This window comes from Thermovirga sp. (genome assembly GCF_017656375.1).
In the GTDB taxonomy this organism is placed as follows: domain Bacteria; phylum Synergistota; class Synergistia; order Synergistales; family Thermovirgaceae; genus Thermovirga.
This window is the reverse complement of sequence record NZ_JACDOB010000006.1, coordinates 1-57,671: the sequence shown is the minus strand read 5'-3', so window position 1 is coordinate 57,671 and position 57,671 is coordinate 1. Positions and strand designations below refer to the sequence as shown.

Below are 57,671 nucleotides of genomic sequence, written 5' to 3'. Positions count from 1 at the left end.
CCTAACAACCATGAAACTGAGATGGCTAACAAAACAGTCCATAACCCAAGGCTATCAGTAGCTATGAGAGCTAAAATAAAGATCAAGGAAGACAAAGTGTTGACAACCACTATAGTGGTGCCACACCTTGCATGTATAGCTAAACCCTTCTCGCCTCTTTTTAACCTAGCCAAGGCCTCTGATGCCGCAGATAGGGCAATTGCAGGTGAAACTGGCCCATTTACAGAAAAACCCTCTTCCGTAGATATACCAGAAAGCATATCTATTCCATATCTTTCTTCTATAACATTAATGGTGGCATGTTCAAGGGCATGGTTTTTCCTGACTTTCTTGTTAGACATAACCTTAAAAAGCTCTTTAGGACCTATAAAGAGCCAAACTAAAGATTTTGCCGCAAAACCTAGGGGAATAAGGATAAAAAGGAGCAGAGCAAAACCCAAAAATAAAACACCTAACCAGGGCATAACAAAAAGAAATAAAATCCCAAGAATCAAAAGAGGCATAACTATTTCCTCCTAATCTGAACAAACCAAATACTTTACCAACCCCAAAGGAACATAATAGGGTGACATCCGCCACCCTATTATACTATCACCATTCATAGGAGCATAACGCAAGAGCAAAAGCGCTATAAACCTTCTCACTAGTCGCTGCGCATCCCCCTCAACATGATCAACCTTAGAAGCTGCATAGCAGCCATAACTGTAGCTGCCACATAAGTAAGAGCAGCAGCATCTAATACCTTCTTCGCTCCATGAAGTTCGTCCTGCGTAAACATACCAGTCCCCGCAAGAACTTTGATTGCCCTGCCACTGGCGTTAAACTCTACAGGCAACGTAACCAAATGAAATACAAGAACCCCAATAAAAAACAAAATCCCTATATCCATCATCGTGGGTGAACCAAACAAAAACCCTATAAAAAACAAGGGAAAAGCCAAACCCGAGCCAAGATTCGCCACTGGCACGACCATGTTCCTTAACCTAAGAGGCGCATATCCATCCATGTCTTGCAAAGCATGTCCTGCCTCATGGGCTGCTATGCCTATAGCCGCTATGCTTGGGCTATTGTATACTCCTTCAGACAGCCGCAACGTCTTAGACCTGGGATCATAGTGATCCGTCAGGTTGCCTGGCACAGGTTCAATTGCCACGTTCCTCAAACCAAAACTATCAAGGATCATGCGGGCTGCTTCCTGCGCCCTAATTCCTCGCGTGGTGGCAACCCTACTGTATTCAGCATAAGCCCCCTTCACCTTCATCTGTGCCCAAAACGCCAAAAAGAGAGCTGGCAAAAGCAATATAATTGTAGGGTCGAAAAAGAATGGGAAAAGCATATAGACACCTCCATTCATAAAAAATCCAAACTCTTCGCTCTGCGTAATTTTACATCACACAGCAAGTTTAGTCAATAAAAGTCAAATTATTTTAAGTAGAATTGCCTAATATTTTCTACTACCCATTCCTGTTCTTCTGGCTTGATCTCAGGAAACATTGGAAGGGCCAGGCTTTCCTTGGAAAGCATCTCCGCTACAGGAAACTGGCCTTGTTTGTACCCAAGGTATTCAAAACACTTTTGCATATGTAGTGGTACTGGATAGTAAACTCTAGTAGTTATGCCTTTGCCTTTCAAAAACTCCTGCAAATCATCTCGTCTCTTGCAACGAACCACATATTGGTGATACGTGTGATGGTTATTTTCTTCAGTCTCAGGCACAGCCACCCACTCTTCTAATCCTTTCTCAGCAATCAACAGATTATAGCGAGCCGCTGCTTTCCTTCTCTCCTCGTTCCAAACCTCAAGATGTTTTAACCTGACTCTTAATATGGCAGCCTGTATGGCATCTAATCTGCTGTTTATGCCTATCTCTTCATGCATGTACTGAGAGCCTGCCCCATGAACTCGAAGTCTAGAAATCCTATCAGCAAGTTTTTCACACCTTGTTACTACCATGCCTCCATCTCCATAAGCACCAAGATTCTTGGTAGGAAAGAAAGAAAAACACGCCAAGTCACCTACCGTACCAGCTTTAACTCCTCTTTCTTCTATAAACCGAACGGCACCAATGGCTTGTGCTGCATCTTCTACCATAGTTTTTCCAGGTGCAACCTTCCTTATCTCCTCCACTTTAGCCATCTGACCAAACAGATGAACAGGAAGAATTACTTTAGTTCTTTCCGATATGGCTTCCTTTATGCCTTCAATGGAAATATTGTATGTCTTGGGATCCACATCCACAAAAACTGGCCTAGCACCCAATCTGGCTATGCAGCTTGCAGTTGCAAAGAAAGTGTATGGTGTAGTTATAACTTCATCTTTTTCCGAGACGTCCAGCGCCATGAGAGCTAAAAGCAGCGCATCAGATCCAGAGGCACAGCCTATGGCATGTTCAACCCCTAAATAAGAAGCTATCTCCGCCTCGAATTTTTCTACCTCCGGACCAAGGATAAAGTGCTGGCTTTCAAGTACTCTCTCTATTGCCTCTGCTATTTCCCCTTTTACTCGCTTAAAATTCCTTTTCAAATCAAAAGAAGGTAACGCTCTTTCTGGCATATAAAGTCCTCCTTTGCAGATCTTGAAATCTAATGATGTTAATTATAGCCTCTTCAAAAGTAATTTTCCCTTCCCTTTTCTACATTTGGCAAAAAAAACGGTGGGAATATTTATTCCCACCATCCTGACCAACCAATCTATATCAGTTTGCAAGAATTATTCTTCAGGTTTTTTGAGATCCAACAAGGATAGCTTCAAATGCTCTCTCATGAGCTCTACAGCTTTAGCTTTATCTCGCATTTTTAGAGCCTTTACTATCTCTTTATGCTGGTCAATACTGGGGTTGTCCTCTATATCGTAGAACGGGTCATAGAACATGACATAAGCATTTGTTCTCGCCAAAATGTTCTCTATATATTCGGACAAAACCCTATTACCGCTGGAATCAGCAATTATTCTGTGAAATTCCTCATTTACCTCCAAATACAGCTCAAGGTTCTTCTCCTCAAACGCCCTTACTTCCTCTGCTATGGTATCCTCAAGCCTGCGGATAGACCTCTCGGTAATATTCTCCGCAGCCAAACCAACTGCCAAGCACTCCAAGGCCTCTCTCACTACGTATGTGTTCTCCATTTCCTTCCTGCTTGGAGATGCCAAACGGGCTCCGCTATTAGGTATTATCATAACGAGACCTTCACTCGCCAGTCTCCTTAACGCCTCTCTCACAGGAGTACGACTGACTCCCATCTCCGCTGCTATATTTACCTCCGGCAATCTTTGGCCAGGCTTCAACTGCTTTGTTATAATTCTGTGTCTAATTTCATGATATACGTAATCTGCCGAGGTAGTATATAATCTTGGCTCTCTAATGACACTCTCCCCCCTTCAATTTAACTTAAGATATTCAACTTGCACGCTTATCAGACATATATTATTTAAGATTTATGATACCATTTTACATACGTGCACACAACAGTTTAAAACGCACATTCGAGGAGGTAAATGATGAGGCTTATAGTTTTAATTCTTTCCATCGCAACTTTAGTTTTTTTCGGCCATGGAATCGCAGGCCTTTGGGGATATTTGGTAGGAAGGCCCGATCCTTTCAGGATAGCATGGGGACTATCTGGAGGCTTTATATGTGCAGTGGCTGCAGTCTACCTGTGGCATCGCTATATAGTCGCACTATTGCATGACGAAAACAAAAAATCTAAAGGAAATGAACCTTAATCGGCTTGGATGCGCCAATATCCACTTCATGCTATTTACCCAACACGGTTACAGCCTCCTCCATAAGCTCAAAAACTTTATCTCTAATTTCCCAAAGATCGTGTCTGCGCGTGCTAGCACACAACTTCCCATCGTCATCGCATATCAGGCATTTTCTTGGAGGGCATTTTATGTCTTTCCTGCTAATTGCACCACTTGCAGTCAGCACATCTATATCCAGTATTCTTCCCCATTCATGAGCTTCCTCTAAATCTATAGCTATGGTTTTGGCCTGAAAAGCATCAATACAAGTGGTTCCTACCAATGCGGCAGGCCCCATCCCATTTTCCAGCAACACTCTCGTAGTAACTTTTCCCCCAATCTTTTCTATCTGGCTCGCATAAACCTCAGAAATTTTCTCAACCAAAAACCTATCTCCCTTTACGCTCTTTGGATAACCAGGAACGTTTAAAGAAACCTGGGCCACCACATCTACTTTAGTAAGCAACCATCTTTGCAACCTATACCTGCCTTCCCGACCTTCTAGAACACGATCAAGTGCGTTCACCTCTTACCTCCATATCCTAGCAAGAACTTTCGCTACTCTTTCAATATCGTTCACACCTAAACTGCTAACAGATAGGCGCACAGAAAAAGTTTCCTTCTTATCTTTGGTAAAAAGTCGTCCAGGTACCACTAATATATCTTCTGAAAGAGCCAAGTCATACATGCGCTCGTCAGAAAAGCCTGGAAGAGTAATCCAAAGGTATATACCTCCCCGCGGCTCTTCCATTATCACTTTAGGCAACTGCTCTTTAAGGGCACGCACCAACTTCTTCATTCTTTTAGATATCTCATTTCTTGCCAAATCGAGACTGTGTTCAAGTAACCCCTCGGACAAAAAGGCAGCAACTACATATTGCACCAACGAGGAAACAGTTCCTGCTGTACAGCCCAAGGCAGAGTGAAATACTTCTTTCAGCTGATTGGGGATCAACACATAACCATGCCTTAAGCCAGGAAAAAGCAATTGGCTGAAAGAACCAAGATAGATAACTTTTTCTGCATTTTCCATGGCTTTCATTGCAGGAACAGACCACGCACCATATCTTAATTCTCCGTAAGCATCATCCTCTATTATCCAAAAACCTCTTTCCTTGGCAAGGCATAAAATATTTCTCCTCGTTTCGTAACCCATGGTTCGACCAGTTGGATTATGGAAACTAGGTATCAAGTAAAGAGCATCTTTTTCCGTCAGCCTGCTGCAAACATCCAGCATGGCCTGGGCATCCATTGGGACAGTTTGGGCTTTTAACTTCAGTTTCGTCAACATGGGGAATATATCAGGATAGGTTAGCTCTTCAACCCAGACGCATTGAGTCGAAACTTCCGCAAGGGACATTAGAGATAAAAATAGGCCTTGTTGCCCTCCGGTAGTCACAACCACATCCTCCCATCTTGCAGGAATTCCTCTAGAAGCTGCATGTCTGACTAAAGCTTTCCTCAATTCCGGCAAGCCTGCCAATGGAGGTGGAGTTAAGGATAGAGCCCCTTTTTCATATATTATGTCCCTGCTTATGGAGCCTAGTTGTTTCCATGGGATCAAATCCACTGATGGGACCCCACTTGCCAGATCCCAGGTCGGCCCCTCTGGTTTGGGCAACTCTAAAGAACGTTTCTTCTTAAAAGCTACAAAGGCCCCTTTTCGCCCTCTCTGCTCTATATATCCATCATCTTCCAGTAGATCATAAGCCAACACTACAGTATTACGGCTGACCCCAAGGGTTCTAGCCAAAGCCCTTGAACCAGGAAGGCGCATGCCTATTTGTAGACTTCCTGACTCTATCATCCTTCGCAAATGATAAGATATTTGCTTATAAAGAGACACCTCAGAGGACCGATCCAACGGAATTTCAAGCACAAAGAAACAGCTCCTCCATAGCACTTTTGTTTTAAAACTTTCAATACGATTATAAAGCAGAAAAGATCTACCTAGGAAAGATTCTTAAATATATTTATCAATCTGCCCATGTCTTCCTCCCGACCTATGGTGACCCTAAGCCAAGTTTTATTTCTCTTATCCCCTTCTGTTTCAAAGGCGGCTGGGTTTAAGAATTTGACTTCAAGTCCATTTATCCTAAGAGATTCCCTTATCGTTCCTATGTCACAGCAGGATTCAACGAGGGCAAAATTAGCTGCACTGGGATAAGCCCTCCAACCCGGAAGCTTGCTGACGTCGGCTATAAACCTGTCTCTAGTGCACCTTATGCCCTCCACTCTATTTTCCATCCATTCTTTGTACTTCAAAGCTATCAAGGCAGCCTCCTGAGATATGATGTTAAGATTGAAGGGGGAACGTACCCTCTCCAAAGCCTTGCGTAGGTTCAAAGAGGTAAAGGCATAACCTATCCGCAACCCTGCCATTCCCCAAGCTTTTGAAAAGGTCCTCAATACAACCAAATTGTCAGGAAAGTCGCAAGACCCGTAAAAATCCAAAATAGAGTCATAACCAAATTGGACATAGGCCTCGTCCACCAACACTACCCCCGGCGAAAGCCTTATCACCTCTTTTAAGAAATCCAATGGGAGACTTTTCCCTGTGGGGTTATTAGGCCTATCCAATAAAACCAAATCAGGGGAATAAGAAGAGAGGCAATCTAGAAATTTTTCTTCGTCAAAAGAAACTTCTCCTGCAGACAGCTTAAAAGGAACAATTTTCTGCTTCACCGGGAAAATCTTACAAAGATAGCAATATTGAGAAAAACAAGGCCTTAGCATCAAAACGTTAGAGCCAGGCTTAGTAAAAGCCAAAAACAGCATCTGTATTATCTCGTCTCCTCCATTTGCTACTGTTACATTATCTGCATCCAATCCCGCATCAAGCGCCAAAGCTTCTCTAAGTCTGCGATTTTCCATATCCGGATACCTATTGAAACTCAAGTCCTGCATCCTCATCCTAAGCTCTTCTTTCAAGGCAGGTGCCACATCGTAAGGGTTTTCGTTCTTGTCAAGGAAAACTCGAAGTTGTGAATTATCATTCAAAAAACCATCCTTCAACATAGCATTTGGCAACATTTTTATTTATCCCCCTATCTCTTTATCAGAATAACAAGTCATCCGATACGGACGAGAGTCTATCATCTTGTTATCCGCTCTGTCAATGAATTAAATTTTGGAGTCTTTACAAGCATACGCCAGCATGGTAATATTCTTGCTCAGTTAATTTTCTATCTTTTTATCAAGATAAATTACTACTATGAGGGTGGTGAACGATGAAAAGCATAAAATCACGCAAAATCGCAGCTGAAGCCAATAATCTAACCGTAGAAAACCGAGTAAAAGAGATATTGGACGCCATCAGGAATGTTGGCAAAAAAGCCTTATTAAAGTTTATAAAAGAACTTGATGGATATGACGGTCCCCTAAAAATAGAAAAAGAACAAATGGACAAGGCCCTTGAAGCCATCTCTGTTGAACTTAGAAGGAGTATAGAGAGGGCAATAAGTAATATACGGGCTTTTCATAAGGCGCAAAAAACCTTACTAAATAAAATGGCCCTAGACACAGAAAAAGGAATAACTGCCGGCATACGTTTTACTCCTGTGAACAGCACCGGCGTGTATATACCATCAGGGAGATATCCCCTCCCCAGCACAGTGCTAATGTCCGTTATTCCTGCTCAAGAAGCCGAAGTTTCACGGATAGTCGCTATCTCTCCGGCCAGAGGCAAAAAGGGGATACATCCTTCAATTCTCGCGGCTTTGAAACTCGTAGGGGTAGAAGAAGTATATGCCATGGGCGGAGCACACGGTGTAGCAGCATTAGCCTATGGAGTTGAGGGCATAGAACCGGTAGATTTCATCGCCGGCCCAGGCAACGCGTATGTGACAGAAGCCAAAAAACAACTCTATGGAACTATCGGAATCGATGGCCTGGCAGGCCCAAGCGAGGTGCTGATAATAGCTGACAACTCAGCTGATCCAAGCCTTGTTGCAGCAGACCTATTAGCTCAATCAGAGCATGACCCGATGGCCAGAAGTGTTTTATTCTCGACAGACGAGGCACTAGCTAAAGAGGTCTTAGAGCATATTGAATTTCACCTGAGAGCAATAGACCCTTCAGGCACTCTAAGAGCCTTTTGGGAAGGAAACGGCGAAATATACGTTGGAGACATTTATGAGGCAATTGAATTCGCCAATCAAATGGCACCAGAACACCTTGAACTAGCAATTGCTGATGCTGAGAACTACCTTGAAAAACTAAACTCATTTGGGGCAGCATTCATAGGGCACAATAGCGCTGAAGCTTTCGGAGACTACATAGCAGGAACAAACCACATACTCCCTACAGCAGGAACAGCCAGATGGAACGGAGCTTTGTGGACTGGAACTTTTATGCGCCCTCAGTACTTTCTTTCTATCGACGCTAGAGGTGCTGCGTCCCTAGCTGAAAGTGGCGAAATCCTCGCCCAGGAAGAAGGGCTTATGGCCCACAAATTATCAATGCAACTTAGGAGGAAATCCAATGACTAAAATCCCCTCTGGATGTCGCATATACAGCGGCCCTAAGGCCGCATCAATAGAAGCGGCCAGAAATACCTTTTTGAAAGTTTTTTCAGCCTTCGGCTACAAAGTTTTCTGCCCTTCAACCATACAGCTGCTATCGTCCTGCTGGAGTAAGCTGCCACCATCAATAAGGGAAAAACTTATAGTTCTCAACACTCCGTACGGAGAAGTAGCATGTCTTAGACCTGATTTAACGCTAACAGCCGTATCTTACATTTCCTCCCACTATGCACCACAGGAAAGGCCTCTGCGAATCTGTTATGCTGATAAAATTTTTTTGGGGCCAGAAGAGCCAGAAACAAATCTAGAGCATCTCCAGCTTGGGGCAGAATTAATAGGATGGGATGGCAATGGTGCCGATATAGAGATCATATCAATTATGCTTAAGGTGCTTGACCTGCTGGGGCACAATGATGCCCAGGTTGTCATTGGAGACACAAACATAATAGATTTCATACTCAAGAAAACTGCCCCAGATATAGCTCAATCATTGAGAAACGCGCTCCTTAGACAATCCCTTGCAGAGTATTACAGCATATTGGAAAGGCATCCTGTCCCCCAATTGAAGCTTTCACCCCTTTTAGCTCTCCCCACTTTAAAGGGAGAAACCACCATATTGGAAAAAGCTGAAAGGCTATTGCCAAAGGAAACACCTCTAGAAGACATAAAATACGTGATTTCTTCATTGGAAAAACTGGGATATGCAAAGCGCATCGTGGTGGATTTTGCTCTATCCAGAAGGCTTAACTATTACAGTGGCCCTGTCTTCGAGGTCTACAGCCCAAGATCCAAGAAGCTTTTAGGCGGAGGCGGGAGATATGACGCCCTTCTAACGTCTTACGGCATTATTGGACAAGCTATAGGATTCGCTCTAGACCTGGAGGGTATAACTCAAGCAAAAGAATCAAACACAACCTCAAACTGGGTAATGATATGGGCTGGTAAAGCCAGCCCTAAAAATGCCATGGAAAAAGCCAACATATTGGCAGATAGAGGTTTTCACGTAGAGTTAAGCTGGACAAACAATAGGCAACAATCCATTGATCTGGCAAAAAGGCGTAAGTTTAGATGGTGGCTCAGCATTTCTCTAAACAAGATATACGATTTGGGAAATGCTTGCGAGTACGACCTTGCTGAGTGGTTGGAAAAGGAGGAGAGAAAATGCTGACTTTTGCTCTCCCAAAAGGTAGGATGCTAAAAACATGCATAAAGTTACTTAAGGAAATGAACATACCATGCGTAAACATCGAAAACAGAGGTAGAGCCCTTGTTATAGAAGAAGAGGGAATTAGATACATCTTGGTAAAACCTATGGACGTACCAACTTATGTCCATCACGGGGCTGCCGATGTTGCCTTTGCAGGTAGCGATGTAATATGGGAGAGCGGCGCATCACTGGTAGAAATAACAGATACTCAAGAAGGGTTGTGCAGGCTGGTAATTGCTGGCCCTCAAAGCCTTGTTAATCTCTTCCTAAAACACAAAAGCAGTCTAATGGGAATAAGGATAGCAACAAAATATCCTAATATAACCAAACAGTACTTCTCTTCCATGGGTATCCAACCAGAGGTAATCCCTCTTAAAGGTTCCATAGAATTAGCCCCCCTCCTTGGGTTAAGTGATGGAATATTGGACATCGTACAAACTGGAGAAACTCTTAGGGCAAACGGCCTGCAGGTAGTGGAAGAGGTAACACAGGTATCGCTGCGAATAATTGCAAACAACAAAAGCGTGCACGAACACTGGGATAAGCTTGGCAGATTCCTGGAAAAAATCAGGATTTTGAAGGAGAGGAAGCGCTTATGATGGAAATAACCAAAAGACAGACAAAGGAAACAGACATATCTATAGGTTTAAGCCTTGAGCCCGGTCAAGTCAAAATAGATATACCCTGCTCCTTTTTGGCTCACATGTTGGAGCAATTGTTACACCATGCTGGTTGGAGCGGAAAAATAGAAGGTAAAGGCGATGTAGACATAGATTATCATCATCTGGTCGAGGACATAGGTTCAACTTTGGGAATTCATCTTAATAAAATCTTCTCAAAAAACAAGTATAAACGCTATGGTTGGTGTCTGCTGCCAATGGACGGGACTTTAGTCATGGTTTCCATTGACATGGGAGGAAGGGCTTTTTGCTCTTTTGATGCCATATTTCCCACCCCCAAGTGTGGAGATTTTGACACAGAACTCGTAGAAGAGTTTTTTAGGGCACTATCCAGAGAGGGCCGCATGACAATACATATTAAAGCCCTTTCTTGTGATAACTCCCATCACTTGGCTGAAGCCATCTTTAAGGGAATGGGCCTCTCCCTTGGCCAAGCCCTAACCCCTAGCCCTTTGGATCCAAGCACGAAGGGAGTATGGTCATGATAGCCATAATAAATTACGGTGCAGGAAACATTGGCAACATACTGAGGGCTTTAAAATTCATTGGTAAAGAAGCCCTTGTAGTAGAAAAAACTTTTGATTTATCACATAAGGTAGAGATTATACTGCTTCCAGGTGTTGGCTCCTTCGCTCCAGCCTCAGAAAAACTGAAAAAAACCGGCTGGTTTGATTTCCTAAAAGATTGGGAAGAAAAGGGGAAACCTATCTTAGGCATATGCCTTGGCATGCAGCTTCTATGTGAAAGCAGCACCGAAGGCAACTACTCCGAAGGGCTAGGAATATTTGAAGGGACAATAAAAAAACTAGTAAATGTTCCCAAATTACCCCATATTGGCTGGAACGAAGTTAAGTGGATCAGTAACTTCACTTCTCCGTGGGGAGAAAGCTCCAAGGAGGCATATTTCTACTTTGTTCACTCTTATGCCCTTGAGGTTACGAACAATACAACAGGAATAACTACATATGGAGAAAGTTTATTCTCTGCCATAATACAAAAACCTAACGCCATAGGCTTTCAATTTCATCCCGAACGAAGTGGGGGAAAAGGCCTATCTCTTTTGCGTTGGGCAATTGAGGAATTGGAGGAATAGTCATGGAAATATTCCCAGCTTTAGACCTTTTTGAACATAAAGTCATAAGGTTATACAAGGGAGATTTCAACAAAGGAACTATATACAGCCATAATCCCATAAAAACCGCTGAAAACTTTGCATTGCAGGGAGCTCGGTGGATCCATGTAGTGGATTTAGAAGGGGCTAAAAAAGGCACTCCCACCCACCTGGATCTATTGGAAGAATTTGCAAAGATGGAACTTAAGATACAGTTCGGAGGAGGCTTAAGAACCTTTAAGGACATAGAAAACGCCCTATCAGCTGGAGCTACTCGCGTAATGGTAGGTAGTCTGCTCTTCAGGGACAAATCGACTCCCAACGTACTATTTGAGAAATTCAACGACAGGGTGGTACCTGCTGTAGACGTCAAAAATGGCATGGTCTCTACTCATGGTTGGGAAAAAACCAAGAATTTACACCCCCATGAGATAATAAATTACTTAGTGTCTATTGGCTACAGAACGTTTCTTGTTACATCAATAGATAGAGACGGTACTTTAAGAGGGCCGGAGGTTCGTCTTTACAGAACCATTATTTCCGGGACAAAAAGCAAAGCAGAAGTAATAGCTGCAGGGGGAATAGCCAATATTTCTGATATAACGAAACTCAAACTTGAGGGGCTTAATGGCGTGGTATTAGGAAAATCTATATACGAAGGGAAAATAAACATAAAAGAAGCCTTGGAGGTTGCTAAGCGATGTTAACTAAGCGCATAATTCCCTGCCTCGACGTCAAAAATGGACGGACTGTTAAAGGCATAAACTTTAAGGGTTTAAAGGATGCGGGGGAGCCCGCGGAGCTGGCGCTTACTTACATGAATGAAGGCGCTGATGAAATTGTGTTTCTGGATATTTCAGCCTCCAATGAACGCCGGAAAACAATGGCTCAGTGGGTAGAAAAAGTAGCACAACGTATTTTTATTCCCTTCACAGTTGGCGGAGGCATAAGCTCCGTGGAAGAAGCAAAATTCATCATAAGCCTCGGAGCAGACAAAATTTCTCTCAACACATCAGCTGTAAGGGAACCTAACTTGATAAAAGAATGCTCCCAGCTTCTGGGCAGCCAAGCCGTAGTCCTGGCAGTGGATGTCGCCTTCAATGGAAAAAAGGGACGTTACGAGGTCTTCGTCAACGGCGGCACTACCCCCACAGGCCTTGAAGCTATAAGCTGGATCAAAAGAGGCGTGTCGCTGGGTTGTGGAGAAATTTTACTAACATCTATAGACAAGGACGGAACTAAGGATGGATATGACTTAAGGCTCATCGCTGAGGCAAGTAATTCAGTAAATGTGCCCATAATCGCCTCGGGGGGGGCAGGAAAGAAAGAAGATTTTCTTGAAGCCATAAAGGCTGGAGCTGATGGAGTCTTAGCGGCATCAGTTTTCCATTATGACCAGATAAAAATAAAAGATTTAAAAAAATACCTCAAATCAGAGGGAACACCTATCAGAGAGGAAGAGTGCTATGGGTGCACAAATAGAAAAAATTAAATTTGACGAAAAAGGACTAGTACCAGTCGTAGTCCAGGATCAAGAGACCGGTCTAGTTCTAATGATGGCGTGGACCAATAAGGAAGGGGTTCTTGAAACACTTAAGCGAAAAGAGTTGGTGTTTTGGAGCAGGTCAAGAGGAGAATTATGGCGCAAAGGAGAAACTAGCGGCAATGTCATGAAACTCAAAAAACTTCTGGTGGATTGCGACGGCGACACTCTACTGGCTCTGGTGGAACCTCAGGGGCCGGCATGTCACACAGGAGAAGTTTCTTGCTTTTTCAGATCTATTGAAGGAGAGATTCCTCTAATAGAAGATAACATTACGTTCTTACATCGTTTATTGTCTACTTTAAAACTCAGGAAGAGGGTGATGCCAAAAGGAAGTTACACTGCCAACTTATTTTCTTCGGGGATAGAACGTATAGCCCAGAAAATTGGCGAAGAAGGGGTAGAGACAGCCATCGCAGCGGCGACGGGCAAAAAGGGTCAAGTCATTTCAGAAATGTCTGATCTACTTTACCATTGCCTGGTAGCCCTTGTATACTTAGATTTGCCTTTGACAGCGATTTGGAAAGAACTTTCTTCTAGACATGGAGGTAGCAATGGCAGCTAAAAGAGCTCTGATCTTCGACGTTGATGGTGTCCTGGTGGACACTTCAAGATCTTTTCCTAACGTGGTTTTTACAGCAATACAATGGTGGAGCAAATACAAACTAAACTTACAAGTAGACTGCAGGCCTTTTGGGAAAGAGCACTACAAGGTAACCAAAAATCATCCTTCTTTTAACGACGATTACGATATAGCTTGGGCATTTCTCGCTTTCCTTGCCAGCAAAAGGATTAAAAGGTTATCTGAAAGTCGCATAAGCCCATTGGAGTGGGGAAACATTTTGTCGAGCTGCAAGCAAGGCGATCCCATCCCATGGGTTCTCTCTATGTTTGGTTCCGATATTCCCAAAAGAGAAGAAGTACGAAAGTTGTGTGAGGAAATCTACTTTGGTTCCAATACATTGCAGCACATCAACGGCAGACTCCCCCAAAATGTACGCATTAAGGGGCTATGGCATTTGGAAACTCCCAACATAACCACCCATTGGAGCAGCTTTTCTATTCCAGTAGGTATATACACTGGAAGAAGTCGTTCTGAACTTCAGCTAGCCCTCGAGATTCTGGGCTGGTCCGATTTACCCAAAGATCATTACATTACATCGGATATGGGAATTTCCAAGCCTTCCCCAGAAGGATTTTACGTCCTTTCACAAACATTGAAATTCGAAAACGTATACTATTTTGGAGACACTCAAAGTGATCTAGAAGCCTTTAAAGCTTACGGTAGAGGCAAATTTTTTGCCATAGGGAATTATCTGGCAAACCATCCCAATCATTTTAACAATTTAAAAGAAGCTTTGGATTTCTTACTTGCAAGGCAATTAAAATTATAACCGCTCATTAAAACAGCCTCTACCACTGGGATTTTTTTATCAATTTGGCTAAAGCTTCGGCTATGATTCTGTACCCTTCTGCATTAGGATGAATAAGATCACTTTTGAGACTTGGGTTGGAAAGGACCTCCCGTAGAACTTCTCCTTCATAAAGAGCGTTATATTTTTCTGCAACTGTTTCGTAAAAGGATGGGACCACTAATCCCAACCCCGGCTTAGGAACACCTATTATTACAAGGTCTGCAGGTGTAAATTTCACCGTTTCTGCCATGGCTGCCAGATCCTGCTCTATAAGTTCGTCAGGCCTTCCATGTAAGATGTCGTTGCCTCCATGGCATATCAGCACTAAGGAGGGATTATACTCTTCCAGAAGGTCTGAGAGCCTCTTAGCTCCCTTTGAAGCTAACTCTCCTGGAACCCCTGCATTTATTACCTCTAGCCCGAGCTCATCCTGAAGGAACTCAGGATAGGATTGCCCTTTGGGAGCGCCAGTTCCGAAGGTGAGGCTATCGCCAAAAGCTAAAATTAAATCTCCTTGTTTGAGAGGCATTATTTTTACTTTGGCCTCAGCCTCAACGGGGGCAAATGCTGAGATCCACAATATCACAACCGCAATAACGCAAACCTTGAAAGAAACCTTTATCCACTTCTCTGCCGTGGGACTCATAAAAGTCCCCTCCCAGCGGTTAATGGCGGCCTGTACTTTCCTTTATCTTTGCCAAAACAGACCCAGCTTTCTCAGATACCAGATATTCCCAAGTGGTCTCTGGTACCAACCTTCTTATATTCTCCCAATCATCTCTCCTTATCAGTTCCCTAACCGTAGAAGCTGACACAATTGTACCATCTCCCAGTGTCAACCTGGGTATTTCCACAAGGTCAACGCCTCTAGGAGGCAAAACCTCCTTCATGGCCTCATTATATGAACCAGTTACAGCACAATAAGGTTCTGTACCGACAAACCTCTTGGAAATTTGAAGGACTGGCACGAATAAATTGGCAAATAAAGTTACGTCGAGCCTGGCTTGAATGGAGGCAATCTTCTCCGCAGACGCATCTTTCATGAAGTAAGAAGGAAATGTGGCCGGAGAAACTGCATAGTCTCCACTTTTTATGACAGTGACGTTAGGTAGATGAGAGGTTCCTTTTTTCACCAATTCAATTCTGTGCTTGAAAGGAAACGACGAAAGGTCGGCTTCCACCACAACTACATACAGGTGGTCCACAGCTTTCGATGCCTGTTCTATCAAATACTGATGCCCTTTAGTAAATGGATTACAATTCACTACAACTGCCCCAGCAGTTTGTCCCTCTTTAAGTTCTTTCTTGTTTTCCAAAAGATATCTTTTAAAGTGGTCTACTCCGGGATGACCCATTTCTAAAACCGCTGCATAATCTTTGTATCTTGCAAGCTCCCTGAAACCAAAAGAACGGAATTTATCTGCTACGTCCGGTTTCGTAAACACAAAAAAATGAGTAATTCCTTTACTTCTTCCATATTCTATAAGTCGAGTTATTATGGTTCCTGAAAGGTTTGCTTCCCGCCACTGGGGGTCAATAGCCAGCATTTTTAAAACTTTACCTGAAAGGCTGCCTGTCGCTATTATATTGCCCGACGGATCCTCTACTATTACAGACGCATCAGGCCTTCCCTCATAAACCAGCCCCTGCTTTTCTAAAAAAGCCTTAATAGCCTCTTGTTCTTCCGACAACGGAGGAACAAGCAGATTAACGTTAACTCCTAACATGAGGTCCCCCTCCTTTTGCCTCTTTCGCCAGGGCAATATGTTCGCTAGTTGAGGCCCACTCTCTGGTCTTTATTACATCATCCCAATGAACCACAGCCGTACCCACCTTTGAAACAGCAATCCCAGCAGTTATCATAGCCAGTCTAGAAGTGACATCATAATCCAGGCCAGCTGCAATAGACAATGCCACACAAGCCACCACCGTATCACCCGCACCTGAAACATCGTATACTTCCTGCTCAAGGGCAGGGTAATGAAAACATCCTTCTTCACTAGCTAGCATCATTCCGTCACCGCCAAGGGTTAAAACCAAAGCATCAAGCTCTAGCTCCTTTCTCAACTTTAATGCAACTCTTTCGGCGTCCCGCAAAGTATCTATACGTTCACCGGACATTATCTCGGCTTCTTTCCTGTTAGGAGTAACCACCGTGGCACCACGATAGCCATTCTTCGCTGGTGGTTTAGGATCTATGACAACATTTATGTTTTGCTCCTTAGCCCATTGGATTAACCTAGAAGCCCTTTCATCCCCTATCATTCCTTTACCGTAGTCAGAAAGCACTAAAACCTTGCTGCCTGAGGCCTTCTCTTCCAAGCTTTTCCATAAAAGACTCTCTGATGCTTTTTCTAATATAAGTTTTTCCTCCCAATCTACCCTGACTATCTGCTGGGCTCGTGCCACAACTCTTGTTTTTCTAATGGTCTTTACATTCTCTAATGCCACAGAGCGGCTAAACCCGTAGCTATATTTCTTCGCCAAGGCCTCCAAGATATTACCTGCAAAGTCCCTCCCGTAAAACGTGACAAGCTCAGCATTCCCACCTAAACCTACAACATTGGCTGCTACGTTGGCCGCACCACCAGGCCTATATTCCTCTCGATGGACGTTTACAACTGGAACTGGGGCTTCTGGAGAGATCCTAGAGGCATCGCCCCATATATAATGGTCGACCATTGCATCTCCCACTACTATAACTGAACACTTAGAAAATAAACTTTCCATATTTGGACCTCACCTATTTCGAAGTTCCCGTCTTAATACCTTTCCGATACTTGAACGCGGTAAATCGTCCACAAACTCCACAACTCTTGGGACTTTATAGTGAGCAAGTCGTTCCTTGCAATAAGAAATTATATCCCTGGATTGAACGCTAGTGCCTGGTCTCTTTACGACATACGCTTTTACTATTTCTCCACTGACGGGATGAGCTATCCCTACAACGGCCGTCTCTGAAACTCCAGGAATTGACTGAATTACTTCTTCCACTTCTGCCGGATACACATTGAATCCCCCTACAATTATTATGTCGCTCTCCCTATCGAGTATGCTAAGATATCCGTCTTTGTCGATTTTGACTATGTCGCCTGTATTAAACCATCCATCTTTTATCCTTTCAGCAGTACGCTGAGCATCTTTGAAATACCCTTCAAAAACAGAAGGCCCCTTTAGCCACAAAACCCCTTCAGTTTCTGGATCTTTAATTATATTTCCTTCTTTATCCCTAATTTGCACCTCGTACCCTTTCAATATAGTGCCAACAGTGCCCAATTTCCTTGCTTTTTGTCCAGGGTTTATCGAAACCACAGGTGAGGTTTCGGTAAGTCCATAACCTTCAAGAACACCAATTCCTAATATCTTTTGAATCCGCTGGTCCAATAAGGGCGGGAATTTATCTCCTCCAGATACCAATATTCTCAAAGAAGTAGGTATCTCTGCCCCCCTAGCTATAGCGCCTAACATCAAAGCTATCATGGTTGGAACCGCAATTACAGCCGTTACCTCAGCCTCAAGAATGGCTGCCAAGGTGTTTTCTGCAGGCATAAAATTCGGCAGAATCAGCTGAGGAAAGCCTCCTAACAAGGGCAAAAGGCTACTAGTTGTAAAACCTAGGGCATGGAAATTAGGTAGCACATTTAAAAAGCGATCCCCCGGCTGTAATTCCATAAAATGATCTATAGATTTAGTAACATTATCCAGCAAGTTAGCATGTGTAAGGGGAACTGCCTTGGGGGAACCCGTAGTCCCTGAAGTATAAAAGAGGACCGCTGTTTCCGCATTAGAGGATCTATTAGGCCCCACTTTTACAGAAGGCAAAGGGCCTTCTAAAGGAGCAGTTATCGTCAAGATTCCCATCTTGGTAAGATCTTCGGCCGCACTTTCCATCCCCTCAGGCATGACAGCCAAAGACACACCTGCATGCTGTAGGTGCTTCGCCATGTTAAGCCTGCCTGCCTGCAAATTTAATGGCAATAACGTCCCTTTAAGACTCCAGACTGCTACAGCCAAGGATAAAAACAAAGGGCAATTGGGCATTATAACGGCCAAAACTTGCCCTTCACCGAAACCAGCGGACTTCAAAGTATCTCTGCACCTTGTTACCATCTCACTAAGAACGTTGCGAGACCACCACGTCCCTCTCCACCAGAAGGCCTTTTCCCCGCCGGCTTTTTTGCATATTTCAAGGATGCGATCTTCTAGTCGATTCAACAACCCTAACCTCCTCATATTTGAAAATACAAAAAGAAAGATTTAAAAGCTTGATCAAAAAATATTAAACCTTCAACCCTAAATAAGCCAGCCAAGCCGCTCCTATAGGGATCAAATCCTCAGGAACATCATATGCTGCACTATGAAGCCCTACATCCAAACCAGTTCCTAAAAGCATAAAATTACATGGCACCTTCAGGGAATAAAAAGAGAAATCCTCACCATTAAGGATAGGACTGGCCATATTAAAAACCTGGCTCTCTCCAAAAAATGACTTAGCCAAACTTATTACTTTTTCTGTCAATAAAGGATCATTTATTAGACTGGGATAATTCTTTATATATTCCACATTCGCAATGGCTCTATGGGCTTGGGCAACCAAAGGAACCATGTTCTCCATACGTTCCTTAATAAAATCCCGCACTTTTTCACTAAATGCCCTTAAAGTGCCCCACAGATGAGCAGATTCCGGAACTATGTTATATATCTCTCCTGCCTCCATTTGCCCAAAAGTTATCACAGCAGTCTCCAAGGGATCTAACTCTCTAGTTATTATCCCCTGCACCGCCAACATTATATTTGCAGCCACGATTAGGGGATCTACACCCAGGTGGGGACTAGATGCATGGGTAGCTGTCCCTCGAATTGCTATATGTATGCGGTCAGAAAGAGCAGTGAACAGCCCCTTTTTTGTGTGAATCTCTCCATAGGGTATTTTGGGCCAAAAATGAAACCCAAACATTTCACCAACCCTAAACTTGTCCAAAAAACCTTCCTCTATGAGTTTCTTTGCTCCACCTTTGCCCTCTTCGGCTGGTTGAAATAAGAAAACCACAGGTCTTTTCAGCTTGTCTCTGTGCAAGCTAAGCAACTTAGCCGCTCCCAATAGGGCAGCCATGTGGGAATCATGTCCACAGGCATGCATCATGCCTGGAAAACACGAAGAGAAAGTAAACCCTGTCTTTTCCTGTATAGGTACTGCATCCATATTCACTCTCAGCGCTATCGATGGGCCATGCAAACCCTTTCCTAGGACCCCTATAACAGACGTAGGAGCGCCTAAGCCTTTAACCACTTCTATTGAATCCATGGACTCTAGCGCCGAGACAATTTTTGAAGAAGTTATGTTCTCCTCAAAACCTAGTTCGGGAAATTGATGAAATTCTCTTCTCCATGAAACTATTTCATCTACAAGCTCTTCGGATTGAGACAGGAGAACCTCTGCCAAGTTAGGAATATTAGAAACATCCGCCATTAAATTGCCCCTTTCCCCAAAAATTTGAAGCTAGAGCCACCAATCTGCATATAAACAACAGCAACAAATAAACAAGCACATCTAATTTGGTATATTATACATAATTTAAGGTCCTTAGTATACTCAACTAAAAAAGGGGGGCAAAAGCCCCCCACGGATTCTAACACACTATATATTTTTACAAAACTCCTTTTTCTTAGAAGCCCTGGTCTATCATCGCCTTGGCTACACGGAGGAAACCAGCGATGTTGGCCCCCACAACATAGTTTCCAGGATGTCCATACTCTGCAGCTGCTTCCACACAGCTCTTATGTATATTCACCATTATCTCATGGAGCTTCTTGTCAACTTCTTCCTTGGTCCAGAAAAGTCTCATGCTGTTCTGAGACATCTCGAGACCGGAAGTAGCGACACCACCTGCATTAGACGCCTTACCAGGAGCGAAAAGGATCTTGTTTTCAAGCAAGTAGTCAGTAGCTTCCAATGTAGTAGGCATGTTAGCACCTTCCGCTACAGCTATGCAGCCGTTTTTAACGAGTGCTTTCGCATCTTCCAGATCGAGCTCATTCTGAGTGGCACAAGGCAGCGCAACTTCCGCTTCTGCAAGCCCCCAAGGCCTCTTACCTTCATAGTATTTGGCTGTGGGGAACTTCTCTGCGTACTCCTTGATCCTGCCACGTTTGACGTTCTTGAGCTCCATAACAAATTCCCACTTTTCTCCTTCAATTCCATCTTCGTCGATAACGGTACCACTTGAGTCGGAAAGAGAAATGACCTTACCGCCCAGCTGGTTAACTTTCTGCGCAGCATATTGGGCAACATTACCAGAACCCGAAATGAGAACCCTTTTGCCTCCTATGGAGTCGCCTTTGGTCTTGAGCATCTCCTCGGCAAAGTACACACAGCCATAACCAGTAGCCTCAGGCCTAATCAGGCTTCCGCCCCAACCAACAGTCTTGCCAGTGAGAACACCACCATCATGAAGATTTGCAATCTTTTTATACTGGCCAAATAGATAGGCTATTTCCCTTGCCCCTACACCTATATCGCCGGCAGGCACATCAGTGTTAGAACCTATGTGGCGATACAGTTCGGTCATGAACGCCTGGCAGAAACGGCGGACTTCATTGTCGCTCTTACCTTTAGGATCGAAGTTGCTTCCACCTTTTCCTGCCCCCATAGGAAGCCCCGTAAGAGAGTTTTTGAAAATCTGCTCAAATGCAAGGAATTTGAGGATGCTCAGGTTTACGCTTGGATGGAACCTCAAACCGCCCTTATATGGGCCAAGGGCGCTGTTCATCTGAATCCTGTAACCGTAATTTACTTCGATGTCTCCATTATCTTTTTCCCAAGTTACTCTAAAAACAACAGTCCTCTCAGGAACAATAATCCTCTCTAAAATTGCGTGTTTTTTATACTTCGGATCGCTTTCAAGCACAGGCCTTACGGCATTGACAAACTCGGTAACAGCCTGAATAAACTCTGGCTGCCACGGCCACCTGGATTTAACCTGCTTTTCAACTACTTCATCCACCCAACTCACGAAAATCCCTCCAATTTTCTAGGATATTATCTACCTTGCCACCTTGGCAAGGCAACAGCTCTAACCTCAGCTTAACTCCGTCTAAATTAGCCTCACAAATACAAGTTTATGTGAAAGATATAGCTTGTCAAGGTAAATATAAAATTTTTTATAATTCTCTAAAATATACAACATGAAAATAATGGGAGAGTTTTTCTCTCTCCCATTACCTACTCTCCTATAACCTCAGCTTCCTTAAGAACAACCACCCCGAGGAAGCTTAGCATTGACTACCTCCAAAGTTTTGCTCCAAAGAAACCCTCTCACTTCAATGCGAACAGTATTATCGTCGAACTTCATAACCTCAGGAACCCACACCTTCAATCCATCGCTTTCTAAAGCTATATACCCCTCCTCAACAGGAGGTTTGCCACTCTCCACGAGAGCCGCATAGCGAGCTCCTCACCCAGCTCCTATCCTTCTTACTATCACATATGCCTCATCGCCCATCTTTCTAAGTTTTTCTCTAGCAGAAGCTGTTAGCTCCAGCTTATTAGCTACCACTCAATACACCCCCACAAAATAATTTTGCTAACTCAATTATACCCCCCAACTGTATATGTGCCAACCTCTTTTTCTCAGCACCAATAAAAAATCTTCCGGAAGGGGAGCATTAAAGGTTTTCCTAGACAAATACTTTATGAAAGGAGGCAAATCTTCGCCAAAGGCTATAGTTCGCCCATGCAATAAAGGCCTCTTCACGCCTTGCTTGGCCCACTCTCGGTTTACTTTTAAGTCACCATACTTCCTATCACCCACAATGGGACACCCCATGTAAGCCATATGAACTCTAGCCTGATGAGGCCTCCCCGTAAGGAGATCTAGACTCAACAAAGAGACCTCGTCATCACCTTTAATCTTGCGAAACCTAGTCTCCGCGCTTAGCCCGCCGTTTTTGACAGCTATCACTACATTTTTAGAAGTATCTTTCACCAGGCCCACATTTATAATTCCCTTATCCTTTGGATTCCCTGCAACTAGAGCCAAATATTTCTTGTGTACTTTCCTATTCCTCCACGCTTCATTAACGGCCCTCAAGGCTTCTCCATTTAGGGCAACTACCAAAATTCCCGATGTGTTACGGTCCAATCTATGGACAGGAGTAGGCGTGAAATTACTATCCTGCCAATTAAGTTCTTTGATGACCCTTGCTACTACAGAATCATCACCTTTTCTAACTGGCTGAGTAAGCAGATTCCAAGGTTTATTTACTATGCAGATATTGCTGTCAGCATAAATTATATCCAAGGGTTCTGAAGATACGCTTCTTTTGGGCAAAAAAGCCTTTTTAAGGGCTGGATCATCCCAAGGAACTGACACCTCCTGCCCCAAGCTTACCCTGTCATTGAAAGTTGCTGGCTTGCCATCCAACAAAATCTGTTTTTTCCTGAAATACTTCATTAAAGCCCCTAGAGGCAAATCAGGCCACTTACCCCTTATTACTTTGTCGAGTCTCCGTCCTTGCTGATGCTTATCAATCTTAAAAGTTAGAGGCATAATCTCATTCTCCCTTTTTATCGTTTGTCACCTGTCTTTTCCAAAATCGCCTCTGTGCAGAGTAACTAAAATCAGAAATTTCGCTATCTCCCTGGATCTCAACAGAATCCCAGCAATGCAATATAAAATCAAGCTCATCTGCCATGGATACAATTATGGCCTCCGGAGTAGCAGGCAAAACTGGCGAACCATATTCCTTTCTTCCATGGTGGCTTACTATAATATGTCCCAAAGATATAGCTGTGTTTTCGTCAAGCCCATACTCAGAAGCAAGACTTCTAAACTTCGCATATCCTAAAGGTATGTGATCAATTACTGTCCCTTGAAGGGTCATTCCTGGGAAGGGGTCAAGAGAATAAGCCTCTAACTTGCCGAGATCGTGAAGAAGGGCTCCTGCCGTTAGGATATCCATTTCTACAGGGAATCCCTTGCTTTGATAAGCCTCCCCAATAGACATAGCTGACCTTGTAACAGCAAGAGTATGTTCCAAAAGGCCGTGCACGTACGCATGATGATGAGATACAGCAGCAGGGGCATTTTTGAATTCCTTCCATAAGGACCCACTAAAGGTAAAGGATAAAAATCCTCTCAAAGGTTCTCTGCACTTTTCTATTATGGCCCAAAATTCTTTTTCCATCTCTTCTAGAGGAATTGGCGATTTCTGAAGGAAGCTAGAAATGGGGTGCTTCTCAGGGTCCAAAAGATAAATCTCGTTGAAGTTGTACTGCAATCTTCCCTTAAACTCTGTAACTGTCCCAATAACACCTACTGGTTTGTTCACAAGATCCTCCTGTGGATCGATGCTTTCCGGTGCTATTGGTTCTTTGTTCCCGTTTCTAATGTTCCACCATTTAGCATCGGACCATATTTTAGCATCTAGATTGCCAAAAGAATCCATTACCGTAACTTCCCAAAAAATCCTGTCATTCTTGTCTTTTCTTTGTCTTGCAGTAATCAGAGCAACTACGGCCTTGAAGCGCTTCCCAGCCTCAAGAGCCTTAATATCGCCAAGGTTCTGGTTTTCCAATATTTTATTTGTTTGAGATGCCAAACCTATCACCTTTCCTGTTTTATTATGCACCAAATTTCTTCAATCGCCTGCCATGGGCCAAAAGCAAACCCATTAGCTTCCAAGCAGGAATTATACCCAAACTTCCTCTAGCGCAAGCTCTTTCTCCAAAATTAGAACTTCCATCTGGCCTCACGTATGAACTAAGTAGAGCGATCGGTGACGGATGCCAAGAGTGTCCCTTCATCTTCGCTGGGGTGCTGTGGTCTCCTGTCACGACTAAGACATCCGGGCTCAATTCCATTAATGAAGGTATCACCTTATCCACTTCCTCTATTACCTTTACTTTCCCTGCCACATCCCCATCTTCTCCTCTGCTATCCGTATGTTTAACATGAACATAGAAGAAGTCATAAGCATCCCACCTGGCCTGTAATTCTTCAATTAACTTCGCAGGGCTACCTTCTATATCATCTAAGACATCCATTCCAACCAAGCTTGCAAGGCCCTTATACATAGGGTATGCAGCCAAGGCAAGAGGTTTAATTTTATATAATTCACTAAGATGAGGAATGTCAGGCACTCCGGAAAAACCTCTCAGCAAACACCCATTTGCCTTGGGTTCGTCTCTTAATACTTTTCGGGCCTCTTGTATAAACTTGTTAGCTATATATGCCATTTTGGCCCCCTCTGGCGATATGGCTTCCGCCCACTTCATGGGAGAACCCTCCCTCTGTGGATCTGCATCACTCACACAATCACACAATCCCTCACCTGAAAAAACCAAAGAAAACCTGTGTTCCATGCCAGGGTAGTAGTTAATCTTTACTCCCTCTATCTCTGTTATAGCTTCACTTAGACGCCTTACGAGCTCCCTTGATTTTTCCGTTTCTATCCGCCCAGCTCTTCTGTCAACAATGACATCTCTTTGCCCCCAGGTGGCAAAGTTACCCCTGGCGCAAACATCACCCTTGGAGACAGTAGCACCCGTCCCTAAAGCCTCGAGAATTCCCCTTCCTACTGGAAACTCCAAGGGGTCATAACCGAACAGCGCTAAATGCCCTGGGCCACTTCCTGGAGTTAGTCCCACATCTACCATTTCTAAAAGTCCAGTTTCCCCCTCTAACGCCATTTTATCCAAATTAGGCGTAACAGCCCTCTCCAGCTCGGTCATTCCATCTTTATCGGGTAATCCTCCAAGGCCGTCTATCACCAACATAACAATTTTCGTCGGTGCTTCTACGGCAAGAGATTTCAGAACCTCCATTCTTTTAATACTCAACGCGGCCACCCCCAAAAAGCAAATGTAAACTAACCCGAATTGAACATACACCTAAAAATATCATGTGTCCACGTAAAGGTTACAACCCTGCTTGCTTTTCCCAACTGTATCTATTTGTAGCCCAAGGCTGCTCTCCTAAAAGATAAAGACGCACCCCTTTTTTATTCTTTTCCAACATGGTAACCGAACAGTTGCCCACGTGAAAGCTCCAAAATTTGGATAAGGGCAAGCCTAGAAAGTGGCATAACAAGACCTTAATAACAGCATCATGCGTTACAATAGCAACAAGATCTTTATCTTCACTTAATATATCTTCCATTGCATTTCTTGCCCTTTTTTCAACATCCATCAAGCTTTCTCCTAAAGGCATCTTAACTTTTTCAGGCTCACTATGCCAAAGATCGTATAACTCAGGCCAGGTCTTTTTCACTTCTTCTGCATACCGGCCTTCCCACTCACCATGAGAAATCTCCCCAAGCCCTTCGTGGATTTCCAATGGACAGCCTTGTTCTCCCGATATGCATAGGGCAGTATCTTTTGCCCTTTCCAATGGGCTACTCCAAACCTTATCTATAGATACACAGGCTAAAGATTTGGCCAGCATTTCAGCCTGCTTTTTGCCTGTTTCATCAAGAGGAACATCTATGGAACCTTGGTATCTCCCTTGAGAATTCCACTCTGTCCTTCCATGGCGTATAAGAAAAAAACGCATATCACTGATCCCCCTCAAATTTGACGCTATTTACCCAGATAAAATCGTCAACAGCGTTGAGGTCCTCCAAAACGGACTTATTCACTTTTCCATCTATCTGTAAAACTCCAAAAGCCAAACCACTTCCATCCTTTCTTCCCAAATAAAAATTGGCTATATTTATGTCCTTTTCACCAAGGTATGAACCTATCTTTCCTATGACGCCAGGCCTGTCATGATTTTGGAAAATAATATAGTTTCCCTTAGGTTCAAAATCCATACGATATCCATTTATACCTATTATGCGCTGCTTACAATCGTCTTCTGTAACCGTTGCCTGTATCAATGCTTCGTCTTTTTCGCTTTTTACTTTTAATTGCATCAAATAACGATATCTCGAGTCGGAAATACTCGCTTCCTCCACATATACTCCCCGTTCTTGGGCTAAAATAGGCGCTTCCATGTAACTTATTCCTCGCCCTAGATGCCTTTCCAAAACTCCTTTAAGTGCAGCTATAGCATATGGGGAATGGCTGCAATATTCGTATTTTTTGACCTCGACTACCTCTTCTATAGGTATTCCTCTCGTGGAAAACAGTATGGAACCGGGAGCTCCATTTACAATAGAAGCTGCCAAGATTCCCATCTTTCTCGCCAAGGCTAAGAACCGCCTTCCTTGAGGCGAAAGTTTGTGTTCCATAAAAGGCAAATTAACTGCATGCTCGTAGGGTTCTCCCTTCAACGCTGCTAAAAGATTTTTGGCTATTATGCTTGAAACAGCAGATTGAGCCTCATGGGTGTTAGCTCCTATATGAGGAGTTAGCACGATCCTATCCCTTATATCTTCTGCAAGAAGAGGATTATCCTTGCTAGGGGGCTCTTTAGAAAAGACATCAAAGGCAGCCCCCCTAAGACGGCCTTCCCTAATGGCATTCGCGCAAGCAATCTCATCTACTAATCCGCCTCTCGCACAATTTATAAGGATAGCCCCCTTTTTGAAGGCTCGTAAGGTTCTCTCATTTATCATACCTTTCGTCTCGGAGGTTAAAGGAGTATGTAGAGTTATAATATCGGCCAACGCCAAAGCACCCTCCAATTCAGGAACATGCTTCACGCCTAATTCTTCAGCTTTTGTAGTCCTGATGTATGGATCGTAGGCCAAAACATCCATCCCAAATGCTTTTGCTCTTTTAGCCACCTGACTGCCTATTCTGCCGAATCCTATAATGAGCATGGTCTTACCATGAAGCTGCATACCCATAAAAGCTTTTCTGTTCCAATTACCCATCGACACATCGTTAAATGCATGAGGTAATTTGCGGCAAATGGCCAAAAGGAGCGCAAAAGTTTGCTCAGTAGCAGCTAAAGTATTTCCGGTAGGGGCATTTATCACAACTACACCCTTACGGCTCGCCCAATCCAAATCTATATTATCTACTCCAACTCCAGCCCTGGCAATAACTTTTAATTTTTTAGCCGCTTCAAGAACCTTTCTACCAATCGGCGTCCCGCTCCTTGTTATCAATGCATCCACATCTCTCACACAGAATAGCAATTCCTCCTCGTTCATGCCCACTTTTTCTATTAACTCCACATCAGGGGCTTTTCTTAGTTCCTCCAGACCCGAAGGATGGACTTTCTCCGTAACAAGCACTTTCCACACCTAGATGCACCCCCCTGCAAAAATGTTGTCGATTTTATCCAAGTTAGTCTCCTTTAAAACAATCCCTGCTTCTTGAGAAGCTTCTCGAAGAGCTTGAATAAAATAGCGCAATTCCGAGATAGATTCTCTGGTATAATGCCCCACTCTTATGATTTTATTCTTCAAACTTCCCTGTCCTCCCGCTATTTCAATTCCTCTTTTACGAAGGTTACTCCTGACAGCATCAGCTTTGTCTGGAATGCATATCGCTGTAACCCCGGGGGAACGAGCATATTCTTCCTTTACTAAAAGCTCTAATCCACACTCCTTTACAGCACTGCATAAGGCCCTGGCATAAAGCTGCCTCTCCTGGAAGCGCTTCTCAAATCCTCCCTCCGCCTCCACTTCAGCAAGAGATGCATCCAAGGCAAAAAACAAAGATACCGGAGGGGTTGCGGGTGTTTGAGGCAATTCTTTCTCCAAATATGTCCGCATCATGGTAAAATCCATGCTGTAAGAAGGGCAGGTCCTGCGTTCGTATACTCTCTTCCAGGCTCTATCAGAAAGCCATGCAATTCCTATTCCAGGAGGCACCATAAGCCCTTTCTGGGAACAAGATGCAATTCCATCTACCCTCCATTTCCTCGGGAAGCACGGCATAACTCCAAGAGAACTTACTGCATCCACTAAAACTAAAGGGCCATTTTCGGGAATGCATTTTGTTATATCTTCTATAGGGTTAACAGCTCCTGTGGATGTCTCATTATGAGTTATCAGGATGGCTGTAACGTCCTTGTGATCTTCTAAAGCAACGGTTACATCATCTTTCGTAAAGACTTCACCATAGGGCTTATCAATTGACACTATATTTGCTCCAAGGCGGGACACAATCTCCCTAAAACGCTCACCAAAATGCCCGCAAGAAAAAGAAAGCACTTTATCTCCTTCAGAGATCAAATTAACTATCAACGCCTCTAACGCAAAAGTCCCAGATCCTGGGAAAAGCAAAACAGGACCATCGGTATCCATTAGAGCTTTAAGCTTAGACTGCAGTCTTTCCATCAAGGAAGAAAATTCCCTACTTCTATGACTTACCATGTCAATTGTCAACGCCCTTTTTACCTTCTCACTCAGCTCAACTGGCCCCGGTGTAAACAGATATCTTCTCATTTTTCTTCCCCCTTTTCCTGCCCTAAGGCTATCCTTATATGCTAGATGGGGAGCCTTTTATCTAGGCTCCCCATCTAATTTATCCTTGACTGCTAGATCAATTATCTCTAATTGGCTTAACCGGGAGCCCGAAAACAAAATAAAAAGGCACTACCTCCTCCCCAAGAGGAAGAAGAACCGCCCATTGCTCCCGAACAAACTGAACATAACCCAAAGGTTTTCTTTTTTTTCATGACGTCATCACTCTGTCCTTGTAAAATATACTAACGATGCGAGCTTTATAACATAAAAAAATCTACATGTAAAGACAGACAGCAAGATGATGTATAATTACTTGCGTATAATAACTGCTTGGAGGCAGGCTCTTGAAAATAAAAAAACTTTGCTTATTGTGGTATATATTAACTAGCCTTGTCTTTACTACACTCCCTGCTCAAGGCGCAATACTCCCCGAGCAGGCCCAAGAAGTGTGGAACCAACTTAGTAAAACTGCTGGGCTTAAAGGAAACAAAACCCTCATTTTAGAGAAGGCGAAGGAACCAAACGCATGGGTCTCTTTTGAGGGATCAAATTACTCCATCCACGTGACCAAAGGACTCCTTAAATTAATGGTCCAAAAAAATGAAATAGCAGGGATCTTTGGCCATGAAATAGGCCACATTAAATTAGGACACTATCAAAAAACAGTTTCTCGTAATTTAATCTGGTATTTGCTCTACCGCGCCTTTGGAAAAGATAATAAAACAACCTCCACAATCCTTAGCTTGGGATTGGCGCTGGCAGAATCAGGATTTAGCAGGGAGATGGAAGTGGAAGCCGATGACTTTGGCGTACAGCTTGCCTATAAGGCTGGTTACAACCCATGGGGGCTTTATAATGCTCTGCTCCGGATGAAAAAAGCAGGATTTTCAACATCCCCCAATGGGTTCAACTCCCATCCGCCTACGAACAGGCGATTGGAACATATTAAAAAAACCATAAAGAGCTTAACTGGGGCAAAGAATACCAGTTGAGATTTATATAGGGGAGAAAAGCAGAATTTTTTATCTATGGGGGGATGCACCGTGAGTAATTTTTTGGAAAACTTGTACAGCCAAGCAACTTTTAACTTGAAACCTTCTCCTATCCGAGAGATGCTCCACATGATCAGGAGGCCAGGAATGATATCCTTTGCGGGAGGAATGCCTGATCCTGATATCTTTCCAGTTGAACAGTTCAAAGAAGCAGCGGACATCTTAGACAGAGAAGGCAAGGATGTATTACAATACGGCACCACCGAAGGTTATATGCCGCTCAAAGAATTTCTTGCTGAATGGACGACACCTAAAATGGGCCGGAAATTATCAACCGACGAAATTCTGATAACCACTGGCTCCACCCAGATTGTAGATCTTCTATCCTGGGTCTTGATTGACAAAGGAGATTGGGTCATATGTGAAGAGCCCACTTTCCTAGGCGCAACGTTGACCATGAGAAATCATGGTGCGTCGTTCCTCACTGTACCATGCGATGAAAATGGAATGAAAGTAGACATGCTACCTTCAATTATCGAAAAGGCCAGAAACGAAGGCAAAAAAGTAAAGTTCATATACACCATAGTAAATTTCCACAACCCCCTCGGTTGTGACCTTTCTCTCGAAAGAAGAAAGAAGCTTTTGGAAATAGCAGAAAAATACAACCTCGTGATCTTAGAAGACGACCCCTACGGCTACGTTCGTTTCGACGGGGAAGAAATTCCTTCCATTTTCTCCATGGACACTTCGGGGAGAGTTATATTCGCCTGCAGTTTCTCGAAAATACTTGCCCCTGGAACCCGTGTGGCCTGGTGCGCAGGCAATAAGGAACTTATAAGGAAAATGACAATTTTCAAACAGGGCGTAGATGTATGTACCAGCGTAGTAGCCCAAGCGATGGTCTATGAATACTGCCGCCTGGGGCACCTTGATAGCTTCCTGCCCAAAATTGTTGACCACTACAGGAAGAAACGAGACGCCATGGAGGAAGCCTTCCAAAAATACTTGCCCAAAGGGGAGGTAAAGTGGCTAACCCCAAGGGGTGGTTTTTTCTACTGGCTTGAGACTCCAAACATAAAAGCTAAAGACCTGTTCGAAAAGGCTATAGAGAAAAAAGTCGCCTTCGTGCTAGGTGAACCATTCTTCCCCAACGGCGGAGGCGAGCACAACTTCAGGATGTGCTTCACTTTCGCATCAAAAGAACAAACTGAAGAGGGCATATCCAGATTAGGCCAGGCATTGAAAGAGCTATTATAATTAGCATTGATATGGGGGTGGGATGTTAGCCTTGAAGTGACCCGCCCCCAAACAAAATTTCTTGTGAGAGAGGTAACAATGGAACAGGACATAATAGCAGCCATCGCTACTGCTTGGGGAGAAGCAGCAATATCCATAGTAAAAGTCTCAGGCAAGGGTTCAAGAGACCTTGTAGATTCCATTTTCAGAGGTAAAAGACCTCTGAAGGATTCGCCACCCCGCTTCATGTGTCATGGATACGTCGTGAATCAAAACGGGGAACAAATAGACGAAGTCTTAGCAGTGTGGTTCGAGGCCCCTAGAAGCTATACTGGAGAAGAGGTCTCAGAGATCCATTGCCATGGCGGAACCTTGGTGGCCCACCTCTGCTTAGAAGAATTGCTCAAAAGAGGAGCAAGGCTAGCAGAACCTGGAGAATTCACTAAAAGAGCGTTCCTCAACGGACGCATAGATTTAACTCAAGCAGAATCCATTATTGGCATAATAAGGGCACGCAGTGAAGAGGCCCTAAGGGCTGCTACACGAAATCTTGCAGGCAGTTTTTCAAAGGAAATAAGACACCTTTATGATGAGATGCTGAATTTTAGCGTCCTTCTTGAAGCTAACCTGGACTTCCCTGAAGAAGACATTCCTCCCCTTACTGAAGAAGACGCAATATCAGGCCTTTTATCCTTAAAGGATAAGGCAGTGCCCCTCCTGGACCGCGCCAGAAAAGGGAATCTCCTGCGGGAAGGTATACGGGTTGCTTTGGTAGGGCGACCCAATGTTGGCAAATCTTCCCTACTCAACGCTTTCCTCAACGAATCAAGGGCCATAGTGACTGCAATTCCAGGAACTACAAGGGACATTATAGAGGAAGTACTAACTCACAAAGGTGTGCCTTTGCGATTAGTCGACACGGCCGGCATAAGAAAGCCATCCGACGAAGTAGAAGCTATAGGTGTAGAGAAGGCTAAAAAAACCCTGCATGAATCTGATGTCCTTTTATGGGTTATCGACGGCAATGAAGCGTTGCACCAAGAAGACCTAGATGTTGCTGAGGCGCTAAAAAATAAACGTCACATCGTGGTCATAAACAAAGCAGATTTACCATTGGTTGTCACAGAAAAGGATATTTCCAAAATCCTGCCCGAAAGCAAGATACATATAATATCAGCAAGCACAAATAGAGGGATCGAAGAACTTAAAGACAGCATAGTAGAACTTTTCGTAGAAAACGGAGATGTAAACGAAGGACTAAATACCACGGCAAGGCAGCTAGAGGAACTTAGAATCTCCATCTTAAACATAGATATGGCTTTAAAGGCATTGAAAAATAACATGGGAGAGGACGTATCCGCTGCCTGCCTAGCAGAGGCCCGAAAGTGCCTGGAAAGAATCTTAGGCCTAGAAGCAGACGAGGCCTTGCTTGACGCTATCTTCAGCAGTTTTTGTATAGGGAAATAAGCCAATACACAACATATAAAACGCCAATTTAAACAAAGAAAGGTGATGCGCAATGCCTATAGTTCAAATTCATTTTTTGGAAGGTAGAAGTTACGAACAGAAAAGAAAGCTTATTTCCAAGGTAACAGAAGCCATTTGCGAATCTTTAGACGTGCAGCCACAACAAGTGCGAATTATTCTAGATGAAATACCCAAAACCCATTACTCAATCGGGGGGTTCCTTATATCCGAAAATGACCCAAGACCAAAGCCTTAACGTTAGCGCCAGCGACGATGCATCCACAGCCACTGCTCTGGCGCCTTTTTTACCATCTCCTCAATCGCTTGGTTTGCTTTTATAGTTAACCTTGAAATCTCCTTTTGTTTATCTGCTTGCCTTTGAGGTCTTATTGGCGGTTGGGCCTCAAATGTGTATGTATATTTACCATCTCTGTACGCTGCTATGGGAATGATAGGAGCTCCCGTCAAAAATGCATACATGGCCGGCCCTGGAGGTGTGCTACACAGTTTCCCAAAGAATGGGGCTTTTATCCCTCCTTCACCCCAATGCTGATCTCCTGCGATTGCCACAAAATGTCCTTTTTTAAGTTGTCTGACAGGCTCTCTTATATTGTCCTTGTCTATAACCTTAAGCCCCATGCGCCTCCGATATGAATCTATAAGCTCTTCTAAATCTTTATCATCGTGTTTCCTGACCATTGCGTAAACCGGGTAATTTGATAAGGCAAGCCATCCTCCCAAAAGTTCCCAGTTACCGAAGTGGCCAAAGAGCAATATAGCCCCCTTCCCATTGGCCAAGGCTTCATCTAGGTATTCCTTCCCTTCTGTTTTCTCAAACCAGCTTACGACCACCTCTGGATCATTTAAGGCTACGATGTACTCTACCAAAGCAGATGACAAATGATTATAAGCTTTTATCAATATCTTTTTGCGCCATTCGGCGTCACTTTGAGGGAAAGCTATGGACAAGTTGTCCATAGCTACTTTCCTTCTGGGTTTCGCCATTTTCAACAAGCTAGATAAAAAGCAATCAAAAAGGGCAGCTCTTACTCCGCCCTTTCCTATATACGAACTGATAGTCTTTAAAATTTTTAAAACTGGCAACATAGAGCCCACTAATATCTTGCACCTCTCAAATTCATTGGCTTTCCGCTATGTGGTATCTCTTTTTACCCAAACGTAGGAAAACATATTTGCCTTGTAAAAGATCGTTTTCGGAAATGGTCTCGTCTTCTGAGATTACCTTCCGTCCATTGATGACCAATCCTCCACCTTTTATTAACCTCTTCGCCTCCCCTTTGCTCTTACAAGCACCACTTTCGACCAGCAGATCAACAATATTAGAGGATTTATCCATTGAAAAACATCCTGAAGGAACCTCGCGCCTCAAGACAGAAAGCATGTTCTTGTCCAACTCAGAAAGGTCAAACCTACCTCCAAAAAGTATCTCGCTCGCCCTTTTGACTGAAGCTGCAGCAGTTTCTCCATGAACTACCTTTGTTACTTCCCAGGCCAACCTTTTTTGTGCTGTTCTCTTCTCGGGGCTTCTCTCATGCTCCTCCATTATCCCTTTTATCTCGTCAAGAGGCATAAATGTAAACAACCTTAAAAGTTTCTCCACGTCCCTGTCATCTGTATTTATCCAGAATTGGTAGAATTTATATGGAGATGTCTTTTCCGGAGACAACCACACAGCTCCGCCTTCAGTTTTGCCGAACTTTTGACCCGTAGCTGTAAGCAACAGCGGATAGGTAATCCCATAAGCTTGGCCGCCCGTCCTCTTTCGTATCAAATCGATACCAGCTATAATATTCCCCTGTTGATCGTTGCCGCCCATCTGCAGTCTACATCCATATTCTTTGTAAAGATGATAAAAATCGTAGGCCTGCAAAAGCATGTAAGAGAACTCAGTAAAGGAAATAGATTTTTCTGGGTCCTCTAAACGGCTCCTTACATATTCCCTACCTATCATGTAATTAACCGTAAAGTGCTTACCCGTATCCCTGAGAAACTCAATTAATCCTAGCTTGCCTAGCCAATCATAATTGTTGATTATGAGTGCAGAATTGGCTCCACAGTCAAAATCCAAAAAATGTTCAAGCTGTTTTTTGACTGTAACCATATTTTGCTCTACCTGTTCCAATGTAAGCAAGTTTCTCTCTTTACTTTTACCTGAAGGGTCTCCTATAAGGCCTGTGCCTCCTCCAGCTATTGCAATAGGCCTGTGACCCAAGCGCTGCATCCAGGCAAGACCCATTATTGGTATCAAATGCCCCACATGAAGGCTATCCGCCGTCGGGTCGAATCCTATGTATCCTGTAACCATTTCACTAGAAAATAAAGAAGCAAGCTCTTCTGGATTACTGCACCATTCAATGCAATTTCGCTCCATCAATACCGCTAAGGCATTTTTTACCATCTACAATATCCTCCTTCTATTTCAGCTTTCCCACATCATATTGACAATAACAATTCAGCACTCCGGAAGCTAATCCCCCATCTCCAAGTGTGCCTCCCCGCTTTTGGCATCATAAAAAATCATTCTAAATTTGCCAAGCTGCTTGAATCTGGATATCAACTTCCTTATGTCTTTCAAATCAGGGGCATCAACAACACCCATTTTATTTGAAAAATCGCTTATCTTTTCCAAATCCTCCAAAGCCTCAGCAGCTTTTGGGAAATCTATGTAAAGCCAACCCAAAGCAGGTTTATCATAACCCAAAACTTCAGATAGGCCTTTTCTCTTTAACAAAGTACTTTGGTCTATCGCTCCTATCAACACTAATTTTTCGTTAGCCGCTCCTATGAGGGTTAGAGGAAATGCCACATTTCCTCCTGTGGTGAAACCTTCCATCGGCTTAGGTTCTAGCCAATAAGTTTCCCACAATTCCTCCACCATGCGAAGGCCATCTTTACCTCTTTCTGGCAACTGAAGTAGAATTCCAGGAAGCGATAACAAAGCAAGCCTGGCTTTGCCTCCTACCATGACTAAAACTTCACCATCTAATAGTTTCCCAAAATCTTCATTTCTATCTGAAAGAACGGGAACAGCTTCTTCAAACTCTTCTTCCAAAAGGTTACCTGTAATACCTTTTAGATTAAATCCAAATGCAACAACAAGAGGATTAGGCAAAAACAACTCTTTATCCCACTCGACAGGTTTTAACATAACGCCAGATCCTTCGCTTGTGGCAAGTAATTTTTCCAATCCTTCAACATTCCAAAAAATATCTCCCGATGATGGCGATGCTTCCCATCCAAAAGTAACTGTTAGCGACTCAGCTTTCCCGCTTTGCCCTTCGAGTTTAAGGCCCTCTTTTATTTTTCTGGCTAACAGCCCTCCATCAAAGAAAATCAGGTGAGCAGGTAACTGAGGGTTTACTGACCATTTAAGTTTTACCCTTTTCGAGGGTGTATCAACTGCTTCCAACATTTTAGAAAGGCCATCAGCATCTCGAGATACTAACAAGATTCCTTTCTTAATCTTTCCAACAAATGATCCCCCATCTCTGGAAAGCTTAATTTGCAACGCATCCCCTGGCAGCTCACTCACAGCTGCATGAGGCAGATGGGCTTTCCATCTATCGGGCACCTTGAACATGGCAAGGGTGTCAATCTCTTCCTTCGACAACTTAAAGGCTCCATACCAGTGCTCAACGTAGGGAAGCTCTGCCCAGATAGCCACTTTATCTGACAATGACGATAAAGCCCATATATCCCTTGCTAAAGCTTCAACGGAACTACTATCTTCATCTTCCGGCCATTGCAATAAGTTTATTTGATCCCCAGAAGCAGCCAATAAAAGCCAAGGATGCTCCGTCTCCACCTTTGGTATAGCGTCTACTGGGTCTGAAACAGCGGGCTTTTTCCCCAAATAGTAAAATCCTCCTATAAGGATAATTCCTACTACGGCTAAAACGCCCCAGAAAAATAATCCCTTTCTCACATTGAGCCCCCCTTTGAGACATAGGTTTTCAATTTCCATACCATCACGTAAACGGGAGGTATCAAGAACAAGGCCATAGTTCCACCTGCTACAAGTCCCCCTATTAGCACAATAGCCAACGGTGCCCTATATTGCCCTCCTGCACCTAATCCCATAGCCAAAGGCAATAATGCAATCAACGTCGTCACATCTGCCATTATTATAGGCCTCAGTCTAACTTTACAAGCCTCTATAACAGCTTCGTCAGGCTTGTAGCCTTGTTTTCTCAGCAATTCAGCATAATCCACTATTATTATCGCATTGTTGACCACAAGCCCCACCAGCATTATAAGCCCCAAAAGCCCATAAATGGAGATAGTAGTTCCCGTAAAAAGCAACGCAGGAACTACACCAATGACAGAAACAGGTACAGCAAGCATTATCACGAAAGCGAAAAGATATGACTCGATTATACCCGCGATCATTAAAAAAGTTAGAAGCGTGGCCATGCCAAAAGCAGATATCAGCCTTCTGAAGTTTTCTTGAATGTCCTCTATTTCCCCTTTGTAAATAAACCTATATCCTTGGGGAAGCTCTATCTTTTTAACTATAGGTTGGATATCCCTAAACACTTCACCAACAGATCTTCCTGCTACATCTCCCTCAACAGTTACCTTTCTCTGCCTATCTAAACGATATATAGCAGTAGGCCCTTTCTCATATCTCACATGAGCCAATTCCTTCAAGGGAACAAACCCCTTAGGAGTCCACAGAGGAAGATCTTCAACTTTATATGGAGCATCCCTCCATTTTTTATCTAATTGCACAAGGATATCGTATTCATATCCCCTTTCCCTGTATACTCCTGCCTTTATGCCACTTATGTAGCCTCTAAGCTCTGAGGCCACATCATCCAAAGTAACACCAACACTTGCTAACTTAAAATGATTTGGTAACAACCTTAATTCCTGTCGTCCCACTTCCCAATCAGAATCAAGATCTACCAAGCCATTAACATTTCTTAGCCTTTCAATGAGTTCTTGGGATTTTTCACTCAAAACCTCCAGCTCAGGTCCAACTAGAGTTATCTGTATAGGTTTAGAATTACTTCCGCCCCTGCCGTTAGATACGTTAACAGAAACTTTCGCATCTGGTATAGATGCAAACTCCTCGCGCAACTTGGAGGCTATAGCAAAAGCAGAAGGCCTATTACCTTCATCCACCAGATAAATCCTAACGGTCCCGGTATTTACTCCTCCAAGCCGAGACCCCCCTCCAACATTGGAGCTAATAGATTTAACATAAGGTTTTTTCTTTAAAGAATTTTCCACACATTTAATCACCTCATCTGTAGCATCCAGAGAGGCAGTGCTGGATAGCTCAATGTTCACCGTAATTACTCCTTCGTCTACCCTCGGGAAAAACTGAAAACCAATAAATCTGGAAAAATAAATAGCTACTCCCAGCAGCAATGCAAAAACCGTCAAAGTGCGTAAGGGATGCCGTACACAGCGAGGCACCAAATAATGATGGGCATCATCAATAGTGGCATAAATTTTGTGCCACCACCCAGTGAGAATTTTAGCAGGCTTTGAAACCCGATGCACTCCCCCTAATCTTGCAGCAGCCATGGGTGTCACTGTAAAAGCAGCCCACAAAGAAAACAATGTAGCAAAAACCACTGTCAAAGCAAACTGATAAAAGAATTGACCTACTATTCCTCCCATAAAAGCAACAGGAATAAAAACGCCCAAGTTTGTTGCCGTAGTTGAAAGAACCGCTACCTCTATCTCTTTTGTTCCCTTGATGGAAGCATTAATAGGGGTTTCTCCCATATCTCTGTGGCGATAGATATTTTCCAAAACCAAAATGGCATTGTTGACCAAAACTCCTACAGAAATAGCAAGCCCCAGGGTACTCATTACATTCAAAGTAAATCCCATTAGGTACATGGGAATGAAGGTGGCAATAATTGCAGCAGGCATGGACACAGCAACTGCCAGGGTTGCCCCAAACTGCTGTAAGAAAAGGAAAATCACCAAGGCCGTCAAGATAGTGCCTATAGACATGTCCCTTATCACATTTTTGACAGCCTTCTCCACAAACTCACTACTGTCATAAACTGCATTCAAAGCTATGCTACCTCTAAAGGTGGGCTCTATTTCCTTCAGGGCTTTCTTTACTTGCTTTGCTACCTCTACTACATTGGCGTTAGGCCTTGCCACGAGCTCTAAAAGTACAGCAGGCTTCCCATTGTACCGTGCCATGCTCCGCTCCTCAGCAAGCCCATCTTCTACCTCTGCGATGTCTTTTAAAAGGACAACTTGTCCTTGGCCTAATGAAACACCTATGTTTCCGATAGCTTCCACAGATTCAGGTTCACCTACAACACGAACCGAAGTTTCTTTCAGCCCTTGTGCTATGCGTCCAGATGGAGAATTTAAATTACTTCCCTTAATGAATGAAGAAATTTGCCTCAAGCTTACGTTCCTAGCTACTAAATCCTTAGGAGACACGTTTACATGTATTTCCCTCGTTCTTCCACCCACGACATCTACATTTGCCATACCCTGAATTTGAGTAAGGCGTTTCGCTACCTGTTCTTCCACAACGGTCTTTATCATATAGGATGGAAGGTTGCTTTCAGCAACCAAAATCATGAATGGACGAGCATTAATATCAAACTTCTCTACTACTGGCTCATCTGCATCTTCCGGTAAAGTGCCTATAATGGACCTAATCCTCGTTGATATATCTAACGTGGCCTGAGTGACATCTGTATCATAGGTCAAGATGGCAACTACAAAAGCCGTTCCCTCAATGGCATAACCATCTATCTCGTCCACACCTTCCACTGTAGCCACAGCATCTTCTATGGGCTTTAGTACCAAATTTTCCACCTCAAGAGGGCTAGCCCCCTTATAGGTAGTTCTTATAAGTACTACCGGCACATCAACCTTGGGAAGAAGAGCAACTCCTTCATTAATAAACGCATAAGCTCCCAAGAATACCAGGATAATAATTATCACCGACGTCAATACAGGTCTTCTTACACAAACATCTACCAATCCCATGAGACTAGTCCTTTTGAATCCATATCTTTGCGTTTGGGTACAGCCTGTCTGCACCTTTTGTTATCACTTTCTCTTCACCATTAAGTCCAAAGAGAATCCTAACATATCCATTGAACGACTGGCCTACCACTATTTCTTTCTGAACCGCTACATCGCCGGAAACAACATAAACCGCGGACTTTCCTTCATCTGGTCGCTGGATCGCCTCATAGGGAACATACAAGGTGCTGGCTACATCTTCATCCTTTAACTGCCCTTCTACCGTCTCTTTAGGCCTAAGGCCCGAGTTTGGAGGTATTTTAAGCACCACATTCAACAGGCCAGTTTGGGGGTCAGCAGTGGGGTTGATTCTTTCTATCTCAGCGTCAATCCAACCTGAAGGGGCCTTAACCCTGGCCTCACTGGCATTCATCAACCTTGACGCATCTTTTGGAGAAGCTACCAAATGGGCTTCGAGAAATTCCAAAGATGCTATTTTGAACAGTACCTTGCCAGGAGAAGCCAAATCTCCAGGCTCCACATATCTTTCCACGACGATACCCTTTATAGGAGATTTAACTTCGGAGCGTTCTAAATCTATTGCCAATCCTTTGAGTTTGGCCTCTGCGTCGAGATAAGAGGACAAAGCGCTTTCTACCTCTTGAGAACTCGCACCCCCTGCGCTTTTCAAGGACTGCAACCTTTTGTAGTTATCTTTAAGCTCCGTGGTTTTGGCTTTCTGGGCCTCATACTTCTTTCTAATTTCTGTCTTATCCAAAACAGCCATAACATCACCAGGATTCAACGTATCTCCCACATCGCACAAAACAGAGAGTACATATTCCTGCCTATCAGCTGCAATCTGGACAATTTGAGAAGATTCTACTGTTCCATAAAGGCTAAGCCAATGTTCCCATGGCCCTCTTTTCACTTTTTCAGCAATTACAGGTATTCCTTTATTTGCATGTATTGCAGCAACGCTAGAAGGTGGAGCAGGTTTTGGTTTAGTAACAACTTTCCACACCCCGTAAAACATTAACAACATTATCACAAAAGCCCATAGGAACACTGCTTTTTTTTTCTTCTCCATGTATTTTGAAACCTCCTATGGCAGATGGCCTTCTGCCGCAATAAGTCTAGCGTATGAAACCAAAACAGTTTTCTTGGCTTCTATATAACTGGCCAAAGAATCTGCATAACGAGACTGAGCATCAAGGACATCCAGCTGGGATGATAATCCTTCGTTATATCGCAATATGGATATATCCCTTTCCTTTGAAACTAGCTCCAAACGTTTTTTGGACGATATGTAATTTTCAAAAGCAGACTTATATTCTTCCCAGGAGGAAAACAACTCCTCCATCACTGTAGCCTTTTCCTTTCCCAGCTCAGACTTTGCCATATCCAGATATGCCTGCGCCTGTTTGACACCCCATTTAGTTTTTCCTCCATCGCCAATTGGTATTAGCAAAGTTGCTTGGGCGCTCCATCTGTCCTCTGCGTAAGTCGATGTACCAGCTCCCCCTTTAAATAAGTTTCTAGTGCCTGATATGGATATTTGTGGAGCCATTCCCGTCCTGGCTAATTTTACAAGAGCCTTATTCCTTGAAACCTCAAGGTTCTGCAATACAATGGCGGGATGATTTTCTATAACACTAAAATAATCAGGAGCATCTTTTCTAACAGGGATTTCTACCTTCTCAAAAATGTCCTTTTGAGGCTCAATATTGGTCCAACCTGCAAGCCCCTTGAGCATGGCATAAAATCCTTCACGAACTGACTTTTTGTAAGCATAACTTGCCCTGGCCTCTGCAAGAGCACTTTCAGCCCTAAAAACATCAAGTTGAGGAACAAGTCCCTGCTTGTAACGCAATTTTGCATCCTCAAGAAAGGCTTCTCTTTTTCGTATCTCTTCCTCTGCTGCCTTTAGTGCAGCATCAGCTGCTGCTGCACTCCAGTAAGCGAAGGACGCATTTTGAAAAAGTCGAATCTTGGCAATCTTATAGGACAAAACAGCCTCGTCATACGCTAACCTTGCCGAGGCAATAGCTAAATCTTCCCTGCCTGCAAGGTTTGCGGAATAGCTTAAAGTCAGGCCCCCAACCGTAGAATCTGATGCTCCTTCCTGCAAAGTTTCGGTAACAGTGATACTTGAAGTTATTCGCTTGTTCGAGCCTGTTAATTTGAGAGATGCTTCGGCAGCCGTTATAGCATGCCTTGCAGCCTTCAGGGACGGGCTGTTTTCCAAAAGCACCTGCCAAGCACCTCCCCAATTCATTTCATCAGCAACGCACATCGTTGTTGCAAAAAAGAGAGCAAACAAGGATATCACAAGAAGCAGCAGGCCTTTCTTTGTATATCTATAGTTTTCTTCCAACAAGCTCACCTCTTGGACATTTCTTCCCTTTGGCTTTCCAGTTTTTCCTTCGCTGTTTCAAGTAACGTCTCAGCCGAAACTATAAGAGACATAATTACGGGATTGTCAATGCCTCTTTCCAGTTTTAGAGTTTCTGAAGTTTTCTCTATTTCTTCCAAAATTGAAGCAGCCTTTTTCTTCAACGTCTCTTGCTCAAAAACAGGAGCTACTTTTGGCCTTGTGGCAATTTCCTTTGCAGGCGTCAATACAAATTCTTGCCCCAACTGAGGAACTACAGCAGAATACCCTTCTTCCTGTAAGGAAGCCGCCAAAGCACTCGAAGCTTCAGGCTCTCCGTGAGTAACAATAAATACAGGATTGGTTTTAAAATTCCTAGCCCAGGTCAAAAGATCGCTTCTATCAGCATGAGCTGAGAAACCATTTATGGTATGAAGCTTTGCCTTCACAGAAACCTCCTCGCCGGCTACTCTAACGACCTTACTGCCATCTATTAGCCGCCTCCCTAAAGTGCCCTTTGCCTGGTACCCTACGAATACCACATGAGCATCTTTCCTGAAAAGGTTGTTTTTGAGGTGATGCACTATTCTTCCACCGCTGCACATGCCGCTTCCAGCAAGTACTATAGCGTGCTTTATGCTGTTTATGGCCTTTGACTCATCTACGCTTTCTACCACATGTAGCTGCTTAGGTGTGAAGGGATCGAGCCCTTTCCTAGCTTCTTCCTGTATTTCAGAAGAAAGAAGCGAGATATGTTCATTATAAATTGCCGTTGTTTTGGCCCCCATGGGTGAATCAAAATAAATGGGAACGTTGTCCGGTAGCATGCCATCCTGCTGCATCAATTTTAATTCGTATAAAACACGTTGAGCTCGATCAACAACGAAAGTAGGAATAAGCACCTTACCATGATCTTTGAGCATTTCTTTCATGGTTTGTCTGAACTCTTCCCTGCTTTCTAAGTTGGTTTTATGGTTTCTGTTACCATATGTGGACTCAATTACCACAAAGTCGGCATCCTCCACAACAGCAGGATTAGCTTCCATAACGGTCTCCTGGGGCCCAAGGTCTCCAGAGAAGACTATCTTAACCTCTTCTTCGCTTTCCTTGAGCCAAATTTCTAAAATTGCACTGCCCAAAATGTGCCCTGCATCTCTAAACCTCACCCTGAGACCATCAACTATTTCCACTACATCATCGTAACTCACAGCTCTGAGATATTCTAAAGTTCGCTCTACATCTTCCAAAGTATATAAAGGCTCTACCGGGGGAAGTCCCTTACGCATATTTTTCCTGCTTTGCCATTCTGCGTCTTCTTTCTGAATATGAGCGGCATCTCTCCACAGAATATCGCAAAGCTCCAACGTGGGCCTGGTACCATAAACAGGTCCCTTATATCCCTGTTTAACCAGAAGTGGGACCTTGCCAGTATGATCCAAATGGGCATGAGTCAAAAGAACTGCATCTATACTAGAAGGATCGTAATCTAATGGAGTATGGTTCCCAGCCGAAGCTCCTCCCTGATAAAGACCACAATCAACAAGGACCCTTTTACCATCTACTTCTAACAGGTAGTTAGAACCTGTAACTTCTTGAGCTGCGCCAAGTACTCTAAGTCTCATTTTATTGCCCTTTATGGGCTTCCCCCCTTTTTCCTAAATCCTGTTTTACGTTCTGTTCGTAAAATATATTCTATACTAAAATGAGTACTAAAATAAGCTAACATCCTAAAATAAAAATGATAGCTCACAAGAAGGAGCCTAAATATGGATATTGTAGGACCACTTTTAATTTTTTGTTCAAGGCTGCTAGATGTTCCCCTAGGAACATTCAGGATATTGCTTCTAGTGAGAGGTAACAAATTTCAGGCTTCCATAATGGCTTTTTTCGAATCTGCCATCTATTTAATTGCCTTAGGATACATTCTAAAAAGTGGCATCAATGAACCTGCCCAAATAATAGCTTATGCTGCCGGCTACGCGGCAGGAAATTTCCTTGGCGTTACCCTTGAAGAAAAATTTCTTAACTCCTTTGTCCTGATAGAAATTATCATTGCAGATACCGAAGAAGCTTCACAACTAATAACCAAATTAAGAAGCGAAGGGTTTGGAACGACAGTCCTTTATGGCTCCGGCAAAGAAGGCAGAAGAATCATTCTGAAGGTGCTGTGCCGCAGAGACGAAATACAGCACCTTTATAGCATCACAGGCAACTCAGGGGTAGTTTTTGTCTCAGATGTGAAAGGTGTGTGGGGCGGCCATTTTAGGCAGAAGCGCAAGTAACAGGAACTTTACACAATATTGTTGTTCCATGCCCCTCCTGAGAGTAGACATTGAAGCTACCTCCTATAAGGCTCATCCTTTCGCTCATATTAGCTAATCCCCTGTGCCCACTGAGCCTAAGGGTTTCTACATCAACGTTTGAATCAAATCCTTTGCCGTTATCGGAAATCTCCAAGACTATATTATCATCACTTCTGTACACCCTCACCTTAACCTCCGTAGCCCCACCGTGACGATAGGAATTATATAGGGCTTCTTGAGCAACCCTGAAAAGAGCAAGGCACACATCTTGAGGAAGGAATATCCCGCTTTCTACCTCTACACTAACTTCCATGCCCAAGTGCTTGGAAATTCTCTCCCCCAGCTCCTCCAAAACTTCCTTCAACCCAAGATCAAGCCATGGTGGTGAAAGCTCATCACACAAGGAACGCAGATCTCTCACTGCTAACTGGCCCCCCTCCTCGGCCATTCGCAACCTGCTTATACTTTCCTTTCCATCTTCTAGTTCCATTCTCGCTAAACGTATCTGTTGCATTAGAGCCGTAACTTCCTGCAGAGGTCCGTCGTGAATCTCCCTTGCGAGGCGCCTTTTTTCTTCTTCCTGAACCTTAACTATGTCGCTGACATACCTTTTCATAAGGTTAGCCCTATCTATGGCCGATTGAGCCAAGTGATAGATGACGTTGCGAAGACGAACTACTTCGAATACAGCCACGGGGTCATCTTTCTCAGGCAGATCTACCCCCCATCTCAGGGCCGAAACCTCTTGAGAAAGTTTTCTCAAAGGTGCGACCAACCATTTCCATAGAGCATATACGGATACTAATCCTAGCAATCCTATAATAGCGACAAGCAAGGGCCACTTGTTGAACTTTATCATGGGACCCATTAACTCATCCCATGAAACAGCAGCTACAACAAACCACCCAGTAGAACCTGCTGGATAAGCAGCAAGGGTAAAAAGTTTCCCATTTGGGCTTTTCAATTCCAAAGCCTCTCCCAGTGGTATCTCCTTATTCCACAGCGAAGGAAGTATTTCTGCACCTTCCGTTGACACCAGGATCCGGCCTTCGGAATCAACTATTGCCAACCACCCCGGTATGGAAACGTTGAAAGCCAACCAGTGAAATTTAGCCATACTTTGAAATTTGCCCATACCAATCCCAGTGCTCCATTCAAATTCTATTTGCGTGGCAATACTTTGAGCTACATCTTTAACATAAGATTCTGCAACCTTTTCCATAGCTCTTCTGTGTTGAACTATTCCAGTCCCAGCCACAAAAAGAGCTGCAAAAGACGGCAACAGTATGGCCACAATCAGAAGGATCAAGAGGTGTTTTTTCATTCAATCAATTCCTCCAGTGCCACAACACCATACTTCAATGCTAACAACATAGCCTCCGTCTTGTTCCTAGCACCAAGTTTGTCGTAAATGGATGCCAGGTGCGCGTGGACAGTCCTTTCACTTATATATAAATCAGACGCTATCTCTTTGCTAGAAAGGCCCTTTGCGGCTTTTAAAAGAACTTCCCTCTCACGGTTAGATAAAGGTTCAGGACAAAAATCCTCATCATGTAAAGAAGCTGAAACCTCAGAATCTAAATAAAGCCTCCCTGATACCACAGCCCTAACGGCCATTGCTAGCTCTTCAGGACCTGCTGTCTTCAAAACGAATCCTCTTGCACCAGCCCTGAGAGAGGAAAGAACGTACTGTTTCGCATCATAGGATGTCAAAATTATCACCTTAGTACTTATACCCTCAGATTTTAGGCGTCTCGTTAGTGCTACCCCATTTTCTTTGGGCATTCTTATGTCCAACAAAGCAACATCAGGCAATTGTTCTTTTATCTTGTTGAAAGCCTCTTCTCCGTCTTTCGCTTCCCCTACAAGCTCAAAATCCTTCTCTCTTTTTATATAATCTCTAAGGCCTGCCCTGGTCATTGGATGATCGTCCGCCAACAATATCCTTATAACCACGAGGCATCACTCCCCCCTATTTACTTTCTATTTTCTTATAAAATAAAAAATCCCTTTAGTCATCAGCCATACTACTTAAATAATTGGACTTTCACCTCTCCCTTTAAAGCCATATGCACTTTTGGCAAATCGAACTGCTTTTCTTATCGCCTCCGATAACGCTTCTGCGGCCATTGTGCCTGTATCCATGACAGAAGAATCCTCTTTGCCAGTAGCAGCGCAAAATACCACGTCTCCGTCAAAAGGAGTATGAGCAGGCGATATAGTTCTTGCCATCCCATCATGAGCCATTATGGAAATACGCTTACAGTCTGACTTAGTGAATTTTCCATTGGTAACCACAACTGCCAACGTAGTGTTCTCACCCCACTGATAACATACATCTTCTCCATCTGCAAAATTATCAAATGCAAGGACTTTGCCATTTTCTTCAACTGCTCCTGCAATCAAAGCTCCATTCCTGTCCAATACGGCACCAAAGGCATTTACCACAGCCAAAGCATACACCTTTAGCTTTCCCTTTTGGATAGCGTGCCAGCCTACACCTGATTTCATGGCCCTTTTGATCCCTGCGTACTTGCCTACTGTTGCCCCAGTGCCTGCTCCCCAGTTTCCCATTGGAAGCTTGAAAGGTTCTTGAGCATTTTCGCAAGCCTTAATTCCCATCTCGTAATCTGGCCATACCTGTTTTTCACCTACAGGAAAATCAAAGATACATGCTGCCGGAATTATAGGCACTAACCCAAATCCTGTATCAAACCCTTTATCATTTTCCAGGCACCACGACATCACACCATCTGCTGCGCATAAGCCAAAAGCACTGCCCCCTGCGAGCAGAATCCCGTCTACCTTCGTTACCAAACAATGGGGATTCAAAAGGTCTGTCTCCCTTGTGGCAGGTGCACCGCCTCTAACATCACAGGAGGCCACTGCCCCTTTGGGGAAAAGTACTACTGTACAGCCTGTAGCCTTTTCGTAGTTCTGCGCATGACCAACGAGGAATTCCATAAAAAACACCTCTTCTTTCTCGAAGTTCTATATATTATGCCTCTTCAGGCCAATCATCATGATAAACTATTAGAAGATGCTTATAAATTGAAAATTTGACCTAGATTTTAAAATACTAATACTGGAGGGAGAAATGGGGAAAAATAAAAAATTTGTTGTTACGCTAATGGCTATAACTGCATTGCTATTTCTTTCATGTACACTTTTTTTTATTTCTTTACACTATCACAAAAAAATACGCCAAAAAAACGACATTATATTAGCTCTAAAAGAGGAACGCAAAAGCCTAACCCAAAGTATGCAGATCATTAGATCAAAAATCCCAGACCAACCAAACTGGGAAGCGTACAAACAGTATGGGATTACAAACCCTGAGCAAGTTTTAAAGAAAGACCTCATGAAAAGAAAAGACCTGATACCTTGGGAGGGAATTATGGGTGGCCAAATGGCTATATATAACGAAAATCTTATCTGGTTTATGGCACCTAATTGGTGCTTAGCTTATGTTGAGGATGGTCATATAGGAGGCTACATGTTACTTGAGTTTAGAATTCAAAAAGAAAGAATTTCATGGAAACTGCTGGAAGCCCAGCTTACAGATTGATGTAATTCACCCCCAAGACAGAAGTGCATTCAATTTTTCGTTTCCATCCAGGCATCCACTACATCCTCGTCATAAAGTATACCTTTACCTCTGTTGATTTCCCCCAAAACATTATCCATACTCAATGCAGGCCTATATGGCCTATGGGAACTCATAGCGTCCACAACGTCAGCAACGGCGATTATCTTTGCTGCAAGGAGAATCTCCCCGCCCATCAACCCTCTAGGATAACCACTACCATCTAGCCTTTCATGATGTTGATACACAATTTCATCTATCGACCATTCCGTCTTGAGTTGAGAAAGAATCCTTTTCCCTGCTTCAGCGTGTTTCTGCACAAGCTTACTCTCGAGCAAGCTTAGTTTACCGGGCTTTGCTAAGATTTCCGATGGAATTTCAATTTTTCCTATATCGTGAACCATGGCAGCTACAAATATAGGGTAGGCCTCTTCTTCAGACAAACCTATTTGCTCTGCTATTTGCTTGGCTATTATAGCTACACTTTTCTGATGTCCAGCCGTATATGGATCTTTGGCCTCTATAGTGGAAGACAAAACAGATATAGTTTGCTCCCAATATTCTGTCATTACGTTTGTTTTAACCTTTTCATTTGAAATAGATTTTTTAAGGCTTTTTTCTTCTTCTTTTCGTTTGGTTATATCTTGATAAATGACAAAAGCTCCAAGTATTTTACCTTTTCTCAAAATTGGGAACCCAAGAAAAGAAACATATATAAAACTTCCGTCCTTTTTTCGCCTCATATCTTCAAACTCAACTACCTGTCTTTCATCATATAGGTTGTAAATATATTCTTCCCCAGAAGGCCTCTTAGTTTCAGGTAAAATTAGGTCTTTTATTTTTTTGCCACTCATTTCTCTATCTCTGTAACCAAACATCTCACACGCAGCTTTGTTTGCCTCTGCAACTACACCATTGCACCCCATCCGTACCATTCCCAAGGGTGCATTTTTAAATAAGTAATTCAACATAAAGTTTTCCCCTTCGTATTCCTCTAACAAGCTCATAACATCTAAATCGCTATTTGTGTCTTCATGCAGCGGCTCCATATGCAACCTCTCTTTAGCGAAAAATAGCAACTTCGCTGTCTTCTTGCAGTATAACATGGGGAAGACATATTGCCTATTATTGTGAACACTGAGTATACTTTTAACATATTAAAGAGGGCTCATTAACGAAAGGGAGCCCTCTTTACACGCTTATAAAAAGCTATTCTTCTCCAAGCCCTATTTCTTTTTCCACTGGCTTCAGAGCCTCTATAACTTCCTCTATTAGCTTTTCAAGTGGTTGCCCCAAGATTTCTGCTCCCTTGGCAATAACTTCCCTATCTACTCCCTTTGCAAAAGCTTTGTCCTTCCATTTTTTCTTCACAGACTTGACCTTCAGATCCTGCAAGGATTTTCCTGGGCGCACCAAGGCCACAGCGGTAATAAAGCCTGTCAGTTCATCCACTGCATAAAGATACTTTTCCATCGGGCTTTGTGGCTCTACATCAGAACATATTCCCCAACCATGAGACAAAACCGCCCTTACGACCTCCTGCGGGAAGCCTTTCTCTTCCAAAATTTTAGCTCCAACGTGAGTATGCTTCTCTGGTGTTTCCTGGGTTATCTCCCAATCTATATCATGCAAAAGGCCAGTGATTCCCCACAAATCAACATCTTCGTTCAATTTTTCTGCAAAATACCTCATAGCAGCCTCTACAGCCAAAGCATGCCTTATATGGTTCTGCTCTTTGTTGTATTCCTTCAACAATGCCATTGCTTCATCACGACTCAACATAACAATCTCACCTTCCTTACAATTTTTGCAGCCTCAATGGCCGTCATATAAACGCAAAAACATCCAACAACTCCGCCCTTACAGGTTCAGCTATCAATTTCCTCAAGCCTGTATTTTGTTTTATTAGTTCATCTACCTTTTTCTTCAACGTCGGGGCAGCATTTAACTGGAAAGAAATTCTTCTTGCCTCTTCCACTCGACCAAGTGCCACCAATGAAACAGCCACGGCGTACAAGGTGACGGGATGAAGAAGCACAGTATGGCTCCTTTTAAAATGCTCTAGAGCATTCTCCCACTTTTTCATGTGGGCAGCAGCAACTCCAGCAAGGTAGTCCAACTCCTCCCTCAGCTTCCCATCCTGCAATTCCCACAATATAGGGCCTGGTTGTGTCATTTTAGCCTTTTGCGCATAAGCATAAAGGCCTTCCCATTCTCCTACACCTGCTAACCCAACACATAAAAGCCCTAAACCATCCATCCCAAATTCTTTAGGCTCAAATTCTTTAAGATACGGCGCAACAGATCTATCCCCACAAATTACCCTGGCTACCATGGAAGCTAACCTTAGCCAAGGCGAAGCTTTTTCATCCGCCTCTATTGCCCTGGCTCCATATAGATCTTTTATGGCAATAAGCACCCTTATCTTCCAATAAAGATACGGATATCTGATTTCATCTGGGATTGAATCTATTTCCCTCAATAATACTTCTGCCTCTGACCATCTTCTGGCTTCTACAAGGCTTCTCGCATACCAAAAAAGGCCTTCTTGAGTCAAATTTTTGCGTTCAATTCCCTCAAAATATCTTAATGCCTCTCGGAAGCTGCCTTTTGAGGCCCTCAAGCGCCCTAGCTGCTCCCCACAAAAAAACTTCTCCTTCGCTGACAATTTCTGCCGCCAAGCCTTTTCGTATAATCTTTCCGCTTCTTTTATATTGCCCTTTTCTTCTTCAGCCTTTGCCAAATCCAAAACGAGGCTTCCTGCTTCTACTTGTTCATACACTACATCATGAAGGATTTCTTCAGCCTTTTCCTTTTGGCCAGTGGCTGTGTAAAGTTCCGCAAGAACCCGCCAGTCTTCTACGTTTCCCGGCTCCAGCTCAAGGGCAACCTCAAAAGATACTATAGCTTTTTGAAAATCCCCCTTGTGCTTGTAATAATAAGCCAGCCCACGATGAGGGCGGGGATCATCTGGCATAGCCAAAAGAGCTTTCCTAAATGCATTCTCAGAAACATCTGCAGCAACAGCATCTGATGTGCCTAACAAAGCCTCAGCAAAAGATATCAGCGCCTCGTCTGGGCAATTAAAAATTTTTACTATCGCTTTTTTTAAGGCGCCTCGAACTTTTTCATCTTTCAATGTTTCATATGGTAGGTTCCTCAGCGATTCTGGCGACAAAGTTCCTTCTTTTTCCCTGATAAGAGCCAAGCCATTAAGGAAAGCACACAGCGCTTCACTCCACCTGGATTCCATAAAACAAGCAACGGAAAGGGCTAAATAAAATTCAGGAACGTCATTTTTTTTCTCTACAGCCCTTTTAAGCGCGTTAACAGCTTCTTCTCTTTTGCCTATCCATAAAGCTGAAATGCCTTTATAAAACTCTTCCTGAGCATTTAAGTCTTTTTCACTAAAACATCCCCATGCGTCTTGGAAATCCCCTATTTTACATAGAGCAACTCCCAAAAGAGCCCTATTCTGTGCATCCAACTCCTTTACCATCGGCTCTAACGTAGAAACCACATCGGACCACAAGCCGGCTTCTTCATACCTTTTGGCTAATTGGAATCGAAGCTCCATATTCGTTGGGTCTGCATACATTTCCTTTTTTGCCGATTCTATATTTTTGCGGATGAAAGCAACTTCCCCATAATAATCGTCCAAATCCAAAACAGTTATAGTTTTCATATCCCAAGGAGTCACTTTCCGTTTATTTCGCAACCTAGATGACATTCTAGTCTTGGCGTGGTCCACTATATTGCGTATCTCCCTAGCATTAGCAAAATCCTTTTCGTGTACTCGCTTTTTCATCATATTGAGGATTGCTAAAGCTGCCTGATCAGAAAGTTCAAGATTCTCACGGGAAGTCATAAAGTTGGCGATATCCACCAATTCCAAGGGGGAGTAATTTTCAAATTCTAGATGAAATGTAAATCTGCTTCTCAACCCTGTAAATGAATCAAAGAGCCTTTCCATTTCCTCTGGATATCCTGCAAAAATTACGACAAGACAATCTCGATAATCCTCCATGGCCTTGAGAAGCACCTCCAGGGCTCTCCAGCCAGGATCTGATGTGTCTCCTCCCGATAGGCTATATGCCTCATCCACGAATAAAACGCTATCCAATGCAGAGCGAACTGTTCTTAATACCTTTACCTCCGTCTCGCCTGGCGTAGGCCCTACAAGCTTAGACCTATCTACCTCTACCACATCTCCCACGCGCAGCAAGCCATACTTGCGGAATATTCTCCCTATCAAACGGGCTACAGTAGTTTTCCCGGTTCCAGGATTTCCCTTAAAAACAAAATTTAAAGATTGCAAACTGAGCTCACCAAGGTCCTTCTGCTTTCTGTGTTTATTCAGCCACAACATGGACTCAATTCTACGGAGTTCCCTTTTGATCGAGTACAACCCCACAAGCTGTTCCAGATCCTCTATCCCACCCCTTTTCTCTCCACCTCTATTTATCTCTATAGGCATGGCAGGAACTCCCCCCTTCCTTAATCTCTTTCCTCAGAGCTAAAACGCTCCACTCTTACACCAGCCTCTGCCATTAGCTCGCCAGATAAAATGTCCGGATATCCCTCTTTATATATAACCTTTTTTATGCCTGCGTTTATTATCGCCTTTGCGCAAAAAGCACAAGGCTGGTGGGTACAATACATCACTGCTCCTTCAGTCGACGAGCCCACCGAAGCAGCCTGAACTATGGCATTTATCTCAGCATGAGATCCCCTACAGATTTCATGCTTTTCACCAGCAGGTATATTGAGTTGCTCCCTCAGGCAGCCGGTTTCAGAGCAGTGCGTGACTCCCTTTGGGGCTCCATTATAGCCGGTGCTTACAATTTGTTTGTTTTTAACTATAACCGCACCAACATGTCTTCTCAAACAAGTGCTTCGTGTTGAAACTACTTCTGCAATGGACATAAAATATGCATCCCAACCAGGCCTGTCCATATCCTTTGAACCTCCAAACACCATCATCTCCAAATATGCTCTAACAGTATCTTAGCTCCAATTCCTATGAGAACAATACCACCTAACATGGTAGCTTTGGAACTTATCCCTTTGCTTAGCCTTTTACCCAAAAACATTGCACTCATAGAAAAAGCAAAGGTCGTAATGCCTATAACCGCAACAGTATGGTATACAGCTATATTCATGCCAATAAAACTTACTCCCGCAGCAAAAGCATCCACACTAGTGCCTATAGAAAGAGCCATTATACTCACTAAACCTAACCTTCCGCGCTTCTTATCAAAAGAATCGTCACTATGAAAACCAGAATAAATCATGTGGAGACCAATAGCACATAATAAAAAAAAGGCAATCCAATGATCCCAGGCTCCTATAATATTCACAAACTTCCCCGCCATAAACCAACCAGCCAAAGGCATCCCTGCCTGAAATAAGCCAAAACTCCCAGCCACCTTAAGAATATCCCTTATTTCAAGCCTTATTGAGGCCAAGGCCAACCCCAAAGATACAGCAAAAGCATCCATGGAAAGGCCAAAGCTCAAAGCAAAAGCCAATCCTAATTTCATCATAATAGATCCTCCAAAGTCCTTCTAGGAAACACTACCTCAGGAGGAGGACCCAATATTTCCCTGGTCTCCTCCAGCTCAAAACTGTATAAAATGTCTGAGATAGCAAGTTGGGTCACATCATCTGTCTCAAAGGGGATGGAAAAGCGCCTATACCCAAATTTTTCAGCGAAAAAACTCCTGTCATTTCCTTCTTTCGCAGCTTTTCTCATAAGGCTTTCAAGGGCTTCTAAACATCCCGATTCGTTAAAAACTATTTTGTTGCTGATTAATATGATAGTTTTAAGCTCATCAACAAGCATATTGCGGTCCCATACGCCACAAAGAGCTAAACCTGCTGTTATGCCAGGAAAAGCATTAGCAAAAAGTCCGATCAAACGCTCCATGGTTTTTGAATATCCGAACACCATTGAAAACCACCCAACACACTTTAACTTTCTTTCTGGATCAAATATGTTCTGCCTGAACAAGGTGCCAGCTTGGCCAGTGGTTATGCCATCGACACATAGCAATTCACTATCCAAATTGAGTGCTAACATAGCAATCTGTTCCAGTTGATCACTGTACATAGAGTTAATCGACACAGGAGAAAAGTCCAATCTATAAGGAACCCACGAATCAATTTCAAAATCCACATTTTTATCCCAATAAGGCAAAATACCCATTGTGTTTTTACCCCTCCAATGCTGTTCCCTCGAGCAAATAAATTATTTGATTATTATAGCTTAAGAGCTGTACTACGCTCTATTTTCGACACAAAAATCAAGCAACTTCTTTTTGTCTAGATCTGGCCTTATCCCAAAGCGAGTCAACACGAAATCATATTTGAGAGGGTCTTGGGGATTTACTCTTTTAAAAAAATCAGTAACCTCAACAGCAGCCTTAAAATCTGCACTCTTTCTCGTAGTCGCCTTTAAGCTCCTTGCAATAGAAAACATATGAGTATCCAAAGGATATATAAGCTCATTTGAAGATATAACTTTCCACCCTCCTGGGTCGATGGCATCTTTACGAACCATCCACTTTAAAAACAAATACAGCCTTTTGCAGGCTGAATTCTTTCTTGGATCTGGCAGTACTGAGTTCAAGTTTGAAGCTGCATGCTTTTGTAGCTTTTCGTAAAAATTTATCATCGCCTCTTTTACCCCCGGAAACTCAGAATCATGAGGGTAAGCAAAACAACACTCCAAAGAGCCAAACTCTCTTATAATACCTCTCACACCCACTAGAAGGGTAGCTATGCTTTTGCCATCTGTAAAACGATATTTAAAGCTTCTGAAGGCATTACTCAGGCTGTCAACTGGCTGGGAAAGGACAAATTCTCTTGGGGACTCTCCCATAACTTTTAAGATTTTAGCTGCATTCTTTACTATTTGAGATGCCCTCCCATAAGCCAACGCTGCAACTACTAAAGCTGCTATTTCTCTCTCTCTTATATCCTCATAATCATAAAGCAACTCTACCGGGTCAGGATGCACAAATTCTTTGCTATTGTAGCATTCGTACAACTCATCAAGCCATATTTTTAGTTTCACAAATCGGGGAAGCTCATTATAGGGACACGCCAAACATAACGTCCTCCCTTTTAATGGATTTTACCTGCATCAATGCCAAAAGTAGGTGCATGCTTTGGGGATTTCCCTTTCTTGACCTCATGATAATAAGAGTAGGTCATTGGGGTCCCATCCTTCAATACTTTAGCATGTACAACTTTCCCAAAAAATAGCACGTGCGTAAAGACGTCGACCTCACTGATTACTTCTGCTTCTATTACGGCCAATGAATAATCAGGTGTATAAGGAACACCTCTTTCAGTGAGTTCGCATTTGCACGAACTGAATTTATCTATATCCCTACCTGACTTAAACCCAAAGTTCCCTATGAACGTCATGGGGGTTTCTTCCTCAAGGATGGATATACTAAACATTCTGCTTTCTCTTATGCATTTGGTCGTAAAATTGTCTTTATGCAAACAACATGCCAACACTATTGGGTCTGATGTTACCTGCACAACAACACTAGCTATCTGGCCATTCAACTTATCTTCCAGGCGAGAAGACAGCACATATAGCCCATACGAAATCCCAAACAGAGCCCTTGTGTCTATTTCCTTTTCAGGCATTATTACAACCTCCACTTCTTAAACCCTTTCAGGTTTTATTTGCTTGTTAATACGATCATTGTATCACCTATATTATAGAGTACCTTTTAAAAAAGAAAGTCCAGAGGCAAAGCGCCCCTGGACTAGATAGTTTATTTATACAAGATTTTTCGTGAGTTTATTCTAACGCTTCCTATTCACCATGCCTCTTTCTTCTGGAGTTCCAGGAACTATGGTGTCCCAGAAAGCCGCACTGATACCTGCAACGGCCATAGGCGTCTTAAGGATAGCCCATAAAACCTGTCCCGGAATGCCATAGGCGAAAAAGGCTTCTTGCTGTCCTTCTACCCAACCTGGCAGGCCAAGGGCCATTAAAAAGGCAAAACCCACAATAAGAACATTTCTTTGACTTCCCATATCTGCTCTCATAAGTACCTGTATTCCCAAAGCACCTATTATCCCAAAAAGGGCAATATATGCTCCACCTATAACAGGGCTAGGAATAGTTGCTATTAAAGCCCCTAATTTACCAATCATACTCATGATTATCAAAAGTACAGCCCCCGTCCGTACGACCCACCTTGAAGCAACACCGGTCAAACCAATAAGGCCTATATTCTCCGTATAGGAAGTGGTGCCCACTGCACCGAAAATTCCCGCAAGGGCACAATTTAAGCCTTCCGCACCTATACCTTTACTTATGGTATTTGAATCCGGATCGTCCAAACCAGCGGCGTAGGAGCATGAGTGATAATCTCCTATGGATTCGATCATAACGGCAAAAAAGCCCGCTATTATGGCTCCAAAAGCAAGAAAACTAAATTTTGGTGCCCCCCACGGCATGATCAATTTAAATCTAAACCACGGAGCCGCTATTACTTCCTTCAGATCAACGTAAGCTGCATGCCCAGGCTGGAACAACCCTAAAAAGCTCCCAAACAAGCAGATGAGGTAGGCTATAGTTATGGAAGATAGCACAGCAAAGATATTAATAAACTTATTCTTACTGATGAGGCTAAAAAAGAAGACGCAGAAAACCACGAGAAGAGACACAGGCCAATAATTAGCTGCATTATATTGAATAGCAACAGGAGCAAGAGAAAAACCTATGGCCATTATAGTAGGACCTATAACCACAGGAGTTATTATCTTCCTAATTATTCCCACAAGGCGACTGTATCCTATAACTGAAAGCAGCAACCCTCCGGAGATCAAGGCTCCTCCAACGTACTGCATCACCACATGGGGACCCATGGCCTTGTAAGCACCTATTATAGTCATGATAGGTGGAATAAAGCTAAAACTTGAGCCTTGCACTATAGGCAAACCTGACCCAAGCTTGGGGTATGTTTGTATCAAAGTTGCCACTCCCATGGCAAAATAGACACAAGAAATAAAAAAGCCTATCTGAGCGGGAGTCATACCCATAGCGGGGCCAAAAATCAAAGGCACAAGAGTGGTAGCCCCAAAGAGCGTCAAAACGTGCTGAAATCCTGCCAATACCATTATTGGGAAAGGTGGTTTATCATCCACCCCATATACAATTCTCCTTCCCGGCATGCTGAAGCACCTCCTTTAGTTTTGCTCAAAACGTGAGCGATCACATTTTATCATGTTGTGTAACCGGTTGCATAGAGTCTTTTTGTATAATTTTTTCTGAAGGCATATTTTTTATTGAAGGAGGTGCTCCATTTGAAAAGTGGCATGAACAAAAAGGCTTTAGCTCGAATATGTGCCGATGAAATAGAAAAAGCCACCAACATTGTTCTTCTCAGCGGCGCAGGAATGTCTACCAGCGCTGGAATCCCTGATTTTAGAGGGCCTAATGGCATATATCGAAGACAGTTAGGCATAAACCCTGAAAAAATCTTCGATATAGATTATTTCCATGAAAATCCTCGCTTTTTTTATGATTTTCATAGGGAGTTTCTTAAAACCCTCAAGACCATAAAACCCACATATGCACATAAATTCTTTGCCACCTTGGAAAAAAACGGGAAGCTGAAAGGAGTCATAACCCAAAACATTGATTCACTACATCAAATGGCAGGGAATAAAAATGTATTGGAAATTCACGGAGGCATATGGAAAAGCTACTGCATAAGATGTAAAAAAACCTGGAACTACGAAGAAAGTATAGCTTTAACTTTTAGCCAGGACGTCCCACACTGTGATCAATGTGGAGGAGTAATAAAACCAGATATAGTCTTCTTTGGAGAAATGGTCAAGTATCTTGAAGAAAGCCAAAGGTTAGTAAAGGAATCTGACCTATTATTTGTCGTAGGCTCCTCCCTAGTAGTTACACCTGCTGCATTGCTGCCTGGACTAGCCAAAGGGAAAATTGTGATAGTAAATAAAGGAGAAATAAACAAACTCTACCTACCTCGAAGCGGAGATATCCTCCATGTAGAAGAAGAAATAGACGAATTTTTCAAATCCGTGAACAAATTTCTTGGCTACAAACTACCCTAGGCTCTAGTCAAATCATTTTTACGGAAAGGTGG

Annotated in this window: 56 protein-coding genes (1 of these 56 running past the window's edge); 17 read left to right on the top strand and 39 right to left on the bottom strand. The window is 43.3% G+C overall.

Annotated features, from left to right (window positions below; genetic code table 11):
* From H0Z23_RS03705 to H0Z23_RS03690, 4 genes are all read right to left on the bottom strand, one after another.
* A protein-coding gene (locus H0Z23_RS03705) for a DUF6391 domain-containing protein (protein ID WP_296867618.1) crosses the window boundary here: on the bottom strand, window positions 1–503 show its 5' portion. 190 nt of this gene lie to the left of the window's left edge; only the first 503 of its 693 coding nucleotides appear in the window; its start codon is at window positions 501–503; the stop codon falls past the left edge of the window.
* Window positions 504–643: 140 nt separating this feature from the next.
* The gene (locus H0Z23_RS03700) at window positions 644–1,336 is read right to left on the bottom strand and encodes a zinc metallopeptidase (RefSeq protein ID WP_296867631.1); all 693 of its coding nucleotides are present in this window, start codon (window positions 1,334–1,336) and stop codon (window positions 644–646) included.
* An 86-nt stretch (window positions 1,337–1,422) separates the two neighbouring features.
* The gene (locus H0Z23_RS03695) at window positions 1,423–2,553 is read right to left on the bottom strand and encodes a DegT/DnrJ/EryC1/StrS aminotransferase family protein (protein WP_296867617.1); all 1,131 of its coding nucleotides are present in this window, start codon (window positions 2,551–2,553) and stop codon (window positions 1,423–1,425) included.
* Between the two features lie 156 nt (window positions 2,554–2,709).
* A complete protein-coding gene (locus H0Z23_RS03690; protein WP_296867630.1) occupies window positions 2,710–3,363 on the bottom strand; it encodes a GntR family transcriptional regulator in 654 nt (217 codons plus the stop codon).
* Window positions 3,364–3,498: 135 nt separating this feature from the next.
* Here H0Z23_RS03690 and H0Z23_RS03685 point away from each other — a divergent pair, with 135 nt between their 5' ends.
* Window positions 3,499–3,723, top strand: a complete 225-nt coding sequence (locus tag H0Z23_RS03685) for a hypothetical protein (protein WP_296867616.1) — start codon at window positions 3,499–3,501, stop codon at window positions 3,721–3,723.
* Between the two features lie 31 nt (window positions 3,724–3,754).
* On the opposite strand, the gene H0Z23_RS03680 is transcribed toward H0Z23_RS03685, so the two are convergent.
* The 3 genes from H0Z23_RS03680 to H0Z23_RS03670 all read right to left on the bottom strand — a co-directional run bounded on the left by H0Z23_RS03680 (window position 3,755) and on the right by H0Z23_RS03670 (window position 6,777).
* Window positions 3,755–4,270 (bottom strand): citrate lyase holo-[acyl-carrier protein] synthase, encoded by a 516-nt coding sequence (locus tag H0Z23_RS03680; RefSeq protein WP_296867615.1) that lies wholly within the window; start codon window positions 4,268–4,270, stop codon window positions 3,755–3,757.
* Between the two features lie 3 nt (window positions 4,271–4,273).
* Window positions 4,274–5,623, bottom strand: coding sequence for a PLP-dependent aminotransferase family protein (locus H0Z23_RS03675; protein ID WP_296867614.1), 1,350 nt, complete (start codon window positions 5,621–5,623; stop codon window positions 4,274–4,276).
* 71 nt (window positions 5,624–5,694) lie between these two features.
* Window positions 5,695–6,777, bottom strand: coding sequence for a histidinol-phosphate transaminase (locus H0Z23_RS03670; protein ID WP_296867613.1), 1,083 nt, complete (start codon window positions 6,775–6,777; stop codon window positions 5,695–5,697).
* Between the two features lie 197 nt (window positions 6,778–6,974).
* On the opposite strand from H0Z23_RS03670, the gene hisD reads away from it, so the two are divergent.
* Genes hisD through H0Z23_RS03625 form a run of 9 tightly spaced genes read left to right on the top strand, consistent with a single transcriptional unit; the run spans window position 6,975 to window position 14,202 of the window.
* On the top strand, window positions 6,975–8,234 hold the full coding sequence (hisD, locus tag H0Z23_RS03665) for a histidinol dehydrogenase (RefSeq protein WP_296867612.1): 1,260 nt from the start codon (window positions 6,975–6,977) through the stop codon (window positions 8,232–8,234).
* Window positions 8,227–9,435, top strand: a complete 1,209-nt coding sequence (locus tag H0Z23_RS03660; protein WP_296867611.1) for an ATP phosphoribosyltransferase regulatory subunit — start codon at window positions 8,227–8,229, stop codon at window positions 9,433–9,435. Before hisD ends, H0Z23_RS03660 begins: the two co-directional genes overlap by 8 nt.
* Window positions 9,429–10,073, top strand: coding sequence for an ATP phosphoribosyltransferase (gene hisG, locus H0Z23_RS03655; RefSeq protein ID WP_296867610.1), 645 nt, complete (start codon window positions 9,429–9,431; stop codon window positions 10,071–10,073). The genes H0Z23_RS03660 and hisG overlap by 7 nt, the downstream gene beginning before the upstream one ends.
* Entirely contained in the window at window positions 10,070–10,639 is a 570-nt protein-coding gene (gene hisB / locus H0Z23_RS03650; protein WP_296867609.1) for an imidazoleglycerol-phosphate dehydratase HisB, read from the top strand. Before hisG ends, hisB begins: the two co-directional genes overlap by 4 nt.
* Window positions 10,636–11,247 (top strand): imidazole glycerol phosphate synthase subunit HisH, encoded by a 612-nt coding sequence (gene hisH / locus H0Z23_RS03645; protein ID WP_296867608.1) that lies wholly within the window; start codon window positions 10,636–10,638, stop codon window positions 11,245–11,247. Before hisB ends, hisH begins: the two co-directional genes overlap by 4 nt.
* 2 nt (window positions 11,248–11,249) lie before the next feature.
* Complete coding sequence (locus tag H0Z23_RS03640) at window positions 11,250–11,972, top strand: 1-(5-phosphoribosyl)-5-[(5-phosphoribosylamino)methylideneamino] imidazole-4-carboxamide isomerase (RefSeq protein ID WP_296867607.1); 723 nt, start codon at window positions 11,250–11,252, stop codon at window positions 11,970–11,972.
* On the top strand, window positions 11,966–12,757 hold the full coding sequence (gene hisF / locus H0Z23_RS03635; RefSeq protein WP_296867606.1) for an imidazole glycerol phosphate synthase subunit HisF: 792 nt from the start codon (window positions 11,966–11,968) through the stop codon (window positions 12,755–12,757). The genes H0Z23_RS03640 and hisF overlap by 7 nt, the downstream gene beginning before the upstream one ends.
* The gene (gene hisIE, locus H0Z23_RS03630) at window positions 12,732–13,373 is read left to right on the top strand and encodes a bifunctional phosphoribosyl-AMP cyclohydrolase/phosphoribosyl-ATP diphosphatase HisIE (RefSeq protein WP_296867605.1); all 642 of its coding nucleotides are present in this window, start codon (window positions 12,732–12,734) and stop codon (window positions 13,371–13,373) included. Before hisF ends, hisIE begins: the two co-directional genes overlap by 26 nt.
* Window positions 13,363–14,202: an HAD family hydrolase gene (locus H0Z23_RS03625; RefSeq protein WP_296867604.1), complete on the top strand. Its 840-nt coding sequence runs from the start codon at window positions 13,363–13,365 to the stop codon at window positions 14,200–14,202. The genes hisIE and H0Z23_RS03625 overlap by 11 nt, the downstream gene beginning before the upstream one ends.
* Before the next feature lie 19 nt (window positions 14,203–14,221).
* Here H0Z23_RS03625 and H0Z23_RS03620 read toward each other — a convergent pair whose 3' ends face one another.
* From H0Z23_RS03620 to H0Z23_RS03560, 13 genes are all read right to left on the bottom strand, one after another.
* Window positions 14,222–14,869 carry a GDSL-type esterase/lipase family protein gene (locus tag H0Z23_RS03620; protein ID WP_296867603.1) on the bottom strand — a complete coding sequence of 216 codons (648 nt, stop codon included), beginning with the start codon at window positions 14,867–14,869 and terminating at the stop codon, window positions 14,222–14,224.
* Window positions 14,870–14,888: 19 nt separating this feature from the next.
* Window positions 14,889–15,950 (bottom strand): [citrate (pro-3S)-lyase] ligase, encoded by a 1,062-nt coding sequence (citC, locus tag H0Z23_RS03615; RefSeq protein ID WP_296867602.1) that lies wholly within the window; start codon window positions 15,948–15,950, stop codon window positions 14,889–14,891.
* Complete coding sequence (locus H0Z23_RS03610; RefSeq protein ID WP_296867601.1) at window positions 15,937–16,953, bottom strand: PfkB family carbohydrate kinase; 1,017 nt, start codon at window positions 16,951–16,953, stop codon at window positions 15,937–15,939. The genes citC and H0Z23_RS03610 overlap by 14 nt, the downstream gene beginning before the upstream one ends.
* Window positions 16,954–16,962: 9 nt before the next feature.
* Window positions 16,963–18,438: an AMP-binding protein gene (locus H0Z23_RS03605; RefSeq protein WP_296867600.1), complete on the bottom strand. Its 1,476-nt coding sequence runs from the start codon at window positions 18,436–18,438 to the stop codon at window positions 16,963–16,965.
* 64 nt (window positions 18,439–18,502) lie between these two features.
* On the bottom strand, window positions 18,503–19,693 hold the full coding sequence (locus tag H0Z23_RS03600) for a M20 family metallopeptidase (RefSeq protein ID WP_296867599.1): 1,191 nt from the start codon (window positions 19,691–19,693) through the stop codon (window positions 18,503–18,505).
* Window positions 19,694–19,889: 196 nt separating this feature from the next.
* On the bottom strand, window positions 19,890–21,236 hold the full coding sequence (gene gdhA, locus H0Z23_RS03595) for an NADP-specific glutamate dehydrogenase (RefSeq protein ID WP_296867598.1): 1,347 nt from the start codon (window positions 21,234–21,236) through the stop codon (window positions 19,890–19,892).
* Window positions 21,237–21,470: 234 nt separating this feature from the next.
* The gene (locus tag H0Z23_RS03590; protein ID WP_296867597.1) at window positions 21,471–21,656 is read right to left on the bottom strand and encodes a hypothetical protein; all 186 of its coding nucleotides are present in this window, start codon (window positions 21,654–21,656) and stop codon (window positions 21,471–21,473) included.
* A 159-nt stretch (window positions 21,657–21,815) separates the two neighbouring features.
* Window positions 21,816–22,772 (bottom strand): RluA family pseudouridine synthase, encoded by a 957-nt coding sequence (locus tag H0Z23_RS03585; RefSeq protein WP_296867596.1) that lies wholly within the window; start codon window positions 22,770–22,772, stop codon window positions 21,816–21,818.
* A 4-nt stretch (window positions 22,773–22,776) separates the two neighbouring features.
* Entirely contained in the window at window positions 22,777–23,799 is a 1,023-nt protein-coding gene (locus H0Z23_RS03580) for an HD domain-containing protein (protein WP_296867595.1), read from the bottom strand.
* Window positions 23,800–23,845: 46 nt separating this feature from the next.
* Window positions 23,846–25,072: a 2,3-bisphosphoglycerate-independent phosphoglycerate mutase gene (locus tag H0Z23_RS03575; protein ID WP_296867629.1), complete on the bottom strand. Its 1,227-nt coding sequence runs from the start codon at window positions 25,070–25,072 to the stop codon at window positions 23,846–23,848.
* 70 nt (window positions 25,073–25,142) lie between these two features.
* Window positions 25,143–25,775, bottom strand: coding sequence for an alpha-ribazole phosphatase (gene cobC / locus H0Z23_RS03570; RefSeq protein WP_296867594.1), 633 nt, complete (start codon window positions 25,773–25,775; stop codon window positions 25,143–25,145).
* Between the two features lies 1 nt (window position 25,776).
* Complete coding sequence (gene serA, locus H0Z23_RS03565; protein ID WP_296867593.1) at window positions 25,777–27,417, bottom strand: phosphoglycerate dehydrogenase; 1,641 nt, start codon at window positions 27,415–27,417, stop codon at window positions 25,777–25,779.
* A complete protein-coding gene (locus H0Z23_RS03560; RefSeq protein WP_296867592.1) occupies window positions 27,418–28,566 on the bottom strand; it encodes an alanine--glyoxylate aminotransferase family protein in 1,149 nt (382 codons plus the stop codon). It lies immediately after the preceding gene.
* 467 nt (window positions 28,567–29,033) lie between these two features.
* On the opposite strand from H0Z23_RS03560, the gene H0Z23_RS03555 reads away from it, so the two are divergent.
* From H0Z23_RS03555 to H0Z23_RS03540, 4 genes are all read left to right on the top strand, one after another.
* Window positions 29,034–29,579 carry a M48 family metallopeptidase gene (locus H0Z23_RS03555; protein ID WP_296867591.1) on the top strand — a complete coding sequence of 182 codons (546 nt, stop codon included), beginning with the start codon at window positions 29,034–29,036 and terminating at the stop codon, window positions 29,577–29,579.
* A gap of 51 nt (window positions 29,580–29,630) precedes the next feature.
* Complete coding sequence (locus H0Z23_RS03550; protein ID WP_296867590.1) at window positions 29,631–30,836, top strand: PLP-dependent aminotransferase family protein; 1,206 nt, start codon at window positions 29,631–29,633, stop codon at window positions 30,834–30,836.
* A 78-nt stretch (window positions 30,837–30,914) separates the two neighbouring features.
* Window positions 30,915–32,282: a tRNA uridine-5-carboxymethylaminomethyl(34) synthesis GTPase MnmE gene (gene mnmE, locus H0Z23_RS03545; RefSeq protein WP_296867589.1), complete on the top strand. Its 1,368-nt coding sequence runs from the start codon at window positions 30,915–30,917 to the stop codon at window positions 32,280–32,282.
* Window positions 32,283–32,334: 52 nt separating this feature from the next.
* Window positions 32,335–32,538 carry a 2-hydroxymuconate tautomerase gene (locus tag H0Z23_RS03540; RefSeq protein WP_296867588.1) on the top strand — a complete coding sequence of 68 codons (204 nt, stop codon included), beginning with the start codon at window positions 32,335–32,337 and terminating at the stop codon, window positions 32,536–32,538.
* Window positions 32,539–32,540: 2 nt separating this feature from the next.
* On the opposite strand, the gene H0Z23_RS03535 is transcribed toward H0Z23_RS03540, so the two are convergent.
* The 7 genes from H0Z23_RS03535 to H0Z23_RS03505 all read right to left on the bottom strand — a co-directional run bounded on the left by H0Z23_RS03535 (window position 32,541) and on the right by H0Z23_RS03505 (window position 43,256).
* Entirely contained in the window at window positions 32,541–33,389 is an 849-nt protein-coding gene (locus H0Z23_RS03535) for a lysophospholipid acyltransferase family protein (RefSeq protein WP_296867587.1), read from the bottom strand.
* A gap of 31 nt (window positions 33,390–33,420) precedes the next feature.
* A complete protein-coding gene (gene tyrS, locus H0Z23_RS03530) occupies window positions 33,421–34,701 on the bottom strand; it encodes a tyrosine--tRNA ligase (protein WP_296867586.1) in 1,281 nt (426 codons plus the stop codon).
* Window positions 34,702–34,770: 69 nt separating this feature from the next.
* Entirely contained in the window at window positions 34,771–36,228 is a 1,458-nt protein-coding gene (locus H0Z23_RS03525) for a hypothetical protein (RefSeq protein WP_296867585.1), read from the bottom strand.
* The gene (locus H0Z23_RS03520) at window positions 36,225–39,281 is read right to left on the bottom strand and encodes an efflux RND transporter permease subunit (protein ID WP_296867584.1); all 3,057 of its coding nucleotides are present in this window, start codon (window positions 39,279–39,281) and stop codon (window positions 36,225–36,227) included. The genes H0Z23_RS03525 and H0Z23_RS03520 overlap by 4 nt, the downstream gene beginning before the upstream one ends.
* 4 nt (window positions 39,282–39,285) lie before the next feature.
* A complete protein-coding gene (locus H0Z23_RS03515; protein ID WP_296867583.1) occupies window positions 39,286–40,350 on the bottom strand; it encodes an efflux RND transporter periplasmic adaptor subunit in 1,065 nt (354 codons plus the stop codon).
* Window positions 40,351–40,365: 15 nt separating this feature from the next.
* Window positions 40,366–41,637, bottom strand: a complete 1,272-nt coding sequence (locus H0Z23_RS03510; RefSeq protein ID WP_296867582.1) for a TolC family protein — start codon at window positions 41,635–41,637, stop codon at window positions 40,366–40,368.
* A 5-nt stretch (window positions 41,638–41,642) separates the two neighbouring features.
* Window positions 41,643–43,256: an MBL fold metallo-hydrolase gene (locus H0Z23_RS03505; protein WP_296867581.1), complete on the bottom strand. Its 1,614-nt coding sequence runs from the start codon at window positions 43,254–43,256 to the stop codon at window positions 41,643–41,645.
* A gap of 144 nt (window positions 43,257–43,400) precedes the next feature.
* On the opposite strand from H0Z23_RS03505, the gene H0Z23_RS03500 reads away from it, so the two are divergent.
* Complete coding sequence (locus tag H0Z23_RS03500) at window positions 43,401–43,916, top strand: DUF5698 domain-containing protein (RefSeq protein ID WP_296867580.1); 516 nt, start codon at window positions 43,401–43,403, stop codon at window positions 43,914–43,916.
* Here H0Z23_RS03500 and H0Z23_RS03495 read toward each other — a convergent pair.
* The 3 genes from H0Z23_RS03495 to H0Z23_RS03485 form a co-directional block, all read right to left on the bottom strand.
* Entirely contained in the window at window positions 43,897–45,261 is a 1,365-nt protein-coding gene (locus H0Z23_RS03495) for an ATP-binding protein (RefSeq protein ID WP_296867579.1), read from the bottom strand. The genes H0Z23_RS03500 and H0Z23_RS03495 overlap by 20 nt on opposite strands.
* Window positions 45,258–45,893: a response regulator transcription factor gene (locus H0Z23_RS03490; protein ID WP_296867578.1), complete on the bottom strand. Its 636-nt coding sequence runs from the start codon at window positions 45,891–45,893 to the stop codon at window positions 45,258–45,260. The genes H0Z23_RS03495 and H0Z23_RS03490 overlap by 4 nt, the downstream gene beginning before the upstream one ends.
* A gap of 75 nt (window positions 45,894–45,968) precedes the next feature.
* Window positions 45,969–46,901: a P1 family peptidase gene (locus H0Z23_RS03485; RefSeq protein ID WP_296867577.1), complete on the bottom strand. Its 933-nt coding sequence runs from the start codon at window positions 46,899–46,901 to the stop codon at window positions 45,969–45,971.
* 298 nt (window positions 46,902–47,199) lie between these two features.
* Here H0Z23_RS03485 and H0Z23_RS03480 point away from each other — a divergent pair, with 298 nt between their 5' ends.
* Window positions 47,200–47,505, top strand: coding sequence for a hypothetical protein (locus H0Z23_RS03480; RefSeq protein WP_296867576.1), 306 nt, complete (start codon window positions 47,200–47,202; stop codon window positions 47,503–47,505).
* A 29-nt stretch (window positions 47,506–47,534) separates the two neighbouring features.
* On the opposite strand, the gene H0Z23_RS03475 is transcribed toward H0Z23_RS03480, so the two are convergent.
* From H0Z23_RS03475 to H0Z23_RS03435, 9 genes are all read right to left on the bottom strand, one after another.
* The gene (locus H0Z23_RS03475; RefSeq protein ID WP_296867575.1) at window positions 47,535–48,572 is read right to left on the bottom strand and encodes an HD domain-containing phosphohydrolase; all 1,038 of its coding nucleotides are present in this window, start codon (window positions 48,570–48,572) and stop codon (window positions 47,535–47,537) included.
* Between the two features lie 160 nt (window positions 48,573–48,732).
* Window positions 48,733–49,305 carry an HDIG domain-containing metalloprotein gene (locus tag H0Z23_RS03470; protein WP_296867574.1) on the bottom strand — a complete coding sequence of 191 codons (573 nt, stop codon included), beginning with the start codon at window positions 49,303–49,305 and terminating at the stop codon, window positions 48,733–48,735.
* A 43-nt stretch (window positions 49,306–49,348) separates the two neighbouring features.
* Window positions 49,349–52,000 (bottom strand): tetratricopeptide repeat protein, encoded by a 2,652-nt coding sequence (locus tag H0Z23_RS03465; protein WP_296867573.1) that lies wholly within the window; start codon window positions 51,998–52,000, stop codon window positions 49,349–49,351.
* 20 nt (window positions 52,001–52,020) lie between these two features.
* A complete protein-coding gene (locus H0Z23_RS03460; RefSeq protein ID WP_296867572.1) occupies window positions 52,021–52,479 on the bottom strand; it encodes a cytidine/deoxycytidylate deaminase family protein in 459 nt (152 codons plus the stop codon).
* Window positions 52,480–52,502: 23 nt separating this feature from the next.
* Entirely contained in the window at window positions 52,503–53,069 is a 567-nt protein-coding gene (locus tag H0Z23_RS03455) for a manganese efflux pump MntP family protein (RefSeq protein WP_296867571.1), read from the bottom strand.
* Entirely contained in the window at window positions 53,066–53,731 is a 666-nt protein-coding gene (locus tag H0Z23_RS03450; protein WP_296867570.1) for a hypothetical protein, read from the bottom strand. Before H0Z23_RS03450 ends, H0Z23_RS03455 begins: the two co-directional genes overlap by 4 nt.
* A 72-nt stretch (window positions 53,732–53,803) precedes the next feature.
* On the bottom strand, window positions 53,804–54,634 hold the full coding sequence (locus H0Z23_RS03445) for a TIGR02757 family protein (protein WP_296867569.1): 831 nt from the start codon (window positions 54,632–54,634) through the stop codon (window positions 53,804–53,806).
* A 17-nt stretch (window positions 54,635–54,651) separates the two neighbouring features.
* Window positions 54,652–55,188, bottom strand: coding sequence for a flavin reductase family protein (locus H0Z23_RS03440; RefSeq protein ID WP_296867568.1), 537 nt, complete (start codon window positions 55,186–55,188; stop codon window positions 54,652–54,654).
* Window positions 55,189–55,350: 162 nt separating this feature from the next.
* Window positions 55,351–56,727 (bottom strand): solute carrier family 23 protein, encoded by a 1,377-nt coding sequence (locus H0Z23_RS03435; RefSeq protein WP_296867567.1) that lies wholly within the window; start codon window positions 56,725–56,727, stop codon window positions 55,351–55,353.
* 132 nt (window positions 56,728–56,859) lie between these two features.
* Between H0Z23_RS03435 and H0Z23_RS03430 the strand changes: the two genes are divergently transcribed.
* Window positions 56,860–57,639, top strand: coding sequence for a Sir2 family NAD-dependent protein deacetylase (locus H0Z23_RS03430; RefSeq protein WP_366928870.1), 780 nt, complete (start codon window positions 56,860–56,862; stop codon window positions 57,637–57,639).
* Window positions 57,640–57,671: the final 32 nt, after the last annotated feature.

Coding starts and splice junctions, on each gene's coding strand:
- H0Z23_RS03700 (WP_296867631.1), bottom strand. CDS start 1,336: ATGCTTTTCCCATTCTTTTTCGACCCTACAATTATATTGCTTTTGCCA.
- H0Z23_RS03695 (WP_296867617.1), bottom strand. CDS start 2,553: ATGCCAGAAAGAGCGTTACCTTCTTTTGATTTGAAAAGGAATTTTAAG.
- H0Z23_RS03685 (WP_296867616.1), top strand. CDS start 3,499: ATGAGGCTTATAGTTTTAATTCTTTCCATCGCAACTTTAGTTTTTTTC.
- H0Z23_RS03670 (WP_296867613.1), bottom strand. CDS start 6,777: ATGTTGCCAAATGCTATGTTGAAGGATGGTTTTTTGAATGATAATTCA.
- hisD (WP_296867612.1), top strand. CDS start 6,975: ATGAAAAGCATAAAATCACGCAAAATCGCAGCTGAAGCCAATAATCTA.
- H0Z23_RS03660 (WP_296867611.1), top strand. CDS start 8,227: ATGACTAAAATCCCCTCTGGATGTCGCATATACAGCGGCCCTAAGGCC.
- hisG (WP_296867610.1), top strand. CDS start 9,429: ATGCTGACTTTTGCTCTCCCAAAAGGTAGGATGCTAAAAACATGCATA.
- hisB (WP_296867609.1), top strand. CDS start 10,070: ATGATGGAAATAACCAAAAGACAGACAAAGGAAACAGACATATCTATA.
- hisH (WP_296867608.1), top strand. CDS start 10,636: ATGATAGCCATAATAAATTACGGTGCAGGAAACATTGGCAACATACTG.
- H0Z23_RS03640 (WP_296867607.1), top strand. CDS start 11,250: ATGGAAATATTCCCAGCTTTAGACCTTTTTGAACATAAAGTCATAAGG.
- hisF (WP_296867606.1), top strand. CDS start 11,966: ATGTTAACTAAGCGCATAATTCCCTGCCTCGACGTCAAAAATGGACGG.
- hisIE (WP_296867605.1), top strand. CDS start 12,732: ATGGGTGCACAAATAGAAAAAATTAAATTTGACGAAAAAGGACTAGTA.
- H0Z23_RS03625 (WP_296867604.1), top strand. CDS start 13,363: ATGGCAGCTAAAAGAGCTCTGATCTTCGACGTTGATGGTGTCCTGGTG.
- H0Z23_RS03620 (WP_296867603.1), bottom strand. CDS start 14,869: ATGAGTCCCACGGCAGAGAAGTGGATAAAGGTTTCTTTCAAGGTTTGC.
- citC (WP_296867602.1), bottom strand. CDS start 15,950: ATGTTAGGAGTTAACGTTAATCTGCTTGTTCCTCCGTTGTCGGAAGAA.
- H0Z23_RS03610 (WP_296867601.1), bottom strand. CDS start 16,953: ATGGAAAGTTTATTTTCTAAGTGTTCAGTTATAGTAGTGGGAGATGCA.
- H0Z23_RS03600 (WP_296867599.1), bottom strand. CDS start 19,693: ATGGCGGATGTTTCTAATATTCCTAACTTGGCAGAGGTTCTCCTGTCT.
- H0Z23_RS03585 (WP_296867596.1), bottom strand. CDS start 22,772: ATGCCTCTAACTTTTAAGATTGATAAGCATCAGCAAGGACGGAGACTC.
- cobC (WP_296867594.1), bottom strand. CDS start 25,775: ATGCGTTTTTTTCTTATACGCCATGGAAGGACAGAGTGGAATTCTCAA.
- H0Z23_RS03560 (WP_296867592.1), bottom strand. CDS start 28,566: ATGAGAAGATATCTGTTTACACCGGGGCCAGTTGAGCTGAGTGAGAAG.
- mnmE (WP_296867589.1), top strand. CDS start 30,915: ATGGAACAGGACATAATAGCAGCCATCGCTACTGCTTGGGGAGAAGCA.
- H0Z23_RS03540 (WP_296867588.1), top strand. CDS start 32,335: ATGCCTATAGTTCAAATTCATTTTTTGGAAGGTAGAAGTTACGAACAG.
- H0Z23_RS03535 (WP_296867587.1), bottom strand. CDS start 33,389: ATGTTGCCAGTTTTAAAAATTTTAAAGACTATCAGTTCGTATATAGGA.
- tyrS (WP_296867586.1), bottom strand. CDS start 34,701: ATGGTAAAAAATGCCTTAGCGGTATTGATGGAGCGAAATTGCATTGAA.
- H0Z23_RS03520 (WP_296867584.1), bottom strand. CDS start 39,281: ATGGGATTGGTAGATGTTTGTGTAAGAAGACCTGTATTGACGTCGGTG.
- H0Z23_RS03515 (WP_296867583.1), bottom strand. CDS start 40,350: ATGGAGAAGAAAAAAAAAGCAGTGTTCCTATGGGCTTTTGTGATAATG.
- H0Z23_RS03505 (WP_296867581.1), bottom strand. CDS start 43,256: ATGAGACTTAGAGTACTTGGCGCAGCTCAAGAAGTTACAGGTTCTAAC.
- H0Z23_RS03500 (WP_296867580.1), top strand. CDS start 43,401: ATGGATATTGTAGGACCACTTTTAATTTTTTGTTCAAGGCTGCTAGAT.
- H0Z23_RS03495 (WP_296867579.1), bottom strand. CDS start 45,261: ATGAAAAAACACCTCTTGATCCTTCTGATTGTGGCCATACTGTTGCCG.
- H0Z23_RS03485 (WP_296867577.1), bottom strand. CDS start 46,901: ATGGAATTCCTCGTTGGTCATGCGCAGAACTACGAAAAGGCTACAGGC.
- H0Z23_RS03480 (WP_296867576.1), top strand. CDS start 47,200: ATGCAGATCATTAGATCAAAAATCCCAGACCAACCAAACTGGGAAGCG.
- H0Z23_RS03475 (WP_296867575.1), bottom strand. CDS start 48,572: ATGGAGCCGCTGCATGAAGACACAAATAGCGATTTAGATGTTATGAGC.
- H0Z23_RS03470 (WP_296867574.1), bottom strand. CDS start 49,305: ATGTTGAGTCGTGATGAAGCAATGGCATTGTTGAAGGAATACAACAAA.
- H0Z23_RS03465 (WP_296867573.1), bottom strand. CDS start 52,000: ATGCCTATAGAGATAAATAGAGGTGGAGAGAAAAGGGGTGGGATAGAG.
- H0Z23_RS03460 (WP_296867572.1), bottom strand. CDS start 52,479: ATGGACAGGCCTGGTTGGGATGCATATTTTATGTCCATTGCAGAAGTA.
- H0Z23_RS03455 (WP_296867571.1), bottom strand. CDS start 53,069: ATGATGAAATTAGGATTGGCTTTTGCTTTGAGCTTTGGCCTTTCCATG.
- H0Z23_RS03450 (WP_296867570.1), bottom strand. CDS start 53,731: ATGGGTATTTTGCCTTATTGGGATAAAAATGTGGATTTTGAAATTGAT.
- H0Z23_RS03440 (WP_296867568.1), bottom strand. CDS start 55,188: ATGCCTGAAAAGGAAATAGACACAAGGGCTCTGTTTGGGATTTCGTAT.
- H0Z23_RS03435 (WP_296867567.1), bottom strand. CDS start 56,727: ATGCCGGGAAGGAGAATTGTATATGGGGTGGATGATAAACCACCTTTC.